Genomic DNA, 56,138 nt, shown 5'->3' with positions numbered 1-56,138 from the left:
CTGCCACCCGCCTGATCGGCGCGCGTCTGAGCGGTGCCATCGATGGGCGAAACCGTACCTTCCGTCACCCCGGTGGTGCACTGGCAACCCTGCAGGCGGTGTACCGCACCGACCAGCAAGGACGGCAGCGGTTGCGCGATGTTGCCATCAGCGGCGCCACGGTCATCCTGTCGGCCGCCCCGGCACCCGGCACGCTGATCGAAGGCGATGCGCAGATCGCGGTTCCGCGTGCTCCCAACCTGCTGCCCCCCAATGCCACCCATGCCGAACGTGGACTGGCGCGCGCCATCGTCGCCCGTCCGCTGCCGGTAGACATCACCGCACTGTGGGACGCCGACCGCTGTCCGACCGCATTGCTGCCCTGGCTGGCCTGGGCCTTGTCCGTTGACGAATGGAAAGCGTATTGGCCGGAGACGGTGAAGCGTGCACGCGTACGCGCCGCGATCGCCATCCAGCGCCGCAAGGGCACCTGGGGCAGCGTGCGCGACGTGGTCGCCGCTTTTGGTGGCTCGATCCTGATCCGCGAATGGTGGGAGATGCAGCCGCAGGGTGCACCGCACACCTTCGAAGCGGTGATGACCATCGCCAACCAGGGCGGCGAGACCGCCACCGCCAAGTTCGTCGACGACGTGATCGGCGAGATCAGCCGGACCAAGCCGGTGCGATCGCACTTCACCTTCACCCAGGGCATGCAGGCCAGCGCCGGTATCGGTGCACTTGTCGGTGCCCAGGGCACCACCTTCCGCCGCATCCAACTGATCGGAGAGTAAACCCCGCATGCGCTTGAAAATCACCGACGCCGGCTTTGCCAAGCTGGTCAATCCACCCAACACCGGCACCAATGCCGTGCTGATCACCGAGATCGGCCTGACGTCCACGGCATTCACGCCGACGGCGGGGCTGACCGCCCTGCCCGGCGAGATCAAGCGGGTCACCACTTTCGGCGGCAAGGCCGTGGGAGATGACACGCTGCACGTCACGATCCGCGACGACAGCGCTACCGCCTACAGCCTGCGCGGCTTCGGCCTGTACCTGGGCGACGGCACGTTGTTTGCAACCTTCGGCCAGACCGATCCCATCATGGAGAAGACCGCAGCCTCGATGCTGCTGCTCTCCACCGATACCCGCTTCAGTGAAGTCGATACCGCGCTGATCGAATTCGGCAATGCCGAATTCATCTATCCCCCTTCCACCACCGAAGTGCAGGGCGTGGTCGAGTTGGCCACTACGACCGAGACCGAAGATGGTGCAGACACCCAGCGTGCGGTGACACCGCGCGGGCTGCGTGCCTTCATCGACAAGCGCTTTGGTGCCAGCGCCCCCACCCAGTTCGTGCGCACGCTGCTGTCGATCGCAACCGATGCCGCGTTCCGTTCCGCCCTGGGGCTGAAATCGGCAGCGTTGAAGGACGAGGGCGCCGACAAGGGCCTGGATGCCGATCTGCTCGATGGCAGGCACGGCAACCATTACCTGGACTGGCGCAACATGACCGGCGTGCCATCCAGCGTGCACGTGCCCGGACAGGTGATTCTGTTCGCCGGTGCCACTGCGCCCAACGGCATGCTGCTGTGCAATGGCGCCGCTGTTCCGCGTTCCAGCTATCCGGCACTGTTCGCCGCCATCGGTACCCGCTACGGCGCCGGTGATGGCGCGACCACCTTCAACCTCCCGGCAATGCAGGAAGGCACGGTGGTCACGCACACGCTGAACCCGGAAGCGGTCGGCAGCTTCACCCAGGGTGAAGTGATCCGCCATGCCCACGGTGCAAGCGCGGCAACGGCAGGCAACCACAGCCACGCCATTTCCGTGGGCGCAGGCGGCGCGCACTCCCACGGTGCCAGCGCCAGTGCCGTCGGTGACCACGCGCACGGTGCATGGACCGACTCGCAGGGCCACCATGCGCATACCGGTGGCACCTCGTGGGCCGGCGACCACCAGCATGGAGGCGTTGTTCCCTCCAATCCTGCCCTCAACGGCTACGGCGTCTATCGCGAACGCGACAACGATGCGCTGTATCCGGACGGCGCCACAGCACCCGCCGGCGGTCACGCCCATAGCTTCAGCACCGACGGCGCAGGCGCACATGGCCACAACATCGGCATGAACGGCGCCGGCGGCCACTCGCACACCATTTCCATCGCCCAGGTCGGTGACCACGGCCATGCCGCCTCGGCCGCCGATGCCGGTGCACACACCCACACCATCGTGGTGGAGAACACCGGTGGCGACCGCAACCTGCCTGCCGGCCTGCGGATGATCTATTGCATCGCGTACTGAGGACATGAGCTTGCCTACTGAACCGCGCTTCGCGCACTCCTACGATCCCGATACCCGCGCCTACATGGGCAAGGTCCGCCTGCAGCCTTCCCCGGACGGTACCTGGAACATGCCCGACTTCACCGTGGACGTCACGCCTCGCCAAACTGCCGGCGAATACCAGGCACTGCGCCTGGCCGATGACGGCTCACGCTGGGAAACGGTGGCCGATTTCCGTAACCACATGCTGTGGGACATACGCACCGCGATGGCGATACCCAATCGCCTTGCGCTGGGCGAGCCGTTGCCCAAGGACGTAACCCTGTCCGAGCCATTCAAGCTGGATGGCACCACCGCGCAATACAACGCGTGGAATGCCAGCCGCCGCGAATGGACATTGCTGCCGGACTACAGCACGCGACCGCTGTGGAACAAGCACGATGCCAGCTTCGCTACTCCCGTTTCCCGTGGGGTCGCGCTGCCGTCATCGGTCACCGATCTGGCACCGCCTGCGGATCGCAGCTACCCGGTCACCTTCGATGAAACCCGTGCCGCCTGGGTGATGGTCACTGCACCCGAACCCGACCCGGCCGCGCAGCCGCAGCCCTGACGTCGGGCCACGGCTGCAATTAATCCAGCCGCGGCCAGATACGAACATGTACCCATGCGGCGCAGATCGCGACCGCAGCACCCACCCAACCAAGGAAAAAACAACGCATGGCCGAATTTCTGCATGGCGTGCAGGTCGTCAACATCGATGGTGGTTCCCGCTCGATCGCTGTTGCCTCGACCAGCGTCATCGGCATTGTGGGCACCGCGCCCCGCGCCGACAAGATCGCCTTCCCGTACAACACTCCGGTCCTGGTGACCTCGCGTTCGCAGGCAGCCAAGCTGCTCGCCAACGCCGCAACCGAAGTCGATGAGGGCACCCTCCCGGGCCAGCTCGACGCCATCTTCGATCAGTCCAACGCGGTCGTCGTCGTCATCCGCGTCGAGAAGGGCGCCACCGAGAACGACACCCTGGCCAACGTGCTGGGCGGCGTGAACGCGCAGACCGGTGCCTACACCGGCGTGCATGCACTGCTGGCGGCAAAGTCGGTAGTGGGCGTCAAGCCACGCATCCTGGCGGTGCCGGGCTTCACCCACACCCACGAAAAGCGCGACACCGAACTGCTGGCCAACCCGGTCGTGGCCGAACTGCTCGGCATCGCCGACAAGCTGCGCGCGGTGATCATCAAGGATGGCCCGAACAGCACCGACGACGCTGCCAAGAGCACCACCGCCCTGACCGGTTCCAAGCGCGTCTACGTGGTCGACCCGTCGCTGCTGGTGCAGTCCGGTGATGCCATCGTCACCCGTTACGCCTCCGGTGCCGTGGCCGGCGCCATCGCCCGCAGTGACAACGAACGCGGCTGGTGGGCATCGCCGTCGAACCTGGAGCTCAACGGCGTGGTCGGTACCGCGCGTGCGATCGACTTCGGCCTGTCCGACGCGACCAGCCGCGCCAACCTGCTGAACCAGTCGAACGTGGCGACCATCATCCGCGAAGGTGGCTTCCGCCTGTGGGGCAACCGTACCGCCAGCAGCGACCAGAAGTGGCAGTTCCTGTGCGTGGTGCGCACGGCCGACATCATTGCTGACAGCCTCGAGGCCGCCCATCTGTGGGCCGTCGACCGCGGCATCAGCAAGACCTACGTCGACGACGTGCGCGAGGGCGTCAACGCCTTCCTGCGCGGCCTGAAGACCCAGGGCGCGATCCTCGGCGGCAACTGCTGGATCGACCCGGAACTGAACGCAGCGGACAGCGTGGCCCAGGGCCGCTTCTTCTGGGACTTCGACTTCACCCCGACCTATCCGGGTGAGCAGCTGACCTTCCGCATGCACATGAACAACAACTACGTCTCGGAGATCTTCTAAGCATGGCGCGCAAGATCCGCAAAAACTTCAACTTCTACGTCGACGGCAAGGGCTATGCCGGCAGCGTGATGTCCTTCACCGCACCGAAGCTGTCGCTGAAGACCGAGGACTTCCAGGCCGGCGGCATGCTCGCCCCGACCGAGATCGTGCTCGGCCATGAAAAGCTCACTGCCGATGTCGAGTTTGCCTCGGACGACGCGGAGATCATGAGCAAGTTCCACGTCGTTGAAAGCAATGAGTACGGCTTCACGGCCCGCGAAGCGCTGGAAGGCGATGACGGCGAAGTGACCCAGGTCGTGCACAACATGCGCGGCAAGGTGAAGCTGCTGGACCGCGGCGAAACCAAGGTCGGCGAGAAGGGCACGATCAAGGTCAGCCTGGCGCTGAGCTACTACAAGCTGACCCATGGCGCCCAGGTCGTGCAGGAAATCGACGTGGTCAACATGATCGCCCGCCAGGGTGGCGTGGACGTGCTGGCCGGCATCCGCGGCGCGCTGGGCATCTGAGCTCGCACCGCACCGAGAAAACCGGGGGCGCCTCGCGCCCCCGCATCCATCGCACCGCATCGAATTCCAGGAACACACCCATGTCCAGCAAGACCAAGACCCCCACCGACACCGTCATCGAGCGCGATGGCTTTGCCGAGATCACCCTCACCCGCCCGCGCCAGGTCAATGGCATGGAGACCGCCGTGCTGCGCATGCGCGAACCGACCGTGGAAGACATGGAGCGCTACCAGGACGACAAGGGCAGTGATGCACAGCGCGAGGTACGGATGATCGCCAACCTGTGCGAGATCTCGCCGGACGACGTGCGCAAGATGCCGTTGCGCGACTACGCCCGACTGCAGGCAGGCGTCGCGCTTTTTACCACCTGACCCTGCCGCAGATCAGGCAGGGAGTGCTCGCCTTGGCCGGTCATACCGGCTGGGGCCTGCGCGAGATCATGACACTGCGGGTGTCGAAGTTCATCTGGTGGATTCAGGGATTGCCGGTACATGGCCAATAACGTTCAAACGACAACGATCACGATCGGCGGCTCGGTATCCAAGTCGCTGAAGGACGCATTGTCCTTCGCCAACGATGGCGTGAAGCGCCTCGGCGATGAAGCCGGCAAGCTGGAGCTCAAGCTCGCCGCGATGCAGAAGTCAGGCACCGCCTACACCCGCATGCGCGCGCAGGCCGATGCGCTGCGCGCCTCACAGGAAGCGCTGGAGCGTGTTGAAGCCAAGCGCACCGCCAACCTGGAGAAACGCGAGAAGCTCGGCGCCTCGTTCAAGGCAGCACGCGGCACACTCGGCACCGCCGTCACCGCACTGGCCAAGCCGGTCGAGAACGCCTCCGGCTTCGCCCGTCAGAACCAGCAGATCGGCGTAGCGGCCAACCTCAGCCGCGCCCAGGTCAGCGCACTTGGCCAGGCGATCCTGGAACAATCGCGCGCGACCAACCAGGGGGCCGACGATCTGCAGCGCTCGATCAAGCTGATGGTCGCTGCCGGCATGGATGCGCAGTCCGCGCAGGCCAGCCTGGGTGCTGTCGGGCGCACGACCACTGTCACTGGTGCCAGCATCGATGACGTTGCCAAGGCGGCCGCAAGCCTGCAGCGCTCGTTCGACATCGATCCTGCACGCATGCAGAACGCATTGGACGTGCTGGTGGTGAACAGCCGGCAGGGCGGCCTGGGCCTGAAGGACATGGCCGAAGTGCTGCCTACCTTGGGTTCGTCGTTCGAAGCGATGAAGCTGCAGGGCACCTCGGCGGCCGCCACCGTCGGCGCCGCCCTGCAGGCGACGCTGGAATCGGCCGGCGGCGCCGACAAGGCCGCCAGCAACATGAAGAGCTTCATGTCCGAGGTGCTCTCGCCGGACATTCAGGAGAAGGCCAAGAAGAGCCTGAACCTGGATCTGCGCAAGATCATCGGCGATGCACAAACCAGCGGCGGCAATCCCTTCGATGCCGCGATGCAGGGGATCATCCAGGCGACTGCGGGCGACCAGAAGAAGATTGGCACCTTGTTCAGCGATGCACAGGCGAAGAACTTCGTCCAGCCGATGATCGAGAACTGGGATACCTATATCCGCATCCGCGACACGGCGTTGAATGGATCGGCGGGTGCCACCGATGCGGCCTATGCCGACGCGATGCAGACCGATCCGCAGAAGATCGAAGGCGCGAAGATCGCCGTGGACAATCTGTCCAAGGCCTTCGGCGCCGCCTTGCTGCCTGCGGTTGGCGAAGCGGCGGTCAAGCTGACCGAACTGCTGAACGGGGTCACCTCGTTCGTGCAGGAAAACCCGAAGCTGATCGCCAACACCACGCAGATCGTGGTCGGCATGCTGGGCATGCGCACGGCGGTACTTGGCGCTCGCTATGCCTGGACCTTCCTGCAGGGCCCGATTCTGGGCGTGCAGAAGGCCTTGCAGCTGTTTCGTGGTGGCAGCCTGTTGGCTCAGATGGGGCGCTTCGGGCCAATGGCCATGCGCCTGGCATCGGGCTTCCGCATCGTCGCCACTGCCGTGGCCGCCATTGGTGGCGGGCCGATCACGATCGCCATCGCAGCGATCACCGCAGGTGCCATCCTGGTGCGCAAATACTGGGAACCGATCAAGGCATTCCTGGGCGGCGTCTGGGAAGGTCTCAGCGGTGCAGGCACCGCGGCAATGGGTGAACTGATGCGTGCGATTGAACCGCTGCGCCCCGCCTGGGAAGTCATGAGTGGGTTGATCGGCCAGGCCTGGGATTGGCTGTCGAAGATGCTTGCACCTGCGCAGTACACCGGCAACGAGCTGTCTCGGGTTGCCCAGATTGGCAGCTTCCTCGGTACCGTTCTGATGGAAGGCCTGAGAATGAACATCCAGCTCATCAGCGGCCTGGTGCAGTACGTGGTCTGGATGGGCAATGTGTACACGACCGTCGCCAGCGCGATCGGTAGCGGGATGAGCATGATGTGGACCGCGATCAAGTCCGGTGCCGAATCCCTGTTCGACTGGCTTGTCCAGAAGCTGGATTTCCTCATGCCCTACGTCGAGAAGCTGATGGGGTTCGTCGAAGGGGGCATGGGCAAGGTCAGTGCACTGGTCGGCAAGGGCCTGGACCTCGGGAAGGAAGTGCTTGCCGGTGGCGCGGAAGCAGTCGGCAACGGCATGGTCGGGTATACCAACATGCGGGCCGGCGGCCGGGGTGGCCTGAATGACGCCGTGGGCCTGGTCGGAGACGTCGCCACGTTGGACGCGGCGGGGGTGCGCAAGCGATGGGGAGGCATCAGTGAGGCCGCTCGCGGTCGCACCGCGCCCGACATGCCATCGCCCTCTCCGCGCGGCGTCACCACCGTGCAGCAACAGCAGACCAACAACATCACCATCCACCAGCAACCCGGTGAGTCCAGCGAATCGGTGGCACGTCGCACGGCCGATGAACTGCAGCGTCGCGACGCGGTTGCTGCCCGTGGTGGCCTGGCAGACAGGAACTAAGCATGAAGCGCGAGTTCGTAACCGCATCCATCGACAAGCTGTTGTCCAGTTTCCAGAGCAACGACTCCGGCAACGCCCCGGTGCTGCTGATGCTGGGTGGCTTCAAGTTCAGCCTCAACACCGCGGTGTTCCAGGAGATCCAGCAGAGCAACGAATATGGCTGGGCTGCGCAGGAGCGCATCGGCCAGATGGCCGCCCTGCAGTACACCGGCCCCGGCAAGGCCAGCATGACGCTGCCCGGCGTCATCCACTATCAGTTCCGGGGTGCCGGCGATGAGCTCTCGCAGCTGCGCAAGCTGGCAGCGCAAGGCAAGCCCCAGCGGCTGCTGACCGGCAAGGGCGGGAACCTGGGGCTTTGGGTCATCGACAAGATCGACGCCACTGCCTCCGGCTTCACCGTCGATGCGGGAATCCAGCGGCACGAATTCACCCTCTCCCTGCGGAAGCACAGTGATGGCACGAACGTATAACACCCGCGACGGCGACGTCGTTGACCGCATCGCGTATGCGCACTATGGCGAGCAATCACCGGCCATTCTGCGCGCGGTGTTCGATGCCAATCCGGGCCTCGCCGCACGTGGCCCGGTGCTGGCTGCAGGCCTGGCGATCACCCTGCCCGAAGTGCAGCGCCCCGCCGGCGAACGCAAGGGGATAGCACTGTGGGACTGAACATCACACCGGCATTCCGCGTGGTGGCCAACAGCCAGGACATCACTGACAAGATCATGCCGCGCTTCAAGTCGCTGCGCATCACCGACGAGACCGACAACAACTCGGACATGCTGGAGCTGCAGCTGGCCGACCATGATCCGTCCGATCCGATCCAGCTGCCGCCGGCAGGCGCGGAGCTGGAAGCCTTCATCGGCTACGACGGCGAAGTACGGCGCATGGGCCTGTACATCTGCGACGAGGTGGAGATTTCCGGCTACCCGGGCAGCATGACCCTGCGTGCCCGCGCGGCGCCGTTCGAGGCCAGCAAGGGCGGCAAGAACGACCTGCAGACACAGAAAACGCGCACCTGGAAGAAGGGCACGACGATCGGTGGCATGGTCCAGCGCATGGCCGCCGAGCACGGACTGAGCGCCGCCGTGAGTGGATCGCTGGCGTCGATCGTGCTGCCGCTGACGGTGCAGTCGCAGGAGTCGGACATGAACCTGCTGCTGCGCCTGGCCAAGCAGCATGATGCCATCGCCAAGCCGGGCGGCGGCCACCTGATGTTCGTCAAACGGGGCGAATCCACCAGTGCCGGCGGCGAGCGCATTCCCGACGTTACCCTTACCCCCGCCGATGGCAGTGGCTACAAAGTGAGCATCGTCTCGCGCGAGAAGACCGGCACCACCATCGCCTATTACCGTGATGTACGCGTTGCCAAGCGCCAGGAGGTGAAGGTGGGCAGCGGTGAACCGATCGTGCGCCTGCGCATGGCCTACGCCGACCGCGAAGCCGCCGAAGCTGCAGCGCGCGCCAAACACCAGGAACAAGCCCGGCAGACGCGTACGCTCAGCTACACCCTGCCCGGCCGCGAGACACTTATGGCCGAAGCCACGGTGGTGATGCAGGGCTTCCGCGATGGCGTGGATGGGCAGTGGCTGGTCAAGCGCGCCGAGCACACCATCAGCCACGACGGCTACATGACCAGCATCGAGTGCGAACAACCCAACAGTGCCGATGCAGTGAAGGCCGCCAGCAGTGCGGCAGCTACCGAAAGTGTGCAGGTTGGCAGCGAGGTGTAGATCCAGGAAGGGTGCGGATGCTGCACTCCCGATCCAGTTGCTGTAACACTGCTACGACCTGCCGACGCTACTCCGTGTATCGGACTGCGTGCAGTTTGGCTTGCTCAGGCATGTAGGTGAAGCGATAGGTCATCACCACGACATTGGTGCGGGACCACAGCCAGCGTCTTCTTTCGTCGCGCACCACCAGCACACCGTCAGCCGGTCGGGATATCCGCACGGTGGGAATATCTTCGAAGGCTGCCTTGACGTTCAACAGGCCCATTCGGGGCGGCAGCTGCTGTTTCGCAAAGCCACTGATGTCCTGCTTCTGAGCACCCTCCGGCGGCGGCATCCTGTGAATGCTGTCCAGCATCTGCTCTGCCTTCATCTGTAACGTCACGATGGGCGGCGCGGTTCGCATGGGGTTGGCTGCCGAGCCTCTGCAGGGTGCCAGCACGCCCCACAGGGCCAAGGCAATGCCCAACGTCCGGAAGATGCTGTTCCCCATGTGACACTCCCTGCTGGCTTGCCTGGCCCATGCGTCCAGGCACGGTATCAGATCACGTACTGCGCCTGGCCGTTCCCGAACGACCAGTTTTCCTTCTTCACTTCCACCAGGTTGATGAACACATCCTCGCGGCGGATGCCCACCGCCGCGTGCAGGCCATCGGCGATGCCGGCGAACAGCGCCTTCTTCTGCTCCAGCGTGCGCCCTTCGTTCCAGGTGATCTGGATGCAGATGAAATCGTCGGTGCGGTCCACGCCCAGGTAGCCGGGATCGTAGATCAACGTACCGGGCGCGTGTTCCTGGAAGATCTGGAAGCGATCATTTTCCGGCACGCCCACCGCGCGCATGGCCTGGTAGATGGTTTCGCCGACGCGTTGCAGGTAGTCGGCGGATTTACCTTTGCGAAGATCGATGCGGGCGAGCGGCATGGTGGCACTCCAGAGTGGATGGGCACTGCAACGGGCTGAGACTACGCCTGCCCGGGGCGGCGGGACAGCGCAGGGATGGAATCTTCTGGCTCCATGCGTGGCATGGTCCCGCCTCCGCCGCGCGGGGTGACGCGATTGCCGGGGCGGCGCCGCTCTGGAGTCGTCTCGTGCACGGTCGGCAGGGGCGGCGATGTGCCGGAAGACCTCGCACGCGAGATCGAGTGCGCCCTGAACGCGCAGAAATTGTCCGCGTAGCTGCCCACTTTCTTCGCCCGTCTCAATGCGATCAACCATGCCGACGGTGATGACGGATAGCCGTGCATCAGCCTCACCCTCGGCGCCAGCAATCACGCTTCGTTGCGCCGCTCGCTATCTGGGCTCGGCGCATTGCTCGATCTGCTGCAGGCCGCCGACCATGCGCGCAACGAAGGCGGCCCTGACGAACAGTTGGGCGCCTTCCATATCGACGGACTGATCGTGGCCGCACGACAGTTGGTGCGCGAGGCACATCATTGCCTCTCCCGCGGCGATGCCTGACCGGCCCGGATGTGCTCCCGCTACAATCCCGCAGGGAGCGCAGGAGACAGCGATGGACGCCGAACACCTGGAGTACTTCAAGGCCGCACTGGAAGGCCGCGCAAGCGTGGGCTGGAACGTCTGGTTCGCCGCCAACCAGCAGGCGCTGGCACAGCAACTGAGCCGCCCTGCACTGCTGCGCCTGAAGTTCAGCACACTGGATGAAGCCGAACGCCTGCTGGCCGAGGCCGGCATCGTGCCCCGCAGCACAGCGGGCAAGCGCTACGAAATGTACTGCGCGCAGTTCTCGGCGGACGTGGTGGACGCGAACGGTCGCCCGCTGCCGGCCATCTGGCGCGCGGCGCACGGCGGTGCCATCGGCCTGCTGGCCGAGGGTGAGCAGGAGGCCGGCCAGGCGAAGCTGCTCGCGGAGTTCCGCCGCGTCCGCAAGCGCGGGCTGCAGCAGGCCCATGAATGGTTGGCCGATCTGTGCTTTGAAGGCGAGATGGAACTGACCAGCGGTAGTGCCAGGGTGGGCCGTAGCCTGCTGGCGGTGGTGGTGCAGGCCGGCAGCGGCCATGACCTGCTGGATGCCACGGCGATGATCGCGCGCGAGCTATTGGACGAACACGGCTGAGACAAGGCCTGTTCCCATTCACAGAAGAAAACCCCTGTGTAAATGAAGGCCAGCAGTGAACTCAGAGAATGGCTGGAACCGCTGTAGCGCAGGACTTTCCGCCCCATCCCCTGCGTGGCCCGCATCGAACAACAAGCTTCATGATCGGAATATCCGGTCAAGCCTTACTCGAAGGCGTTTTCGGGGATGCGAAGAATGCGTAGATCCAGGGATGCTGCAGGTGGTGTAATTTCGCGCTTCAGGAGATTTGAATCTCAGTTCCGCCAGTTGGCTGCCATAGGCACCTGGTTGTGCTTTGCGCTGCCGTTTGGCCTTGGCCTATTACCATCTGCCATCGCGTAGGCCAGGAAACAGTCACATACATCCACACTGACGCCCTTGGCTCCGTCGTCGCCGAAACAGATGCCAATGGGAAAGTGATCAAGCGCTACGACTATGAGCCCTATGGGGCCTTGGTAGGTGGTCAGGCGACAGACGGACCGGGATACACGGGACATGTGAGCGACTCGGCCACCGGGCTGAGCTACATGCAGCAGCGGTACATGGATCCACAGTTGGGGATTTTCCTATCGGTGGACCCGGTAACGGCCTATCAGAAGCCAGTTGAACAGTTCAACCGGTATCGATATGCCAACGGAAACCCTTACAAGTTCACGGATCCTGATGGGCGGGAGAGTGGTGCAGCCTTCAAGGTAGTCAACGACGCCACGAATGGGCAACCGATTACTCCTCCGCCGAGAAATCCAAGCGATAGCCTCGGACCGGCAATTGGTGTCGCGTTAACCGCAATTCTGGCGGCTCCAGTACTCGCAGAGGGTGGTCTGGCCGCAATGGCAAATCCAGGAGCGGTAGCCACTGCGGCAGAGATTGGCGCAGGAGCCGCCGGTGTCACGGGCACTTCTGGCGCAGTGGCGGGAAAGATCACCGGCTACACCAAGCACGGCTTGAATCAGGCGATCTCCCGCGATGGAGGCAGGGGGGTCTCTGCAAAGGCCATACTATCGGCAGTGAAAGAACCCGCGAAGGTTGCCGAGCAGGCCGGCGGCAAGACGGCGTACACAGGGAAGGATGCGAAAGTAGTTTTGAACGGCGAAGGGAAGGTCATAACGGCCTTCCCGAAGAATAGCGAAGGACTGAGAGACCCGAAGGTAAAGTAAAGATGAAGAAGGATATCTCACCCAGCCTGCGCTCGCTGTTGGTTGAAATCGCAGCGAAGCACAATTTGCTCCTACCCGAGAATGGCGTCAGATACCTCGTTGAGCGTGATCGCGAGTCGCTGATTGATGCGTTGCTGGAAGAACTGTCAGAGAGCGGCTTGGGGCCTGACGATGAACCTAATCAACGAGGCATTGAGATCGAAGAAATCATTGACTTCGTCGGCCCCGTCGTTGATCGGCCCGATGCGTCGGGTGACTGAAGGCACGTTGATGCGGGCACGGCCTGATTGACGCACGGCGAAGATCAAGCGCGCCGCTGGAAGAACACGGCTGAGACGGAGCGCGCATTCGGCTGATCCTGCTGGATCGCAGGTAACAAAAAAGCCTCCATTGCTGGAGGCTTTTTTCGTTCTGCAACATGGTGGGCGGTACAGGGATCGAACCTGTGACCCTTGCCGTGTGAAGGCAATGCTCTACCGCTGAGCTAACCGCCCGGTGTGTTGCTGAGCCGCTCATTATAGGGGCTTTTCAGAGGCCGTCAACAGTTTTTCACATTCGTGTTCACGGCTGTCTTCGGGCAACGGCAGCCGAGCATGGCTCGGCTCTACAGGACCGTGCCGCGCCGCTTCACATCGTATGGGTCGGCTTGTCCGAGCCGGTCAGGCCGGCCAGCAGGGTCTCGATCTTGTGGCGCACGCCCTCGCCTTCGGTACCATCGGCCAGCTGCACGCCGATGCCGGCGGTGCGGTTGCCCTGCGCGCCGGCCGGAGTCACCCAGATCACCTTGCCGGCCACCGGCAGGCGCTCGCTGGAATCGGGCAGGGTCAGCAGCAGGAACACCTCGTCGCCCAGGAAATAGCGCTTGGGCGTGGGCACGAAGATGCCGCCGTTCTTCACGAACGGCATGTACGCGCTGTACAGCGCGGCTTTGTCCTTCACAGCCAGGGACAGGATGCCCTGGCGGGCGTTGCTGGCACTCATCGATTTCCCCTTGCGGCAGGCCGCTCGTTCACCTTGTTCCAGGCCAGCAGCAACTCGACCACCGCAAGGTCTGCACGCACCGTGGTGCGCAGCAGGTCGCGGGTGCGGTTGGCCGCATCGAACCAGGCTGCAAGCTTGTGCAATCGCTCCGGCGTGGTCAAGGCATCGGTGCTGGCCTGGGCCAGCGCCAGGTCTGCGGCAAAGCGAAGGCGCAGCGCCGCGTTGTCATCACCGCACCACTTCTGCGCCAGCTCCACCGCACCGGCCTTGCCGGCGGCCAGCTGCTCCAGATCTCGACCGACTTCGCGGCGCAGGCTCAGGCCGTCTTCGCGCAGCCAGTTGTCGGCCTGGCCGGGATGGCCGCGCGCAGCCTCCAGCGCTTCGCGCGCCGATGCTTCGCTGTGGCCCTGCTGCTGCAGCCAGGCCAGCGCTTCGTGCTGCGGCGGCAGCTTGAATTCAAGGCGCTGGCAGCGGCTGCGGATGGTCTGCGGCAGGCGTGCCGGGTCGCTGCTGATCAACCACAGGTAGCGGCCGGGCTGCGGCTCTTCCAGTGTCTTCAGCAGCGCATTGGCGGCCGAGCGGTTGATCGCATCGGCCGGGTCGACGATCACCACCTGCGCCACGCCGTACTGCGGGGTCAGCGCCAGCTTGTCGGTGATCTCACGCACCTGCTCGATGACGATCTCGGTGCGCAGCTTGTCGCCGCTCTTGTTCGGAATGAAGCTGACCAGCTGCAGGTCCGGATGGGTACCGGCGGCGATCAGCTGGCGCGTGCGCGTGGCATGCGCGGCATCACCGCGCGCCAGCACGTGGTCGGCCAGCGCCAGTGCCACCTCGCGCTTGCCAAGCCCAGACGGGCCGCAGATCAGCAGGCCATGACCGAGCCGACCGGCATCGAGCGCGGCGACCGTCTGATCGAACGCGCGCTGCTGCCACGGCGAGAAACGGCTCATGCGCTCTCCCCGTCCTGCAGCCAGTGCTCGACACGCGCGACCACATCAGCGGCGACGCGTTCCTGCACCTGGCCAGCGTCGATCAGGGCGAACCGCTGCGGGTCCTGCTGTGCGCGGCCGCGGAACACTTCGCGCACGCGCTGGAAGAAATCGTCCTGCTCGCTCTCGATGCGGTCCGGCCACAGGTCACGGCCATTGGCGCGTGCGCGGCCTACTGCCACGTCCACGTCCAGCAGCAGGGTCAGGCCCGGCAGCAGGCCCACCGCGCGGCGTTCCAGGTCGGCAATCCACTGCGGATCAAGGCCACGGCCCCCCCCCTGGTAGGCGTAGCTGGAATCGGTGAAGCGATCGCTCAGCACATAGGCACCGCGCTGCAGCGCCGGCTGGATCACCTGGCGCACATGCTGCGCGCGTGCAGCGAACACCAGCAGCAGCTCGGCTTCGGCGCTGAGCGGTTCGGCGGCGATCTCGGCATCGGGCTTCAGCACCAGGCCGCGGATACGCTCGGCCAGCGGCGTACCGCCCGGTTCGCGGGTGAGTACCACCTCATGACCGTGGCTGCGCAGGCAGTCACGGATGGCATTGATGGCGGTGGTCTTGCCCGCGCCCTCGCCGCCTTCCAGGCTGACGAAACGCGGGTGGCGAAGCAGCGCGGGACTCATTGCGCCGGGGTCTCCTGGGTACGTTGCTGGCGCAGCTGCTGCAGGTAGCGGGCCACTGCGGCGTTGTGCTGGTCCAGGCTGGGCGAGAACACGTGCGCGCCACTGCCATCGCCCACGGCGACGAAGTACAGCGCGTCGCCCGCTGCGGGTTGCGCGGCCGCCATCAGCGCATCGCGGCTGGGCATGGCGATCGGGGTCGGGGTCAGGCCGGCACGGGTATAGGTGTTGTACGGCGTATCGGTGGTCAGGTCGCGGCGGCGGATGTTGCCGTCATACGCCGCACCGATGCCGTAGATCACGGTTGGGTCGGTCTGCAGGCGCATGCCGATCTTCAGGCGGCGCATGAACACGCCGGCAATCTGCGGACGCTCAGTGGCCAGCGCGGTTTCCTTCTCGATGATCGACGCCATCGTCAGCAGTTCGTACGGCGTGTTGATCGGCAGGTCCGGCGCACGGCTTTCCCAGGCTTCATCCAGCGCCTTTTCCATTGCGGCGTAGGCGCGCTTGAGCACGTCCAGATCGCTGTCGCCACGCTGGTAGACGTAGGTCTCCGGCAGGAAGCGGCCTTCCGGATGCTGGCCACCAAACCCGAGACGCTGCATGAGCGCGGCGTCATCGAGGCTGTCGGTGGTGTGCAGCAACGGCTCGGCGCGCTTGAGCGCGGCACGCAGCTGGCGGATGTTCCAACCCTCCACGATGGTGACCCGGTGCTGCAGCACCTTGCCGGCGCGCATGCGCAGCAGCAGCTCGCGCGGGGTCAGCTCGCCACTGAGCGCGTACTCGCCCACTTTCAGCTTGCCGGCGGCATCAAGCTGGCGCGCCAGCAGCTGCCACTGCGCGTCCTGGCCCTCGTCCACGCCGGCCTCGCGCAGCTTGCGCAGCACCGTGTTCATGCCATCGCCACTGGCGATGACCATGCTCTCGGCGGACGGGGTGATCGGGGCATCGGCGAACCGGGTCTGCTGGTAGAAGAACCACGCGCCCGCGCCGGCCACGACGGCGGCCAGCACCACCACCAGCGTTACCACGAACAGACACCCGCGCTTGGCTCCCGCCATGGACTACCTCTGAACTCGATTCCGTCGTGCAGGATACCGTGCCGGTGGATTGGGGTCATGATCGGGGCCACACACCCGTGCCGACCAACGGTCGGCACCCACCAGAACACTGGCACCCACCGAAGTCGAACCGGCCGGATCAGCCCTGCTGGCCCAGCGCGCGCAGCAGGCCGCGGGCCTTGGCGCGGGTCTCGTCCAGTTCCTTGTCCGGGTCCGAATCAACCACGATGCCGGCGCCAGTGCGGAAGCTCACCTCGTGGCCATCCACTTCGGCGGTGCGGATCAGGATGTTCAGGTCCAGGTCGCCATCGCGGTTCAACCAGCCGAACGCGCCGGTATAGGCACCGCGCGGCACCCGCTCCAGCTCGCTGATGATCTGCATGCAGCGCACCTTGGGGCAGCCGGTGATGGTACCGCCCGGGAAGGTCGCGGCGATCACCTCGCCCGGGGTGACCTCGGGGCGCAGGTGGCCGCTGACGTTGCTGACGATGTGGTGCACATGCGCGTAGCTCTCCACGGTCATCAGCTCATCGACCACCACGGTGCCGGGCAGGCAGATACGGCCCAGGTCGTTGCGCTCCAGGTCGATCAGCATCACGTGCTCGGCACGCTCCTTCGGGTGGCCGACCAGCTCCTGGATGCGCGCGGCATCATCGTCCCCCTCGAAGCGCGGACGCGTGCCGGCAATCGGACGGGTCTGCGCGTGGCCGGCATGCACCGACACCAGCCGCTCCGGCGAGGAACTGACCACATGGCGGCCATGGGCGCTGAACAGGCCGGCGAACGGTGCCGGGTTGGCACGGCGCAGCTGCGCGTACAGCGCCTGCGGGCTGACCGGCGCAGCGAACTGCGCGCTCCAGCGCCGCGACAGGTTCACCTGGAACACGTCGCCGGCACGCAGGTACTCGATCACCCGGCGTACGCCGTCGGTGAAGCGCTGCGGCGCATCCTCGCCCACCAACTGCGGCGGCTGCCAGCCCTGCCCGGCTTCGGGCAGCGCGACCGAGGCCAGTGCTACCAGCGCATCCAGCAACGCCTGCTCGTCGGCTTCGGCGATGACGAAGCTGGCATCGTTGTGGTGGTCATGCAGCACCGCCGCCGGGCAGCGCAGCGCCAACGCGGTCGGGCGGCCGTCCGCGCGCGCACGCGCCGGCAACACCGGTTCGATCTGGCTGGCCAGTTCGTAATCCAGCATCAACGCCCAGCCGCCGCGGAACGGCAGGCTGTGGCTGCCGTCATGCGGCAGGCGTTCGCGCTGCCAGGCACGGTCCATCACCTGCAGGAAGCTGCCGGCGTGGACCGCATCGTGCTGGTCGCGCACCCGGCCATCGGCATCCAGCCGCAGACAATCGCCCTGCGCGGCCAGCAGCAGGCTCCAGCGGCCCTGGGCGGTGCCCGAGGCGGTGGACTCCATCAGCAGCGGGAAGCGCGCCGGGTCGTGCTGCTGCAGGGCCAGCAGGTCGATCGGGTGCGGCAGCGGGTGGATCAGCGGGGCGTGGGTCATGGCGGCCAGTTCGGGGATTCAGATGCACGGAAGCCGCCTTGCGGCGGCTCCGTGGTGCACGGCGTTGATCCGTTTGTCGGATTGCCGATAGGTAGAGTCGACTGTCAGTCGACTGCTTTCCCATCAACGATCACCGCGGCGGATCGAAAGGCAGTCGACTAACAGTCGACTCTACCAATGCGACGTCGAGCATGGCGCGACGTCGCAACACCGGTCAGACGCGCTTGAAGATCAGCGTGCCGTTGGTGCCGCCGAAGCCGAAGCCATTGGACATCACCACGTCCACCTTGGCCTGGCGTGCTTCGTTGGGCACGTAGTCCAGATCGCAGCCTTCGCCCGGCTGCTGCAGGTTGATGGTCGGCGGGATGACGTTGTCCTGCAGCGCCATCACCGAGAAGATCGCTTCCACGCCGCCGGCAGCGCCCAGCAGGTGGCCGGTCATCGACTTGGTGGAGCTGACCATCATCTTGTAGGCGTGGTCGCCGAAGGCGGTCTTCATCGCCATGGTCTCGCCCAGGTCGCCCAGCGGCGTGGAGGTGCCGTGCGCGTTGAGGTAGCCCACCTGCTCCGGGCTCACGCCGGCGTCCTTCATGGCCATGACCATGCAGCGCGCGGCGCCTTCGCCGTTCTCGCTCGGCGCGGTCATGTGGTACGCGTCGGAGCTCGCGCCGAAGCCGGCCAGTTCGCAATAGATCTTCGCACCACGGGCCTTGGCGTGCTCGTACTCTTCCAGGATCAGGATGCCGGCGCCGTCGCCCAGCACGAAGCCGTCACGGTCCTTGTCCCACGGGCGCGAGGCCTGTTCCGGAGCATCGTTGCGGGTGCTCATGGCCTTCATCGCGCAGAAACCGCCCACGGCGGTCGGCGACGAGCCACGCTCGGCACCACCGACCACCATCACGTCGGCATCGCCGTACTGGATCATGCGCATCGCGGTACCGATCGAGTGGTTCGAGGTCGCGCACGCCGATACCGCCGAGAACGACGGACCCTTCAGGCCGGTGATGATGCTCAGCTGGCCCGGCAGCATGTTGATGATGGTCTTGGGCACGTAGAAGGGCGAGATCTTCTTGCCCTCGTGGAACTCGATGGTCTGCTCTTCGATGCCAAGCAGGCCGCCGATGCCGGCGCCGACGATGGCGCCGATGCGCTCGGCATTGGCGTCGGTGATCTCCAGGCCCGAGTCGTGCAGGGCCATGAACGAGGCACCGAGGCCGTAATGGATGAACGGGTCCATCTTCTTGGCATCCTTGCCGCTGACCCGGAATTTGCCGAACAGTTCATTGTCGGCGGTGATGTCGAATCCCTTGACCTCACCTGCAATCTTGGTGGTGAACCGGTCCAGGTAGGCATCAGAAACGTTGGTCAGCGGACCGATGCCCGAACGACCATGGGTGATGCCTTCCCAGCTGCTGGCCAGATCATTGCCCAACGGCGAGACGATACCCAGGCCGGTTACGACGACGCGACGCTTCATTGCTGTTTCTCCTGACCCGGATGATTTCTACGGGTAACTCGGTTTGCTTCGATGTGATGCCCAAACACACGGGGCCGCAACAGCGGCCCCATGGGGTGCGGTGCGCGGCGAGGATCAACCCGCGCGCGCACTGCCGTCTGACATCAGGCCTTGACGTGGGCCTTGACGTAGTCGATGGCGGCCTGCACGGTGCTGATCTTCTCGGCTTCTTCGTCCGGGATCTCGCACTCGAATTCTTCTTCCAGGGCCATCACCAGCTCGACGGTGTCCAGCGAGTCAGCGCCCAGGTCATCGACGAACGATGCGCTGTTGGTGACTTCTTCTTCCTTGACGCCAAGCTGTTCGACGACGATTTTCTTGACGCGTTCTTCGATGGTGCTCATGGGATCTCGCTCCAGATGGAGTTGTGGTTCAAAAGTGGTCGCCATCAAAGGCGATGGCCGTGGGATAGTGTAGTGGAAACCGGCGCGGCCTTGCATTGCAGCAAAAACCTCAGCAGATCAACCACTTGCGGCGCAATCCCTGCGCCCCTTGCTTACGGCATGTACATGCCGCCGTTCACATGGAGGGTTTCGCCGGTGATGTAACCGGCAGCCGGGCTGGCCAGGAAGGCCACCGCATGGGCGATGTCTTCCGGCGAACCCAGGCGTTCGAGGGCGATGTCGTTGATCAGCGCGGTACGCGCTTCTTCCGGCAACGCCTTGGTCATGTCGGTGTCGATGAAGCCAGGAGCGACCACATTGACGGTGACACCGCGCGAACCGATTTCCTTGGCCAGCGACTTGCTGAAGCCGATGATGCCGGCCTTGGCGGCCGCGTAGTTGGCCTGGCCGGCATTGCCGGTCACGCCCACCACCGATGCGATGTTGATGATGCGGCCCTTGCGCGCCTTCATCATGCCGCGCATCACCGCCTTGCTGGTGCGGAACACGCTGGTCAGGTTGGTGTCGATGATCGACGCCCAGTCCTCATCCTTCATGCGCATCAGCAGATTGTCGCGGGTGATGCCGGCGTTGTTGACCAGGATCGAGATCGGGCCGAATTCCTTGGCGATGCCGTCCAGCACGCTGTCCAGCGCGGCAGCGTCGGTCACGTTCAGTGCGCGGCCATGGCCACCGTGGGCGGCCAGGCGCTCACCGATCGCAGCAGCACCGGATTCGGTGGTGGCGGTGCCGATCACGGTGGCGCCCTGGGCGGCCAGAAGATCGGCGATGGCGGCACCAATGCCACGGCTGGCGCCGGTGACCAGTGCGATTTCACCCTGCAGGGGCTTGCTCATGATGTTTTCCTCAGGCTGGGGCGGCCGCCGCACCCGTGCCGCTTGCAGCGGCCACCGGTACGGTCGGCAGGAACAGGGGGTATCAGGCCGACCATGCCTCGCGGGCGCCTTCGAAGTCGCCCGGCGTGGCCAGTGAACGGCCATCGATGGCCTTGTCGATGCGCTTGACCAGGCCAGTCAGCACCTTGCCCGGGCCGCACTCGGCAACCTGGGTGATGCCACGGGCGGCCAGCGCCTGCACGCAACCGGTCCACTGCACCGGCTGGTACAACTGCTGCACCAGTGCGGTGCGGATCGCGTCAATGCCGTCATGGACCTGGGCATCGACGTTCTGCACCACCGGCAGCTGCGGCGCGTGCCAGTTCAGGCCGGCCATCACTTCGGCCAGACGGTTGGCGGCTTCGCGCATCAGCGGGGTATGCGAGGGCACGCTGACGGCCAGCTTGACCGCCTTGCGCACGCCCTTCCCGGCCAGCAGCGCCAGCGCGCGGTCGACTGCATCGGCGTCGCCACCGATCACGATCTGGCCGGGCGAGTTGAAGTTGGCCGGCACCACCACCTGGCTGCCTGCGGCTTCGGCGCAGACGTCCAGCACCAGCTGGTCCTCGGCGCCAAGCACCGCAGCCATGGCGCCGACGCCAGCCGGAGCGGCTTCCTGCATCAGCTGGCCGCGCAGGCGCACCAGGTGCGCACCGTCATGCAGGCTCAGCGCGCCAGCGGCAACCAGTGCGGTGTATTCGCCCAGGCTGTGACCGGCCAGCACCGACGGACGCGGACCGCCGACGGCGTTCCAGGCGCGCCACACGCCGATGCTTGCGGCCAGCAGGGCCGGCTGGGTGTATTCGGTACGGTTGAGCATTTCCTCCGGGCCGCCCTGGGACAGCGCCCACAGGTCGACGCCGGCACCATCGGATGCCTCGGTGAAGGCGTCCCGCACCTGCGGGTGCAGTTCGGCCAGCTCGGCCACCATGCCCACAGACTGCGAGCCCTGGCCGGGGAAGACAAAAGCGAGGGTGGATACGGTCACGCGGTCATCCGCTTGTTGCAATCGAAGCGGCCCATGATAAGGGGGAACATGCCGTGTCGTCTGTACGTGCGCGTATGCACGCGTATGGAGCGCGGCCGCGGGACAACCCGGCATCCGGCGCGGTGTCCCCGCCCAGGTAGCGTCGACGGTTAGTCGACTGCCCTTCGATCTGCCCCTGAAAACCCGCGCTGCGCGCGGATGTCGACCAACAGTCGACTCCACCGCAGCGCGAACCTGCCATCAGCAGAACAGTTGCAGGACGTCCAGGTCGCCGTCGGCGAGGAAATCCACGCACAGGCCGACCAGCAGCAGCACGCCAGCGGTGCTGGCGCCGTGGGCAATGAAGATGGAATGGGCCAGCGCGCGCGCTGAGCGGCCCAGCTTCATGCACACCCGGGCCAGGCTGCGCAGGCGGCCACTGACTGCGTGCACGTGCTCGCGCACCGGCGCCTGGGCATCGCCCATCGCCTCGGCCATCATCGCCTGCAGCTGCTCCGGGCGGTCGGCGTAGTACTTGGCCACGCCGTAGCCGAACATCAGCCAGTCGCGGGCCTGCGCTTCGGACAGATCCATCACTTCCAGCGGATCTTCCTCGAAGTCGATGAAGCCCACCTGCTGCCCATCCCAGGTGAGGTTGCGCGGCAGCGGCTGGCCGAAATACGCGCCGCGTCCATGCGCCTCGGCGATGGCCTGCATCGCCGCCATCACCAGCCGGTCGCGACCGGCCTCATCGGCCTGGCGCAGGCAGGTATTGAACGAATTGCCGTTGTCGCCGATCACCAGCGCGGCATGGCCGGTGCCCAGCACGTCGGGCACGTTCACGCCCTGCGCCTGCAGTTCCCCCAGGCGACGGGCCTCGGTTTCGCGTGCCGCATCACCGCCGCGGTGCGGTGGCGGGCGCAGGGCATCGAGATGGAAACGGCGGGCAACAAAATTGAGCAGGCCCAGGGCCAGTGCTCGGCTTCCCTTGCCGTACTGCTTCAGCCAGGCACGTTGCCCTTCGATGACGATGGGCTCAACCATGACAGGTCCTCCTTAAAACGCGCTACGGCCCCAGAGGGGCCGCAACGACAGACTTCACGTTGTCGTAACTTGCACTATCAATAGCGCAGCAGGGCCGAACCCCACGTGAAGCCACCGCCGAAGGCCTCCAGCAACAGCAGCTGGCCACGCTCGACCTTGCCGGACCGCACGGCCGCATCCAGCGCCAGCGGCACCGAGCCGGACGAGGTGTTGCCATGCTTGTCGACCGTCACCACCACCTGGTCCATCGACATCTCCAGGCGCTTGGCGGTGGCTTCGATGATGCGCAGGTTGGCCTGGTGCGGAATCAGCCAGTCCAGGTCGGACTTGTCCAGGCCGTTGGCGGCCAGGGTCTCGTCCACGACCGAGTCCAGCGCCTTGACGGCGTACTTGAACACGTCGTTGCCCTTCATGTTGATGGTGCCACCACCGTTGGCGCCGTCCTTGAAACCGGTCGAGACGCCGACCGGGTTCCACAACAGCTCCTTCTTGCTGCCGTCGGCATGCAGGTGGGTGCTGAGGATGCCGGTGTCTTCGTCAGCCTTGAGCACGACAGCGCCGGCGCCATCGCCGAACAGCACGCAGGTGGTGCGATCGTTCCAGTCGACCATGCGGGTCAACGTTTCAGTGCCGATCACCAGCACGTGCTTGCAGTCGCCGGAGCGGATGAATTTGTCGGCCACGCCCAGCGCGAACACGAAGCCGGAACAGGCTGCGTTGACGTCGAAGGCGGGGCACCCGGCCACACCGAGCTTGGCCTGGATCAGGCACGCGGTGGACGGGAAAATGAGATCAGGAGTGGTCGTGCCGACCACGATCATGTCGAGCTGCGAGGCATCGATGCCTGCGGCTTCAAGCGCCCGCAGGGCGGCGTTGTAGCCAAGGTCGCTGGTGGTTTCGCCTTCGGCCGCGATGTGCCGTTCACGAATTCCGGTGCGCGACTGGATCCACTCATCCGAGGTTTCGACCATTTTTTCCAGGTCGGCATTGGTCAGGACTTTTTCCGGCAAATAGCTACCGGTGCCCGCGATCCTCGAATAGATCCGCTTGCTCATCATGTTTCCTGTTGCGCGGGCCGCCGATCACCGGCACGCCCGGGAAAGAAGGCAAAGGCCGCTGCCCGGGGGCAGCGGCCTTCCCGGCACATCAATCTTCTTCGACGGCCGAGGTCTTGGTCTGGATGACCTTCTTGCCGCGGTAGAAACCATCGGCAGTGATGTGGTGACGCAGGTGCACTTCGCCGGTGGTCGGGTCGGTCGACAGCTGCTTGGCGCTCAGGGCGTCATGGGCACGACGCATGCCGCGGCGGGACGGGGTGACACGGGATTTCTGCACAGCCATGGGATTGCTCCAAACTCGGTTCGTTTTGCTTCGTCGTATCGTCGCGCAGGACGCCAGCGCCCAGCACACTTTCGCTTTCGCCGCAGCCGCCGACGACAATCCGGCTGCTATTGTTTCTTCAGTGCTGCCAACGCCGCAAACGGGTTGGCCTGCTTCGTTTCTTCTTCGCTCGGCGCCCAGTCCTTGTCGACTGCTTCGCCATCGGGCGACAGCGGCACAACCGGCACTGCCAGCACCAACTCGTCCTCGACCAGATCCAGTGGACGCAGCTGGCCGTCTTCCGGCACCAGCAACGCCTCGTACTCCTCCGGCAGGGACGATTCCTCGTCCTCGTCGCGGATCAGGCCAAGCCTCTGGGTCATCTTCACCGGCAACAGGAATCGCTGCATGCTGCGCTGACAGGTCAGCGGCAACGCGGTATCGATGGTCAGTTCCACATAGGATACCCGCAAGACGTCGTCGCGACCGAATTCAAGCGAGTAATTGCACTCACCTTCGGTATCGGCGACCAAGCCCTGCAGGCGGGTCAATTCAGCCAGGGAGACCTGACCGTCGAAGCGCCTTCGCGCTACAACCATCCGCCAGGCATCCAGCGTTTCGGGCACGTTCGCGGACATAAGCCGCTGAATACTAAGGATCGGGGCGGCAGCTGTCAAATGCCCGCCATACAGGACTTGCTGCTGGCGCCGCGCACGGGCCAGACTGCCGCGCCCTGCCCCGGAATTCTCGCATGTCACTGGTCCTGGCCTCCACCTCCCGCTACCGGCGCGAACTGCTGCAACGGCTGGGCCTGCCTTTCGAGTGCGCCAGCCCGGAGGTGGATGAAACCCCGTTGAACGGCGAAGCGCCGCTGGCCCTGGCCACGCGACTGGCCGCCGCCAAGGCCGCCGAGGTGGCTGCCCGGCATCCGGGCGCCTGGGTGATCGGCTCGGATCAGGTGGCGGATCTGAACGGCCAGTCGCTGGGCAAGCCCGGCACGGTCGAGGCCGCCTGCGCACAGCTGGCAGCGATGTCCGGGCAGACCGTGCGCTTCCATACCGCCGTCTGTCTCAGCGGGAATGGAGATTCATTCACGGCCCTCGACCTGACCGAAGTACGGTTCCGCGTATTGGAACGGGATGAGATCACCCGTTACGTCGCCACCGAACAGCCGCTGGACTGCGCCGGCAGCTTCAAGTGCGAGGGCTTGGGCATCAGCCTGTTCGAGGCGATCGACAACCGCGACCCGACCGCGCTGATCGGCCTGCCGTTGATCGCGGTGTGCGGATTGCTGCGGCAGGCCGGGTACGCGGTGCCGTGAACTGTAGAGCCGAGCCCATGCTCGGCTGCTTTTTTCGAGGCTGCCTGCCATCTGAATCAGAAGCAGCCGAGCATCGGCTCGGCTCTACAGGACCAGAGGACTCAACGAACCTCGAACGGCTGCTCCTGCCACACCTCTACGCTGCCATCGCGGCCGAACAGGCGCAGGCCCAGCCAATGCCTCCCAGGTGCCAGCGTCGTCGTGTCCAATGAGGCATCGAAGCCGACGGCGGGATGCTGCGGATCGGTGCTGTCCGGCCAGGTCTGGCGCACATCGAAGGCGCGCCCATAGCGCGCATCACCGATCGAGCGGCCATCGACCAGCACTTCAACCCGTGCCAGCCCGACACCGTCCTTGAACGCCCAGCCCTTGATGGCAAGCGTGCCGGACACCTTCTCGCCAGCACCGGGTGCATCCAGCCAGGCCATCGCCGGGGTCACGCATGGCCCGGGAGCGCGCTGCACCGGCAGCCGGAACAGCAGGAAGCGCTGGAAGCCATGGTCACTGCTGACCACCCGCGGCGCCGGCAACGGCCCCACCTGTTCGCAGATGGCGTGATAGCGCGCCAGCAGATCGCGGTAGCGCTGGTCACTGGGTGACAGCACCAGCAGCATCGGTGCCGAACGCTCGCCCTCATGCAGCAGGCCCCACTGCGCCAGCTGCGCGGTGCGCCCATGCTTGTCATTGAGCGGATGCGGCAGCACCTCGATGTTGCCATTGCCCAGCTGGAAACCGAGTTCGGCACCGACCTTGAAGTTGCCGGCCAGCACGCGCGTCCCTTCCGGCATCTGCCGCAGCTCTTCGTGGACCGCGACTGCCAGTGGTTGCCAACCGGCGAAATTGCGCGGGTAGTACTTGCTGCCGGCCAACTCTTCACGCAACGAGGGCGTGGACGCCATCAGGTAGTAGCCGAACGCGAGCACCATGCCTGCGCCCGCCAGCCACCAACCGGTGCGCCGCAGCCAGCGCGGCCACCCGTTGAGCACCACCGGCACCGCCACCAGCAGCGCCAGGTAGCCCGGCAGCGGCCAGTGGAAACTGATGCGCTCGACGTCTGTGAAGAAGCCCAGCAGGAAGATGCCCAGGGTGGATACGCCCCCCACCAGCCCGAAGTAGCGCCACTGCGCACGCGCGCCACCGCCGCTGCGGGTACCGGCGAGCGCCACCTTCCACATCGCCATGCACAGGATCGGGGTGACCAGCATCGGCTGGATCACCAGGAACCACAGCCCACCCCACTCGAATGTCCAGGGATGGCGCTCGACCACCTGGAACTTCAGGCCGGCATCGTGGTTGTCTGCATTCCATGCCAGCAGCGGCAGCCACGCCAGCACGCCCACCGCCAGTGCAACCCACACGCGCGGGTCACCCAGCATGCGCCGCCCCTGCGGCAGCGCCAGCAGCGCAATGAAACCGACGCCGATGACACCAATGAAGCGATAGTGGCTGAGCGCACCGATCGCCAGGCCCAGCGCAAGCTTCATGGCCGATGATGCGTCGACGTTGTGCAGCAGCCGCGCACCTGCATGCAGACAGATCGCCGCCGCCAGCGCCATCGGCACATCCGGCACTGCCAGCAGGCCCAGCGTCGCCGACAACGGCATCAGCAGCGTCAGGCTGCCCGCCTGCCAACCCGCCACATTGCCGAACCAGCGGGTTGCGGTGCGCACCACCAGCAACGGCAGCAGCGCGCCGATGGCCAGGAACGGCAAGCGCAGGGCGAGTACATGATGGCCACCAATCTCCACGCCCAGCCGGGCCAGCCATGCAGTCAGCCCGGGCAGATCCGAATACGCAGCCGCCAGGTGCTGACCTTCCTGCCAATAGAACGCCTCATCGACGAACAGCGGCAGGCGCGCAGCCACCACCAGTTTGGCCGCTGTGACCAGCGTCCATAACCAGAGAAATATCGTTCGTGCGCGCTGTTCGCCTTGCATTGCTCTATGGATAATCGAGTGGATTCCAGATCTGAGACGATCATGACAGCCTCGCCCCCCAATCCCAGCATGCTAACCGATCAACTGCGTCAGGCCCTGCGGGAGGCACAGGATCAGGTAAATGCACTGGTACTGGGCAAGGTGCCGGAAGTCAGGCTGGCTTTCGTCGCCCTGCTTTCCGGCGGCCATCTGCTGATCGAGGATCTGCCCGGTCTGGGCAAGACCACGCTGGCGCACGCACTGGCCAGCAGCCTCGGCCTCAGCTTCCAGCGCGTGCAGTTCACCTCCGACCTGCTGCCTGCCGATGTACTGGGCGTCTCGGTATACGAAGCCGGCAGCCGCCAGTTCCAGTTCCATCCAGGGCCGGTGTTCACCCACGTGCTGCTGGCCGACGAGATCAACCGTGCGCCGCCGCGCACGCAGAGCGCGCTGCTGGAGGCGATGGCCGAACAGCAGGTGACCCTGGATGGGCAGACCCATCCCCTGCCCGATCCCTTCTTTGTGATCGCCACGCAGAACCCGGTGGATCTGTCCGGCACGTTCCCGCTGCCGGATTCGCAGCTGGACCGCTTCCTGCTGCGGCTGGCGATGGGCTACCCCAGCGCACAGGCCGAGCGCGAACTGCTGCGCGGCACCGATCGCCGCGATCTGATCGCGCGTGCCGTACCGAAGCTGGATGACACCCAGGTGCGCGCGCTGCGCGACGCAGTGAACCACGTGCATGCCAGCGACGCGCTGATCGACTACGTGCAGGCGCTGCTGACCCGCAGCCGCCAGCACGCCGGCGTGCGCGTGGGCCTGTCGCCGCGTGCCGGTCTGGCCCTGCTGCGCGCGGCCAAAGCGCACGCGCTGCTGTTGGGGCGCGGCCATGTGGTGCCCGAGGATGTGCAGACCCTGTTCGTGGCGGTAGCGGGCCATCGCCTGGTGGCCGAGGCCGAATCCAGCTCGGGGCCGGCACTGGCACGCGCGATCCTGCAGACCGTTGCGGTCGACTGAGCGTGGCCACGCGCTGGGCACGACTGCAGCTGATGGCTCGCCCTCGCAGGCCCGAAGCGCTGCCGCAGCGGCTGGACCGCCACCGCATCTACGTACTGCCCACCCGCTTCGGGCTGTTCGTCGCCACCCTGCTGGCAGCGATGCTGCTGGGCGCGTTGAACTACAACAACAACCCGGCCCTGCTGCTGGCCCTGCTGCTGGCGGCCGCAGCGATCGCCAGTGCCATCGCCGCGCACCTGCAACTGTCCGGCGTGCAGATCGACGCCATCTCCGCCGAGCCGGTTCCAGCCGGGCAACCGCTGCGGCTGCGCGTGGACCTGTCACTGCGCGATCCCCGCGCACGTCACGGCCTGCACCTGCAGCTGGGCGGCAGCGAGGCCTGGACCTCACTGCCTGCACACGGCCGTGGCGAAGTAGAGCTGGAGGTGCCCAGCGAGCGTCGCGGCTGGCTGGAACTGCCACGCATCCGCCTGTCCACTACGCAGCCGCTGGGGCTGGTGCGGGCATGGTCATGGGTATGGCCGGAACAACCGCTGCTGGTCTATCCACTGTCCGAAACACTGAGCCCTGCGCTACCGGAGAGTGGCAACGATCCGCTGCATACACGCGCCCATGCCAGCGGCGAGGAACTGCACCAGCTGCGGCCGTACCGCGCAGGCGATGCACCGCGCAGTATTTCGTGGAAGCACTCGGCGCGCCGCGACAGCCTGCTGGTGCGCGAGTACGAAAAGCCGATCGGCATCGAAGTCATCCTGGACTGGCGCACGCTGGCGCCGTTGGGCCATGAAGCACGCATCGCGCGGTTGGCGCGCTGGGTGGATATGGCCGAGCGCGAAGGCCGCCGCTACACCCTGCTGCTGCCGGCACATCCCCCCTTCGGCCCCGGCCAGGGTACCAGCCACCATCACCTGTGCCTGCGCGCGCTGGCGTTGATGCCGCATGACTGAGTCCCCTCTCCTGCTCGACCGCACTGCCCGCACCTGGACCCTGGCCAGCGCGGCGCTGGCGCTGTTGCCATTGCTGCTGCAGCTGCCACCACTGCTGGCTGGCGTGATCGCGCTGGCGGCAATCATCACCGCCGCCCTGTCGTGGCGAAGGCAGTTGCCAATGCCGGTGCGCCTGCTGCTGGTACTGGCCATGCTTGCCGCCATCGTCTGGCAGATGGGCATGGTGCGCCCAGGGCGCGATACCGGTTGCGCGCTGCTGGCGGCGATGCTGGCGATCAAGTCCAGCGAGCTGCGCAGCCTGCGTGATGCCCGCAGCCTGCTCGGCTTCGCGCTGTTCTCGCCGTTTGCAGCATTCCTGCTCGACCAGGGGCCGCTGACAACAGCACTGGCCGCACTGGCCGGGGTCAGCGCATTGCTCGCCCTGCAACGCCTGGCCCAGGATGAAGGCCACGCCGGCCGCCTGCCGCTGCGCGGGCAGCTGCGCGGTGTCGGCCGCCTGCTGGCGATCGGCCTGCCGCTGGCACTGGCCTGCTTCTGGCTCTTCCCCCGACTGGCCACGCCACTGTGGGGTATTCCCGAACGCGCCGTGGGTACACCGGGGCTGTCCGACAGCATGGAACCCGGCCAGTGGCTGGACCTAATGGCCGACGACACCCCGGCGCTGCGCGTGCAGTTCTTCGGCGCTCCGCCCGAGCCGGCGCAGCGCTACTGGCGCGGCCCTGTACTGACCGCCTTCGATGGACGGCGCTGGACACGCGACCGTGCCAGCGCGCGGCGACCTGCTGCAGTGGTTGCAGCGGGTACACAGGGCTGGGACTACCAGATCGATTACGAGCCCACCGACCGCCGCCAGCTGGTGGCGCTGGACCTGCCCAGCCGCGCACCTGCGGGCAGCATGCTGGATGCGGACATGAGCCTGAGCAGCGAACGCCCGCTGGCCTCGCTCAGCCGCTGGCGGTTGCATTCGGCCCCGCCACTGCGCTTCGACACCACGCTGTCGCCCTATCTGCGCCGCGCAACGTTGCAGCTGCCGGCCGACTTCAACCCGCGCACCGCCACGTTGGCGCAGCAATGGCGGCAGGACGCTGGCAGCGACGACGAGGCCATCGTGCGCCGCGCGCTGCAGTGGATCACCACCGATTTCTCGTACACGCTGGATACCCCTGCGGCAGGGCGCGACCCGATCGACGAGTTCCTGTTCGGCTACAAGGCCGGCTTCTGTGAACACTTCAGCTCGGCCTTCGTGGTGCTGATGCGCAACGCCGGCGTCCCGGCGCGGGTGGTGACCGGTTTCGCTGGTGGCACCCGCAACCGCATCGGCGACTACTGGGTAGTGCGGCGGATGGATGCCCACGCCTGGGCCGAGGTATGGCTGCCGCAGCGCGGCTGGGTCAGGGTTGACCCGACCGCAGCCGTGGCACCGGAACGCATCCTGGACACCCTGGATGACCGCCTGCAGGCCGGCACGGACACACCACTGCAGCAGCGTTGGCTGCAGCTGGGCCAGATGGGCGACTGGCTGCGCCGCGGCTGGAACGATCTGGTGCTGTCCTTCGATGCGCGCCGCCAGCAGCAGCTGCTCAAGCCGTTCGGGCTGGATGACCTCGGGCCCGGACAGCTGGTCGCCGGCTTTGTGATCGCTGCGTTGCTGGCACTGGCGTGGATGGCCTGGCTGTTGGCCCGTGGCGAGCGCGAACGTGATCCGCTGCTGCGTGCCTGGCATGGGCTGGGCCGGCGCTACGCCCGCCTCGGGTGGGCCCGGCATCCCCACGAAACCGCAGGCGACTGGGCACACCGGGTGCACGCCCAGCATCCCGATCCGGCCCTGCTCACGCTCAGCCAGCGTTTCGCTGATGCGCGTTACGCTGGAACTTGCACCGACCTCGCTTCATTATTGCGGGACCTGCGCAGGCATCGCCCGACTTCCGGAGCCTCCCCATGAACACCAAGTTCCTCCTCACCGCTGTGGCCACGCTGGCCCTGTCGGCCTGCGCCACGGCCCCAAAGCCGCTGCAGGGACAGTTCAGCCTGGTCTCCCCGCGCGACTCGGTCGCCACCCAGCAGGTCGGTACGCCGGTCCGTTGGGGCGGTCGCATCATCGAAACCAAGCCCGGCCAGGGCGAGACCTGCTTCCAGATCATCTCGCGCCCGCTCAATGGCAGTGGCCGTCCGAACACCACCTCGTCCGACGCCAGCGACGGCCGCTTCATCGCATGCCGTGCCGGCTTCTATGACCCGGCCGTGTTTGAGGCCGGCCGCGACGTAACCTTCATCGGCAAGATCGACGGCTACCAGAACACCCGCATCGGCGAGTACGACTACCGCCTGCCGAAGCTGTCGGCCGATGTGATCTACCTGTGGCCGGAACAGCGCCAGGTCGATGTGGTGCCCTACCCCTATGGCCCGTGGGGCCCGGGCCCGTATGGCCCGTACTGGGGTGGTTACGGCCGTTGGGGCTGGTGGTGATCACCCCTGCACAAGCGTGACGGAAAAGGCCGCCCTCGGGCGGCCTTTCTGCATCCTGTGGATCCTTGCGGTGCGCAGGCTCAACGCCCCGGGGTACCGAAGTGCCCCAGCGGCGCACCAGCCAGCAGGTGCATGTGGATATGGAACACGGTCTGCCCGGCATCCTCGCGGCAGTTCATCACGATGCGGTAGCCGTCCTGAGCGAAGCCCTCGCGGCGCGCGTACTCGGCGGCAGCCAGCGCCAGCTTGCCGATCAGGTGCGCCTGCGACGGCTGCAGGTCGTCCAGGGTCGGGATGATCTCGTTCTTCGGAATGAACAGCACGTGCACCGGCGCCTGCGGTGCGATGTCCTTGAAGCCGAGCACCTCGTCATCCTCGTAGACGATGGTGGCCGGGATCTCGCGACGGATGATCTTGCTGAAGAGGGTTTCGTTGCTCATGGTCGGCCTCGGCGGGGATGTCTCCCGCATTGTAGGCCGCGCACACCCGGACATGCCGGCCGTTGCTCAATCGCGGAATTCGCTGCGCGTCCCGAACGCGTGCGACAGCGTGCCGCGATCGACGTACTCCAGCTCTCCACCGAGCGGCAGGCCCTGCGCCAGGCGGCTGGGCTGCACCTTGCGTGCACGCGCCAGCTGCGCCAGGTAATGTGCGGTGGCCTCGCCCTCGACAGTGGCACTGGTGGCGATGATCAGTTCCTGCACCTCGCCTTCGGCCAGGCACCGCTCCAGCTGCTCCAGGCCCAGTTCGCGCGGGCCAATGCCATCGAGCGGCGACAGGCGGCCCTGCAGCACGAAGTAGACACCGCGGAAGCCGGTGGCGTTTTCGATGGCCAGGCGGTCGGCCGGCGATTCGACCACACACAGCTGGCTGCGCTCGCGGCTGCTGTTGGCACAGGTCGGGCACAGCTCGGTTTCGCTGAAATCGCGGCACTGCACGCAGTGACCGATGCGTTCCACCGCCAGCGCCAGGGTTTCGGCCAAGCGCTGGCCACCTTCGCGCTCACGCTCGAGCAGGTGGTAGGCCATGCGCTGCGCAGTCTTCTGGCCGACGCCCGGCAGCACCCGCAACGCGTCGATCAATTGTTCAAGCAGGGGTGCGGACACGGCGACAGGCTTTCATTGCGTCGAGCAGGCTCGACGGCTACAGGGTCCGTGGCACCCGGTTACACGGGTGCCACGCTGAAAATCAGAACGGCAGCTTCATGCCCGGCGGCAGCTGCATGCCAGCGGTGGCCGACCCCATCTTCGACTTCGACTCGGCATCGATCTTGTTCGAGGCATCGTTGAAGGCGGCGGCGATCAGGTCTTCCAGCATCTCCGGGTCGCTGGCCAGCGACGGATCGATACGCACCTTGCGGCATTCCTTGGCACCGGTCAGGGTCACGCTGACCATGCCGCCACCGGCGCTGCCGGTCACTTCGATCCTGGCGATTTCTTCCTGGGCCTTCTGCAGGTTTTCCTGCATCTTCTGGGCCTGCTGCATCAGTTGGGCGATGTTGCCGCGCATAGTGTCTTACTCGTCAAAAGAACGGATGGAATCGGAAACAACCCGGGCGCCGTGCTGTTGGATCAGCACCTGCACTTCCGGATCGTCCATGAAAACAGCCTCTGCCACCTGCTGCCGCTCACTACGCTGGCGGTCGGCACGCTGATGCAGGGTCTCGGCCGGAACGTGCTCGATTTCCACGGTCTCGACCACGATCTTCGGCGCTTGGCCAAGGGCTTTCTCCAGCATCTCGCCCAGGGCAGCCAGCGCACGCTCCGAGCGCAGGTACTCAAATCCGGGCGAAAGGCCCAATTTCAAGGTCCCGTGCTGGCAACTGATGAAGGCAGCGTTGGCCGCCAGCTGCCGCGACGGGCCGCTCAGGCCACTGTTGGCGACCAGATCCAGCCAGTCCTCGGCACTGGCCAGATCGCTGACACCTTCCAGCGGCGCAGTCTCCTGCACTGGCGCGGGCTCGGCCGGCGCGATGGCAATGCCTTCGGTGCGGAACGGGCGCTCGGACGGTGCAGGCTCGCTGGGAGCCGCGACGGGAGCTGGCGGTTCATGCCAGGGCGCCACCATGGCGGCGTCCGGCCCAGCCATCTCGGCTGCCAGCGCCTCGTCACGCGCCTCTGCTTCGTCGGTGGCCCACGGCGGCAGGTCGTCGCCCGCTTCTGCTTCAACGGACGGCGGCGCTGCGGCTTCGGCCTTCACCGGCGGCGGTGACACCGGCTCTTCCACCGGGACCGGCTCGGGCTCCGGCGTCGGCTCAGGGTCGGGGTCGGGTTGCGGGACCGGCTCAGGTTCGGGTTCAGGTTCGCGCGGCGCGGCCTGCGCCGGAGCGGCCACCTGCGCCACCACGGCCGGGCTGGCCGAAGCGGCGGCAGCGGCCGGCGTCGCTTCGTGGCTACCGGCACCGGTGCCACCACCGGCAGCGTTACCGCCCGGCGTGCCACCCACCGCACCGTCGACGGCCTTCGGCACCGGCGGTACCGCTGCGGCCGGTCGGAACGCCAGCATGCGAAGCACGGCCATTTCAAATCCCGCGCGCGGGCTCGGCGCCAGCGGCAGGTCACGACGGCCGTTCAAGGCCATCTGGTACCAGAGCTGCACCACTTCCGGGCGCAGGCGTTCGGCGAACACCGTCGCGTCCAGGCCTTCAGCGGCCGCTGCGGCACCCGGTACCAGCTGCTGCACCTGGATGCGATGCAGGCCTTCGGCCAATGCTTCCAGCACGCCACTCCAGTCCGGCGAGAATTCGGCCAGCGCAGCCACCACCTGCAGCAGGCGCGGACCATCGCCCTCGGCCAGCGCATCGAGCATCGCCGCCACCTGGGTGCGGTCGACCGTGCCCAGCATGGTGCGCACCACGTCCTCGCGCAGCGCGCCGCCGGCATAGGCGATCGCCTGGTCCAGCAGCGACAGGCCGTCGCGCAGGCTACCGTCAGCGGCCTTGGCCAGCTGTACGATGGCACTGCCGTCGGCCTCGATCTCTTCTGCCGCCAGGATGCGCGTCATCTGGCCCTGGATCTGATCCTCGTCCAGGCGCTTGAGGTTGAATTGCAGGCAGCGGCTCAGCACGGTGACCGGCAGCTTCTGCGGGTCGGTGGTGGCCAGCAGGAACTTCACGTGCTCCGGCGGTTCTTCCAGCGTCTTCAGCAGCGCGTTGAACGCCGCCTTGGACAGCATGTGCACTTCGTCGATCAGGTAGACCTTGTACTTGCCACGCGAGGGCATGTACTGCGCGTTCTCGATCACCTCACGCACGTCATCCACACCGGTGTTGGACGCGGCATCGATTTCCAGCAGGTCGATGTAGCGGCCGGCGTCGATGTCCAGGCAGGCCGCGCACTGGCCGCACGGGTCGGCGCTGGTGCCCTGCTCGCAGTTCAGCGACTTGGCGAAGATGCGCGCGATGGTGGTCTTGCCCACGCCGCGGGTACCGGTGAACAGGAACGCGTGGTGGACCCGGCCGCTGTCCAGCGCGTTGCTGAGCGCACGGACCACGTGTTCCTGGCCCACCAGCTCGGCAAAACGCTTCGGACGCCACTTGCGGGCAAGGACGAGGTAGGACATCAGGCCACCGTTTTCCATCGGATGTTCCATTGTGCCATGCCTGTCCAGCCCCCTCGCCTCCGGCACAGCTTTCGCAGGTTCCTGGCCGGGGTGCTTGTGAAGTGCCGCGCAGCCCGCTAGAATCTGCGCCCCTGCTGAGGCGTTTGCCGATGGCAGGGATCCGGAGAGGTGTCCGAGTGGTTGAAGGAGCACGCCTGGAAAGTGTGTAAGCGTCTAAACCGCGCTTCGGGGGTTCGAATCCCCCTCTCTCCGCCAAGTTACGAACTAAGCCTCTGATTTCAGGGGCTTTTTTCTTGGGTTCGTATGTGGCCCCATACCTCGCCCCATACTTCGTCAATCCGTTGATTGCTGGCCTCGCAGCAGCGCGCCCTGCGCGTTTGGACGGCACTCCAGGTAGTCAGCAAGACGGCAGCACTTGGAGATGCGAGGGTGCACGCAAGCAGTTTCAGGTGACCAGCCTGCGTGCATCGCTAAGTGCGCCGCTCCCTCGCCACCACCTCTGACAACCGTAACGAAATGAGGAGGCGCGTGCGCAAGGCCATGAGCGCGCGTATCAGCATCAGCGCCCAGGCAAACCACCAACGCAAGGAGCTGCTACGCGCTGCGCGTCAGCGCCAGTAGAAGCGGTTGAGAGGCAGTGGAGCAGATGGGAGGGCGCTGGGGCCCAGCGCCGTGCTTACCCCGGCGTGCGCACTCGTCTCCCCGCCACGCCTGCGCACTTCATAGGGTGCTTTTTCTGCACTACCTGCACACGGGACAAGAACAGGCCCAGCATGGCTGTCGGGGGGCATTGAGAGGGCATGCCGAACCCTGCGAATCCCTGCACCCAAGGGGGTTTTTGACGGGGCACTGAGCGGCCAGATGGAGACCAGATTTGCAGTGGACAGGGAGTGGCGAAAACGAGGCATCCAATAGCGTCCAAGAAGAAAACACCCACTACTTACAATGTTTCAGGAACGCTATGAATTGAGGGTCTGTAACAGGAAACGTGTATCAGGCATCGCACCAGCAGATTTGCCAACAGTTTCCTTGGAATGCCTTGTGGCACAGCGCTTTCCAGTCATCTCTGCCGTCAGATTGACACCCACATTCCAACAATAGTTTCCGACATTGATGTTTTTCAGTGTTACAAGTGTGGCAGGTGTTACGCCAGTCGAACATTCCAATTAAATCAAATGGTTATGCCGCCGCCACCGATCTCGACCAAGGTGTGGCACAGGTGTTACCGGTGTTACAGCCTACCCGCCGCGACGCCCCCTGAAGACCTGCCCGCCCCCCCTCCTGGCGCCAACTTCGGTCGTCACGCCGACGGGGACTGTGATATGAAGACAAAGCCTTGCTGGAAGGCTCTTTCAGGGATTGGAGGGATGGAACGGCTTGAGAGAATTGCGTGCCGCGCGTCGGCCCGCCGAAAGGGGATGAGAACGCATTTCGGCAAGCTGAGCGCCTTGGGCGTCTGGCTCTGCTGGCTGCTGCTGGTGGGCTTGGCACTGCCGCCAATCGCAACTGCTCAGACGGTCACCTACATCCACACTGATGCACTTGGCTCGGTCGTTGCTGAAACCGATGAAAGTGGCAACGTGATCAAGCGCTATGACTATGAACCCTATGGCGGCGTTGTTGGCGGGCAGGTTACGGATGGGCCGGGATACACAGGGCACGTGAGCGATGCTGCCACTGGACTGAGCTACATGCAGCAGCGCTACTACGATCCCCAACTAGGACTCTTTCTCTCTGTAGATCCCGTCTCACCAAACGACAAACCGGGCTCCGCCTTCAACCGCTATCGTTACGCTGCGGGCAATCCCTATAGGTTCGTCGATCCTGATGGTCGCCAGGAACGGGCGGCGGAGAGACATGCCGACTCGGTGGCGAACACACCCTCGGCGTATGATACGTTCGGCCCCGCAGCACTTGCGGTAACAACAGCGATTGTGCGTGCGACGCCAGTTGTTGGGCCTGCCGTTGCATCGGCAATGTCTGGCTCCATTAATTCGGCGCAACCACTGGCCCTGCCAGCACCAGCACCAGCACCAGCAGCGCCCTCTGCGCCAACTCCTGCCGCTGCCCCGACGACACCTTCTGGCCCGAGCTACGTCATCTCGTCGAACGGGACAGCATTTCCGGTACCCACAGGGGCGAGCGGACCAACTCCGGTCATCAACCCCGCAGGAAAACAGACCGGCGTCGCATTTACTGGGGGTGCCGGAGGCAGTAATGGGCAAGTAGCCACCATGCGGATGATGGACCCAACCCCTCCCAGGGGAAACAGTCCTGGATATCCAGCTGGCTATATCAAGTACGAGAATGCTGGAAAGCAAGGCGTAGATCCGCTCTCCGGGAAAACGCTACCTAATTCGAAGTCCCACTTCCCAGTCAGATAGGGCTGAACATGATCGACCACCAGGCGGAAACCCTCCGGCCATTGATCGGGAAAAATGTGACACTGGGGATGGAAGATGGCATGGCTACGATGGGTACGGACGATGGCTGGGAGCTGCATATCTACAACTCTTTCAGCCTCCATAGCGATGGCATTGCGCAGAACCCTCCGCCCTCAACGCTGAGCTTGGTGCTGGAGGATTGTCGGTTCGATCACGAGACAATGGTTGCGCAGTTTTCTAGAGGGGTCACACTCACAGTCGACTTAAGTGACGACGGCTACTCTGGCCCAGAGGCAATGCAGTTGAATAGTCCAGATGGAACCATCGTGATCTGGAACTAAGTTCGATGCAGCCGCGGCTACTCGCTCTGGGATCGCCCCCCAAGGGCGACAGGTATTGACCTTGTCCCTGTCGCCCCTGCTTCGACTGAAGCAGTAGCTTGATCTCGCCCCTTCAGGGATAGGCACTCAGTTCACTGAACGTTCTATTTCGAAGGGGGCAAAAGTGATTACCTGTTCCCCGATCCATTCGTTGACCATGGCCAACCGCGATTGCAGGGGTGCCAGTTCCATCGACGCCCACACTGTGGCCGCATCCCGAATCGAGCCGAAGCCACCGGCATTCTGCGGCACGATGCCCAGCAGCTGCGGGGGTATGCGCAGCGCGGCCAGAATGTCATCACGAGTCACACGCTTGATGCCGGTGAACTCATCCTTGGCCGCCACTTCGCTGATCGGGATCAGCTGCAATCCATCCTTCTTGCCATTGGGCGAATGCATGAACAGGTTGCGGAAATTGCCCGGCCCACGCGAGTCCCGCAGCGCTTCACGCAAGGCGTCCACGTCCATGCCCTCCGGCTGCGGATCGGTCATGTAGAGGATAAACCCGGCATGCGAGCCGTTGGTGTAGTACCTGCGGCGGAACAACGTGGCCGATTCGTTGAGCAGCGCCGACTGCACAACGGCCAGCCACTCCGGCAACCCACGCACACGGGTGGCCGGCACTGTCTTGGTCGTCCAGATGGGCGAGAGGCAGGCCATGACCGTGTTCGTAGTCACGGCTGAAACCGCCATCTCCCTGGCCGGGCCGTAGTCGCGTAGAGACTGATGCCATTGGTCCGCCTGGGCTCGGTTCTTCCAGCCCTTTCGATGGGATTGAATGTAGGCGTCCACCGCTTCGCCAAACGTCGCACCGACAACGCGGGTGCAACGTCGCTCTTCAATGGGGTCCTTTCCTAGGGCTAAGAGTTTCTGCTGCTCCAATGCAACTGCACGGGCCTCCTGCAAGCCAAAAGGCGGACGGCCCCAAGACCCATCTCACGAAGTCGTCCCTGTCGCCGATAGCGAAGAACCCAGGACTTGGTGCCCGAGTGCTTGATCAGCAGGTAAAGGCTACCACCATCGGCGTGATAGCCGGCAATGGTGAGTGTTTGAACTGCCCGTGCGGTGAGTCGGTTTAGCGGGCGAGCCATCAAATATGTCCCATACTGTTTCCCATACAAAGAAGTCCGATTGGACTGGATTTCATAGCACGGCATAGGACTGAAAAGATGTTCAATATCAATAAGATAGGAGAATATAGGACTTAATTGGATCGTAAAATTGGCCCCTCTCTCCGCCAGATAAATGAAGAAGCCGCCCAATGGGCGGCTTTTTTTATTTGGCTGGCGGTACTACCGAACTGAACAGGCCCTGCCGCCGGGGCAGGTCCAACGGTCCGCCCGGCGACAGCGCGCGATCCGCTGCGAGTTACCTGCGCCGGAGCAGTCCCCGCACGCAGACGCCGACGAACGCCAGCCCCAGCAGCATCCACACGACCGTCATTCCCCACAGCGCACCGAACGTATCCAGGACCGGCTCCAGGCGCGGTTGCGCCGGATCGTACAGCACGCGTACCGGCTGTCCAGGCTCATAGCCGAAGATCATGCCGCCCTGCGGGTAGGAGACGCGTTGGCCGGTCGCGGTGGTGAACGCGATCTGCGGATGCGATCCGCCCGCGTTCAGGCGCTCGACCTGGCCATCGACGGCCTGCGCGATCTGCAGGAACTCAAGGCAATGCGTCACTTCGAAGGCGGCCACGGCAAGCATCAACAGCCCCACCGCGCCAAACAGCAGACCGCGCATGACCTGGGCGGTCCGGGAAAGAGAAGGGTCGGGCATCGCTGGGCAGCTCCGTTGCAGGCAGGAAGACGAATGGGGCCGGCGGATCCTGCCGCGCGGTCAGTCCCACGTGTCGAAAGCATAGCCCAGAAGCCGCCGCGCCCCGCTGCACGCCATCGCGGCCGCATGCGCCTCGCCACCGACGCACCCGTCTGGTACAGGCGCCTGTGTTCCGCACAGTCATCGAGTTGGGCGAAATCATCCGTGAGAAGATCGACTCCGCTCCACGCACCTTGGAACACTTCGGCGCCCCCTACGGCCTCGTCGTGCGATACCCCTTGTGAAGGACAACGTCTGGACGGTTGAAATGCGCCCGGGCAACGCCATGGCATTTTCCATGAACCTCCGCCTCTACCGCCCCGCCGATGCCAGCGCCTGCCTGTCGATTTTCGACAGCAACGTGCCCACCTACTTCGCGCCCGGAGAGCGCAGCGACTTTGAGCACTTTCTGCAAGAACAGGCCTTAGACTGTGCATTCCAAGTCATCGAGCGAGATGGCAGCATCGTGGCCTGTGGCGGCCTGTCGCGACGCGGCGACGGCAGTGCGGGTTTCTGCTGGGGCATGGTGCAGCGCGCGCTGCACCGGCATGGACTGGGCCAGGAACTGGCGCTGGCACGCCTGCGCCAGGCTGCAGCGGATCCCTCGATCAAGCGCATCGCGCTCAGCACCAGCCAGCACACCCAAGGCTTCTATGCCGGCCTGGGCTTCCAGGTGACGCGGATCGTGCCCGATGGCCACGGCGCCGGGATCGATGCCGTGGAGATGGAGCGGAGGTTCTAGCCCTCCGCACCGCCCTGGATCCGCAGGCGTGGATCCAACGTCGCCCCACTCTCCTCAGAAGCCCACGCGCAGGTTGATCTGCCCGCCCACGTCGCGGCGGCCATCGCCATGCTGGCCCTGCACGAACATCGACAGCTGGCTGTTGCGGCCGAGGCCCACCGCCACGCCCACCTGGCTGACCAGCGCATTGCGTGCCATCACCGCGCTGTAGACGTCGAAGGCATTGCCACCCACAGCGAAGCGGTTGCGGCTGGCCACATCGGTATCACCCGATGCATGCTGCCAGCCCAGGCCAACCGTCAGCTGCGCCGGGAAGCGCTCGCCGCTGCCCACGTCCCAACGGCCGCGCACGCCCACGGTGCTGACATTGAGCGTGTCCTTGCCGCCTTCCAGCACCAGCGCTGCAGTGCCGCCCTGCTCCACCGCACGATCGCTGTCGACCCAGTGCTTGGTGAACTGCACATACGGCTGCAGTTGGGTCTTGCCATGGGTCCAGGTCCAGCTGCCCTCCACCTGCGCGATGGTCACATCCGAATCCTGGCGGCTGTACAGGGTCTGCCCCAGCAGCGGCACTTCACGCGTGGTGCGCGTGCGGTAATCACCGCGCGACACGCTGCCACCCACCGCAAAGCCGTTGTTCCATTGGCCCTGCGCATACAGGCCGAACGTATTGCCGCGCAGGCGGGCCCTCGAGCTGCGATCGTAAAGGCGCGTATCCAGCCGCTCGTTGCCTGCGGCCGCACCCAGCACCACATGTTCCCCCAGCTGCCAGTCGACACCCGCCATCAGCGCATTGCGATTGGAGCGGATGTCGTCGCCGTTGCCGTCGCCATCCTGCTTGAAGACCTTGCCGCTGCCGGCCAGCCAGGCCGAGGCACGCTCGCCACGCACGGTCGGCAGTTCGCTGCCGAGACGTTGGCGGATGCCTTCTTCCAGATAGTTGTCATACAGCAGCACCGCGCGGCTGGCCGCATGCACTTCACCGGACAGCTGGTCGAATGCGCTACGCGCGGTACCGGCGTCATACATCAGCACCGTGTTGTACAGGCCCAGCGCCGGTCCACTCTGCGGCAGGCTGTCCAGCGCCGCGGCCGTGTTGTACTGGTTGCGTGTGTTGGCCACCGTGGTGAACGCTGCGGTCTGCGCCACGTCGATCTGCAGGTTGGCCGTGTTCGCGGTATAGACCGGGGTGATGGTCAGGAAGGCCGACGGTGTGGTCGCCGAGGCGAACTGCCCGCTCACGCCACCACCCGCATTGATCACGGTGTACTGCTGTCCCTGCTGGTAGCTGGTGCTCGGCGAGATGGTGTTCACCTTTACGGTGCTGCCACCCACGTTGGCGCTGCCGCCCACCTGTACCGTATCGCTGCCGGTAGCGCCCAGATCGATGCCCAGCGTGCTGCCCGGCGACAGGGTCAGGTTGCCGCCCACTGTGATCGTGCCGGTGCCATTGCCCGCACCGCTGCCGTTGCCCGGGCCATTCCCCGGCGACAGCACACCACCGCTGGATACCGTCACACCACCGCCAGTGCCCCCGATGGTGCCGGTGCCGGACAGCGTGGTGCCGCTGCCGATGGTCCACTGGCCGCCGATGTTGCCGGTGACATTCAGGCCACCGCCGGTGACCTGGCCGGTACCGCTGAAACCACCGCTGTTGCCGCCGAGGTTCAGGCTGCCCGGACCGGCCTGCACGATGCTGCCGCCGCCGCTGATGGAGCCGCCCAGGGTGGTGGTGCCACCGGTGTTGATCACCAGGCCACCGTTGTTGGTGATGTTGCCGGTGATCGAGCCGCTGGCGCCGCCGTTGCCGACCTGCACCGTGCCACCCGCATTGATGGTGGTGCCGCCGGTGTAGGTGTTGCTGCCGGTCAGCGTGAGGGTGCCGTTGCCGGCCTGGGTCAGGCCACCGCTGCCACTGATGGTGCCGGCGACGGTGGTGTTGCCACCCACGTTGAAGACCAGGCTGCCGTTGTTGCTGACGTTGCCGGCGATCGCACCGCTGGCGCCGCCATTGCCAACCTGCAACGTGCCGCCGGTGTTGATGGTGGTGCCACCGGTATAGGTGTTGTTGCCGCCCAGGATCAACGTGCCGCTACCGGCCTGGGTCAGGCCACCGCTGCCGCTGATGGCGCCACCGACCGTGGTATTGCCGGCCACGTTGAACACCAGATTGCCGTTGTTGGTGACGCTGCCACCGATCGCACCGGTCGCGCCGCCATTGCCCACCTGCAGGGTACCGCCCGCGTTGATCGTGGTCGGCCCGGTGTAGGTGTTGTTGCCGGTCACGGTCAGTGTGCCGCTGCCGGCCTGGGTCAAGCCGCCGCTGCCGCTGATGGTGCCGCCCAGCGTGGTGTTACCGGCCACGTTGGACACCAGCGAACCGTTGTTGGTGATGTCACCGACGATCGAACCCGTCGCACCGCCATTGCCCAGCTGCAGCGTGCCGCCGGCGTTGATGGTGGTACCGCCGGTGTAGGTGTTGGTGCCAGTCAGCAGCAGCGTACCGCTGCCGGCCTGGGTCAGGCCGCCACTTCCACTGATGGTGCCGCCCAGCGCGGTGTTGCCGGCCACGTTGGAGATCAACGCGCCATTGTTGGTGATGTCGCCGGCGATGGCGCCGGTTGCCCCGCCGTTGCCGACCTGCAGCGCACCGCCGGTATTGATGGTAGTGCCACCGGTGTAGGTGTTGTTGCCGACCAGGGTCAGCACGCCGGTACCGGCCTGGGTCAGGCCACCGCTGCCGCTGATCGCGCCGCCGACCGTGGTGTTGCCGCCCACGTTGAATACCAGGCTGCCGTTGTTGGCAACGTTGCCGGTGATCGCACCGGTCGCACCGCCATTGCCCACCTGCAGGGTGCCACCGGCATTGATGGTGGTGCCGCCGGTATAGGTGTTGTTGCCGGTCAGGGTCAGCGTGCCGGCACCGGCCTGGGTCAGGCCGCCACTGCCGCTGATGGTGCCGCCCAGCGTGGTGTTGCCTGCCACGTTGGACACCAGCGCGCCGTTGTTGGTGATGTCACCAACAATCGCACCGGTCGCACCGCCGTTGCCGATCTGCAATGTGCCACCGGCATTGATGGTGGTACCACCGGTGTAGGTGTTGTTGCCGGTCAGCACCAGCGTGCCGCTGCCGGCCTGGGTCAGACCGCCATTGCCACTGACCACCGCACCCACGGTTGCCGTGGTGCCGAGGTTGTAGACCAGGCTGCCGTTGTTGGTGATGTCGCCCAGCACCGAACCGGTGCTGCCACCGTTGCCGATCTGCAGGGTGCTGCCACCGTTGATGGTGGTACCGCCGGTGTAGGTGTTGTCGCCGCTCAGGGTCAGCGTACCGGTACCTCCCTGCACCAGGCCGCCGGTGCCACTGAGGACGCCAGCGAACAAGGTGCTGGCGTTGTTGCCGCCAGTAGTCAGCGTTGCACCTCCCAGCGCCACCGTGCTGCCGGCCACACCGGCCAGGCCGCCGATGCTCTGGTTGCCACCGGCGCTGATATCCAGCGTGCCAGCACCGGCCAGGTTCACCGTGCTGGCACCGGACAGGCTGCCGCCGGCTGCTACCGCCAGCGTGCCGCTGTTGATGGTGGTGGTGCCGGTATAGCTGCTGGCACCGCCCAGGGTCACCGTCGCCGCGCCATCCTTCAGCAGGCCACCGGCACCGCTGATCGGGCCATTCAAGGTCAGCGCATTACTGCCGGCCAGGGTCAGCGTGCCGCCGGCCAGCTGCACGGTGTTGGCCAGTGTCAGCGCGCCGGTGCCGTCCAGGCTGGCGTTGCCGCCTACGGTCAGCGCGCCGGTGCCCAGCGAACCGTCGTTGCCCAGCAGCAGGCCACCGGCATTGAGAGTCACGCCGCCGGTGAAGACGTTGACGCCCGTCAAGCCCTGGATGCCTGCGCCGTTCTTTACCAGGCCACCGGCCCCTCCGATGGTGCCGGCGAACGTGGTATTGCCCACGCCATTGAGGGTCAGCGTGCTGCCGCCCAGCGCCACTGTCGAACCCGCCACGCCTGCCAGCGAACCAATCGCCTGCGCACCACCCGCGCTGATGTCAAAGGCGGTGCCGGCATTGGCCAGGTTCACCGCACCCGTGGCAGCCAGGCTGCCGCCGGCACCGATCGCCAGCGTGCCGGCGTTGATGGTGGTGCCACCGGTGAAGGTGTTGGTACCGGTCAACGTCTGGGTGCCCGAACCTTCCTTGATCAGGCCACCGGAGCCGGCCACCGAACCACTGAAGGTGCCATCGGTAGGGCCTCCGATCGTCAATGTGTTGGCGCCCAGATTCACCGTACCGCTGCCGATCAGGGTACCGAACTGCTGCGTGCCGCTGCCCGCTGACAGATCGAAGGTCGCGCCCGTGGCCAGGTTGACGGTGCCCGTGGAGGCCAGGCTGGCGCCAGCACCCAGTGCCAGGGTGCCAGCGTTGATGAAGGTACCGCCGGTATAGGTGTTGGCACCATTCAAGGTCAGCGTCGCGGCACCTTCCTTGGTCAGTGAGCCGGTACCACTGAGGATGCCGTTGAGGGTGAGGTTGTTGCTGCCCAGCACAGTCAGTCCGGCATTGAGCATGAAGTTGTTGGCAAGCGTGATCGCGGTGTTCGAATCCAGTGTGGCGTTGCCGCCCACGGTCACCGCACCGCTACCGAGCGCGTCGTTGTTGCCGACCACCAGGCCACCGGCGTTGAGTGCGACGCCGCCGCTGAAGGTGCTGGCGCCGTTGAGCGTCTGCACGCCCGCGCCGTTCTTGACCAGGCCGCCATTGCCACTGATCGCACCGTTGAAGGTGCTGTCAACGGCACCGCCCAGGGTCAGCGTGCTGCCGCCCAGCGCCACCGTACTGCCGGCGACGCCAGCCAGCGAACCGATGGCCTGGTTGCCCGCCGAAATGTCGAACGTGCCGGCACCGGCAAGATTCACTGCGCCGGTGGAAGCCAGGCTGCCGCCGGCACCGATGGCCAGCGTGCCGCTGTTGATGGTGGTACCGCCGGTGTAGGTGTTGGCACCGGTCAGGGTCACCGTGGCCGCACCATTCTTGATCAAGCCACCGCCACCACTGATGACGCCACCCAGCGTGAGCGCGTTGCTGCCGAGCAGGTTGAGGTTGGCACCAGCAGTGAGGTTGACGGCATTGCCAAGCGTCACCGCCAGGCTGCTGTCCAGCGTCGCATCGGCACCGACGTTCAACACGCCGCTACCCAGCGCAGCGTTGTTGCCGACCACCAGCCCACCACCGTTCAATGCCACGCCGCCGTTGAACAGGTTGGCCCCGCCGAGCGTGAGGATGCCGACGCCATTCTTGACCAGGCCGCCGGTGCCGGAGATCGCGCCATCGAAAGTGCTGTTGCCAACGCCGCCCAGGGTCAGCGTCTGCGCCCCCAGGCTCACCGTCGAGCCCGCCACACCATTCAACGCCCCGATGGTCTGATTGGCGCCGGCAGTGGAGATATCGAAGCCTGTGCCCGCCGCATTGAGCGTCACCGCACCGGTCGCGGCCAGACTGCCGCCGGGGCCGATCGCCAGGGTACCGGCATTGATGAAAGTGCCGCCGGTATAGGTGTTGGCACCGGTCAGCGTCTCGATGCCGGCACCGACCTTGGTCAGGCCACCGGTCCCTGCGATCGAGCCACTGAAGGTGCCATCGGTGGCACCGCCGACCTCGATCGAGTTGGCGCCGAGATTCACCGTACCGTTGCCGATCAGGGTTCCGAACTGCTGCGTGCCACTGCCGGCAGATAGATCCAGCGTGGCACCGGTGGCGAGGTTCACGGTACCGCTCGCTGACAGGCTGGCACCGGCCCCCAGCGCCAGCGTGCCGGCGTTGATGTTGGTGCCACCGGTATAGGTATTGATGCCATTCAAGGTCAGCGTTGCGCTGCCATTCTTGGTGAGGCTGCCGGTACCGGAAAGGACGCCGTTGAGCGTCAGTGCATTGGTCCCGATTACGGTCAGCCCGGCGTTGAGCGCGATGTTGTTGGCCAGCGTTGCCAGGCCGGTGGTATCCAGTGTGGCGACACCGCCGACCGTCAACGCACCGGAGCCCAGCGCTGCGTCATTGCCGAGTACCAGTCCACCTGCGTTCAGTGTCACACCGCCGGCAAAGGTGTTGGCGCCGGACAATGTCTGTACGCCCGCGCCCACCTTGACCAGACCGCCACCGCCGCTGATCACGCCATCGAATGCGGCGTTGCCGGCGGTACCGAAGGTCAATGAATTGCCGCCCAGCGTCAGCGTGCTTCCACCCGCTCCGTTGAGTGCACCGATGGTCTGGTTGCTGCCGGCGCCGGAGATATCGAAGCCAGCGCCTGCGCCCAGCGTGACGTCACCCGCCGCAGCCAGGCTGCCGCCCGTGCCCAGCGCCAGCGTGCCGGCATTGATGGCGGTACCACCGGTGTAGGTGTTGGCACCGGACAGGGTCAGCGTGGTAGCGCCGTTCTTGATCAGGCTGCCGTTGCCTCCGACCACACCCGACAGCGTCAACGCATTGCTGCCCGGCAACGTCAGTGCAACGCCCGAGCCCAGCGTGACCGCATTGCCGAGCGTCACTGCAGCGCCGGCATCCAGCGTGGTACTGGCATTCACCGCCAGCGCGCCGGTACCAAGCGCACCATCCGCACCGACCACCAGGCCACCACCGTTCAAGGTCAGGCCGCCACCAAACGTATTGGTGTTGTTGAGCGTCAGCAGGCCGGTGCCGTTCTTGACCAGGCTGCCGTTGCCGCTCAGCACGCCTCCGAACGCAACGTCATTGGTCCCGCCCAGGGTAAGCTGGGTGCCGGCACCGAAGTTCACCGCGTTGGCCAGGTTCAGCGCCACGGTGCTGTCGAGCGTGGTGGTTCCGCCGATGGCCAGCGCACCCGTACCAAGCGCGCTGGTGTTGCCGAGAATCAGGCCACCCGCATTGAGCGCAAGGCCGCCACTGAAGGTGTTTGCACCGGACAGCGTCTGCACGCCCGTGCCGGTCTTGACCAAACCGCCGGTGCCTCCGATCACACCGGCAAAGCTGCCGTTGCTGGCGCCGCCAAAGGTCAGCGACTGCGCGCCCAGCGCCAGCTGGCTGCCTGCGACGCCGTTGAGCGCGCCGATGGTCTGCGCCGTGGCGGCTGCGGAGATGTCCAGCGTCGCACCGGCGCCAGCAAGATCCACCGCACCGGCCGCGGCAAGGCTACCGCCGGCTCCCAGCGCCAGCGTGCCGGCGTTGACGGTGGTACCACCGCCGAAGGTGTTGGCGCCGGACAGCGTGAGGCGCGCTGGGCCGTCCTTGATCAACCCACCCGCACCGAATACCGGACCGGTCAGCGTCAGGTCATTGCTGCCCAGCACGGAGAGGTTGGCACCGGCAGCGAGGCCGATGTTGTTGCCTACGGTAAGCGCCGATGCTGCATCCAGCGAAGCGTTGCCACCCACATCCAGCTGCCCGGTACCCAGCGCCTGCGCATTGCCCAGCTGCAGTACGCCTGCGTTGAGGCCGACACCTCCGCTGAAGGTGTTGGGCCCATTCAATGCCAGTGTCGCCGCGCCGTTCTTGACCAGGCCGCCAGTGCCGCTGATGACCCCATCCAGCGACACGTTCTGGTTGCCCAGCAGGTTCAGTACGGCACTGGTCCCGAGGTTCACGCTGTTGGCCAGGTTCAGCGCCACCGAACTGTCCAGCGTGGTGTTGGCCCCCACCGACAATGCACCGGTGCCCAGCGCGCCGGCGTTGCCCAGCAGCACGCCGCCGCCGTTGACGGTCAGCCCGCCACCGAAGGTGTTGCCGCCATTGAGGGTCAACGTGGTGGCGCCGTTCTTCACCAGGCCACCCGCGCCGGACACCACGCCGCCCAGGGTGATGGCCTGCGTGCCCGGCAGTGTCAGCAAGGCGCCGCCGCCGAGCACGACATCATTGGCCAGGTTCAGCGGGCCACTGCCGTCCAGCGAAACAATCCCGCCGACACTCAGCGCCCCCGTACCCAGCGCTCCACTGTTGCCCAGCAGCAGACCGCCGGCGTTTGCGTTCAGTCCACCGCTGAAGGTGTTGGTACCGTTCAAGGTCAGTGTGGATGCGCCGTTCTTGACCAGGCTGCCGGTACCGGTGATGTTGCCACCCAGGGTCAGGTTCTGGCTGCCCGGCAGGGTCAGCGCTGCACCGAGGTTGATCGCATTGCCCAGGTTGAGCGCAGCAGTGGTATCCAGCGAACCGTTGCCACTGACCGTCAGCGCACCGCTTCCCAGCGCACCGGCGTTGCCCAGCACCAGGCCACCGGCCGCAAGATTCACTCCACCGCTGAAGATATTGGCGCCGGTCAGCGTCTGCACGCCGGTGCCCTGCTTGACCAGGCCGCCGGTGCCGCCGATCACACCGCCGAAGGTCTGGTTGGTGGCATCACCGAAGGTGAGCGTACTGCTGCCCAATGTCACCGTGCTGCCGACGACGCCGGACAGCGCACCGATGGTCTGGTTGCCGCCCAGCGAGATGTCGAGGTCGGCGCCCGCGCCGGCCAGACTCACCGCCCCGGTTGCCGCCAGGCTGCCGCCACTGGCCAGCGCCACCTTGCCTGCGTTCACGTTCAGGCCGCCGGTGAACGCGTTGGCCCCGCCCAGCGTCAGCGTGGAGGCACCGTTCTTGACCAGGCTGCCGGTACCACCGATCACGCCGCCCAGCGTCAGCGCGTTGCCCCCCAGCACATTGAGCGAACCACCCAACCCCAGGTTGATGCCATTGCCCACGGTCAATGCCGAGCTGGCATCAAGCGTCACTGCACCACCGACGTTCAATGCGCCGGTTCCCAACCCGCCGCCGTTGCCGAGCACCAGCCCACCGGCGGTGAGCGACAGCCCTCCGCCAAACGTGTTGGCGTTGTTGAGGGTCAGGGTGGCCGCGCCGTTCTTGACCAGGCCGCCGGTACCACCGATCGCGCCGTTGAAGGTCAGCGCCTGGTTTCCGGACAGATTGAGGATGCTGCCCGCGCCCAGATTGACCGCGTTGGCGAGAGCGAGCGCCCCCGTGCCATCGAGGGTGACGTTGCCGCCGACACTGAGTGCGCCGGTGCCCAGCGCGCCGGCATTGCCCAGCAGCAGCCCACCGCCGTTGAGCGCGACGCCACCGGTGAAGGTATTGGCACCAGACAGGGTCTGGGTACCCGTACCGACCTTGACGAGCGCGCCACCGACACCGCCGATGACGCCGGAGAAGCTGGTGCTGGTGTTCAGGCCACCCAGCGTGAGGCTGCGCGCGCCGAGGTTGAGCGTACCGGCGCCGGCAAGCGAACCAATGGTCTGGTTGGTGGCAAGCGAAAGATCCAGGTTGGTGCCTGCGCCCACCGAGATCGCGCCCGTCGGCGACAGGCTGCCACCGGCGCCCAATGCCAGCGCCCCCCCGGTGACCGAGAAGGAGCCCGTGAGCAGGTTGGCACCATTCAAGGTGAGCGTACCCGGACCGGCCTTGACCAGGTTGCCGGCGCCGGAGATGGAACCGTTGAGGCCAAGGCTGTTGTTGCCGAGCAGGTTGAGCGTGCCGCCCCCGCTGACGATCAGGTTGTTGCTCAGGTTGAACGCGGCGGTGGTGTCCAGCGACGCCGTGCCACCCACGGTGAGGGCGCCGGAGCCGAGAGCCCCCGCATTGCCCAGCAACAGGCCACCGGCATTGAGATTGACCCCGCCCGAGAACAGGTTGGCACCGCCGAGAGTGACGATGCCGGTGTTGTTGACCGTCAGCCCACCGACGCCCGAAAGGACGCCCCCCAGCCCGAACGCATTGGTCCCGCCGAGGGAAAGGTTGCCGCCAAGGTTGAAGGCGTTGGTCAGGCTCAGGCCCGCCGTGGAGGCGGCAATGGCGCCGCCGTTGGCCGTGAACAGCCCCGTGCCGAAGGAACCGGCATTGTTGAAATTGACCAGACCGTCATTGAGTGTCGTGGGTCCGGTTCCGGTCCATGCGCCCTGCAGGTTCCAGGTACCACTGTTGACGGTCAGCTTCCGGAAGTTGAGGTACTGGTTCCACCCCAGCGTTGTCGCCGCTCCACCGGTGCCGGATCCCGTACCGGAAGCGCTGTTCTGCAGCACCAGTGTGTTGTTGGTGGCACCGCTACCGATACCGGCATCGACCGATCCCGCAGCCGCAACCTTTACCCCGGTAACACCGGTAATCACACCGGCAAGCGCGGTGCCGCCGCCGGCCACAACGCTGGAACCGGACACTGCGGTGAAGGTATTTCCGCCGGTTGAATCACCCAGGTGAACGCTGCCGCTGACCGCCCCCGCATTGAGGAACGCGTTGCCTCCAGAAGCACCCAGGCCGACGCGCCCGTCGATGGTGCCTGTGTTGGTCACGTTGGCTGCCGCGCCACCATAGGTCACCACCGTGGTCGCGTCGGAAACGCTACCTGCACCGATCAATGACGTGCTGATCAGGCCAGCGTTGTTGATGGTGGTGGTGCCGTTGACATTCTGTGCCACCAGCGCCTGTCCACCGAAGCCCAGCAGCGTTGCGATGTTGACGACACCCTTGATCTGTCCGCTGGCGTTGTTGTTGACGACGATCGCGCTGTTGTTGGCAGAACCATTGCCGATGACCAGGCCGGGAGAGGCGAGGATGATCGAGCTTGGATCGATCGTGCCATTGTTGTTGACCGTCACGTTGTCGCCGGTCAGCGTTGCTGCGTTGCCGCCACCTACGATCGGTGGCGTACGCAGCAACGCACCCGAGGCGATGTTCAGCGTGAGGCCGTTGGTCGCGTTGGAGTAGTTGTTGATGTTGGTGGTACCGTCGCAGTCGACGGTGGTGGTGCCTGTGCACGCTGCGAATGCCGAGCCACTGGCCAGTGTGGCCGCCAGCGCAACCGTCAACTGGTGCGCCCGCAATCGCGGCATCCGTGCCGTGCAGACCGCACTTCCGCCAGGATTCTGGGCGACCTCCGAAGCAACCTGCATTACCCCAAGGGCACGATTGAAAACCAGACGGTAAATGCGGTTCATCGGTAAATCTCCATGAAAAGACCGGATGGCACAGCTGGCAGGTTGTTTGGAGACAATGCGACCCACCCCGGCTCCCAATACGGGAACAAGGTTTGAAGGCATTAACTCCTGAAAATCTTCACATCTTCACGCGATCGACCCCGGGGACAGGTACGACAGCGTGTCCCTCAAGGCGAAAACTCCCCGATTTCGCCCGACGAATGGCGGCACTGTGCGACCGACAGCGCCAGCGGCATGTGAATCACGCTCGCTATTTTTATGACGTGCGTCAAATAAAACGGGCGGACAAAATAGTTTTGCCGAAAATGCATATCGCTGCATGCGGCGGAGAATCCATTCCCCGCCATGAGTAAATAAATTCAGCTACTGGAGAGTTTCATCAGCACCAGGCCGGAAACGATCAGCGCCGCGGCCCCGATCCGCATCGGGCTGACCTGCTCACCCAGAAACACGATGCCGACCACGAACGCGCCGACCGCGCCGATGCCGGTCCAGATCGTGTAGGCAGTGCCCAACGGCAGGCTGCGCATGGCCACCGCCAGCAGCCAGAAGCTGGCGATCATGCCGATGATCGTGACCACGGTGGGGGTAAGCCTGGTGAAGCCTTCGGACTGCTTCATGGACACGGCCCAGACGATTTCCAGCAGGCCGGCAAACAACAGATAGATCCAGGCCATGACGGCCCTCCTCTTGGTAGGGCCAGGCCGTCCTGGTCATTGATTCCCGATGCGGGGGAGGTCGTTCCTCCTGGCCGGCATTCTAGCAACGGCGGCCAGCCCCGGCCGCCGTTGCCGGGAACGGGTTACAGCCGATTCAGTGCGTGAAGCTGGCGCCGATGTACCTGCCTGCGCTATAGTTGCGGTCTGCCATCGGCCAGCCGATGTGCAGTCCGGCTGTGGTCTCCGGCGCATCGCGCGCTGCTTCCCCTGATCCGTGAACCGGCCGCCTGCTGGGCGGCCAACGTCTCTATGGTGGCCCCGTCGGCCCCTCGCGACGCTAGGTCGAAAATCCCGCCAGGGCCGGAAGGCAGCAACGGTATCGATCGACGCGGGCGCCGAGGTCAGCCGGCGGGGCCATCGCCTTTTTGCGGCGACGCCCCGCCTCTGATAGATACCAAGCTTGGTTGGCGCCCCTTGCCGGGCATGGTCCGGTGCTACGGTGCCTCGGGCGTGCCCTGATGGAACACCATGCGCCACCGTTGCCCCTGCCGGCGCCACAGCGAGCTGCGCAGCACCCAGCGCTGCGCCTGCCCATCGACGTGATGGCGGCTGCGGTAGCGCACCTGGGCCAGACCGTCGGCCAACAACCACACCGCGTACTGTTCCGATTCGATCAGCACCTGCGCGCGCTCCAACGGGATCTCCTGCAACGCCGCATCACGGCCGTAGCATTGCCCGGAACTGCCGATCTCGCTGAAATCCTCGTCCAGCAGGGCCGCAAGGGACTCGCGATCACCCCGCACCTGCGGCGCATGCAGCGCGCGTTCCAGCGCCTCCAGTTCGGCGGCCAGCGCCACGTCGGCGTGCTGGCCAGCACCGCTCACGGCGGATCCTGCGCCAGCACGTGCGGTGCAGTGGGGGTGGCCAGCGGCACGCACTGCCCCGGCTGCGCCACGCGATGCCCCCGCGCGGCCAGCGCCTGGCCATCGGCCACGCTCGCATAGTGGTAGAGCATCATCCGCGCCTGCAGTTCCGCGCTGTACTCGCGCTCCAGGTCGTCCACGCCGGTATGCGACGGGTTGCCGTGCAGGCCGCAGTCGTGCGCGATCAGTTCGTTGTCATTGGCGAAGCGGGCCAGCATCTCCGGAACCGGCCGGGTATCACCGCTCCAGGTCAACGCGCCCTGCAGGCGCAGGCCATAGGCCGTCTCCGGCCAGTGATGGCGCACCGGAAACACCTCCAGGCGCACCCCCTCATGCCAGAACGCCTCGCCCACCACGACCAGCTGGAAGGCATCCCAGAAGTTCGCCCCGCCCTCGGCCAGCACGTTCGGATAGTCACCGATACGCTTGTGCAGCAGCGGCACGACCGTGGCGGGCACGTACAGGCGCACCTTCTTGCCGCGCCGGTGGGAATTGAAGAAGGTGTCGACGAACAGCCGCTCAAAGCCCGCCACGTGGTCCAGGTGCACATGGGTGACGAACAACGCCTGCGGCATGTGGCCGTAGTGCGCCTTGAACGCGGTCAGGCCTTCACCGCCACAGTCGATGGTCAGCCACGGACGCCCGTCCCGCTCGATCACCGACATCGGCGATCCCAGCTCGACCGCCGACGCATTGCCGACGCCGAGGAAACGCAACGACCAGTCCATCAGGTGCCCCGGTTCCAGGCCATGTCATAGGCGCGGCGCAGCCGCGCGTAGTCCTTCTGTACGTCTTCCATGCTGCGCTCGCCGCGCAGCTTGATCAGCGAGCGCAGCAGGCGCTTGAGATTGCGTTCGCGCCAGCCGGTGGCCGGGATGCGGATCACCCCACGGTCGAAGTCGATCAGCCAGCCATGGCCACTGCCATCAAACAGGATGTTGTGCGCGTTGAGGTCGGCATGGTCCAGGCCGGCACGGTGGAAACGGGCGATCAGCCGTCCGGTCTCCTCCCAGGGGGCGCCCCGGCCGGTGACCAATGCCCGGTCGGCCAGCGAGCGCACGCCCTCGAGCCGCTCCATCAGGATCGCGGCCCGATAGCGAAGGCCCTCGCGCATGTAGAACGCAGCGATCGGCCGAGGCACCGGCAGCTTTTTCTCGCGCAGTGCGCGCATCAAGCGGAATTCAGCGAAGCTGCGGGTCCGGTCCGCGCCACGCCAGAGGTACTGGTCGTGGCTGATACGGGCCGCCATGCCGCCGCGCAGGTAATGGCGCAGCACGCTGGCACCGAACGGCGCATCGACGAACCAGGCGCTGCCGCGCCCGCCTTCGTCCACCGGCCGGGCCTTGCTGCCCCAGTGCTGGGGCGAGAACAGGCCGATCTCGGCTTGCCGCAGCCGCTCGCGGTCGAACAGAATGGCCCCGATGCCGCGACCCTCGCGGCATGGCGTCAGCGCTTCATTGGCGTCGAATGCGACCATTTCATTGAGTCTAACAACACATGGCATCAGCGTCCTCCTCCTTGTGCCTCCTGCGCTTGTCCGCACTTGGCGATGTCACCCACGTGGTGCCCCTCGTGCGCACCCTGCAGGCCGCACGCCCGGACACGCCGATCCACTGGATCATCGACAAGGCCGGCCACAAGCTGCTCGACGGCCTGCCCGGCGTCACCTTCCATGCCTACGACAAGAAAAGCGGCATGGCCGGGGTCAAGGAACTGCGCAGGCAGCTGCCGCCCGGGCGCTTCGAAGCGCTGCTGCAGATGCAGGTGGCGTTCCGCGCCAACCTGCTGTCGGCCTTCATTCCCGCAGAGCGTCGCATCGGCTACGACCGCAGCCGATCAAAGGATCTGCACGGCCTGTTCATCAACGAGCGCATCCCGGACCGCCCCGGCATCCACGTGCTGGACGCCATCAGCAGCTTCTGTGAACCCCTTGGCCTGCGCCAGACCGAGGTCAGCTGGGACCTGGCTGTACCGCAGTCCGCGTATGAGTGGGCCGCCGCGCAATGGCAGGACGATGGCCGACCGGTACTGATGATCTCGCCCTGTTCCAGCCACGTGCGCCGCAACTGGTATGCAGACCGCTATGCAGCCGTGGCCAACCATGCCGCACAGCGCGGTTGGCGGGTGGTGCTGTGCGGTGGGCGCAGCGAACTGGAGCGCAGCATGGCCGATGCCATCCAGGCGCAGCTGCACACACCGGCGCTGGACCTGGTCGGCAAGGACACCTTGAAGCAGCTGCCGGCGCTGCTGGCCCGCGCCAATCTGGTGATGACTCCGGACTCGGGCCCGATGCACATCGCCAACGCGATGGGCGCCAAGGTACTGGGCCTGCATGCGGCCAGCAATCCGAACCGCAGCGGCCCCTATTCCGACCGCCGCTACTGCGTGGACCGCTACGATGATGCCGCGCGCAAGTACCTGGCCAAGCAGGCCGCGGATCTGAAGTGGGGCACCAAGATCGAGTTCGACGATGTGATGGAACTGATCACCGTCGACGACGGTATCGCCGCGTTCGAACGCTACGTCGCCGACCACCTGGGGTGAGCGACGGGCCCCATCCACGCATGGCGTGGATCCATTCCCTGGCCGGGATTACGCGCGCTGCGCGTAATCCTGGTAGGACTTCTCTTCCACGTACGCCGAACCCAGCGCCAGGTTGATCGCCTTCTTGATGCGCGCGCGTTCGTCGTTGCGCAGGTAGACGCTGCGCGCCATGTCGATGAAACCCTGGTCGAACGCCTGCGCCTTCTCCTTCAGCCGGATGTCGTCCTCGATGTCCCATAGCTGCTCGTTGACCGCCTTCAGCTCGGCACGCAGCTTGGCGACGTCTTTCACCGCCGCCGGGTGCGCCATCCAGGTCTGCTCCAGCGCCGACAGCTCCTTGCGCACATTGGCCAGCTTGCCCTCGTCGCTGATGCGCTCGGACTTGATCTGCAGGATCGAGATCTTGTCCAGCAGCTCGCCGAATGAAACGGGGACGAGGATTTCAGCGGTCATGGGAAAAAGCTCCAGCAGGTGATGCAGGCAGTTTAACCCGCAGCTCGCGATGAAATGGGTACATCCACGCCATGCGTGGATGGTCCAGCTCGGCAGGAACAGCATCCACGCATGACGTGGATCTACGGATGCATCTGGAGGAACAAGCCCCTCTGTTGAGGGACTGCCCCGACAGG

At 65.6% G+C, this 56,138-nt stretch carries 51 protein-coding genes, 2 tRNA genes and 1 other RNA gene (1 of these 54 running past the window's edge); 25 read left to right on the top strand and 29 right to left on the bottom strand.

The window, feature by feature from the left end:
* The 10 genes from N5J73_RS04010 to N5J73_RS03965 form a co-directional block, all read left to right on the top strand.
* Positions 1 to 770 carry the 3' portion of a phage tail protein I gene (locus N5J73_RS04010; RefSeq protein WP_049444102.1) on the top strand. Its footprint begins 10 nt before the window's first position, so the window shows 770 of its 780 coding nt (coding positions 11–780); the start codon falls outside the window, past its left edge; its stop codon occupies positions 768 to 770.
* A 7-nt stretch (positions 771 to 777) separates the two neighbouring features.
* The gene (locus tag N5J73_RS04005; RefSeq protein WP_049444100.1) at positions 778 to 2,277 is read left to right on the top strand and encodes a tail fiber protein; all 1,500 of its coding nucleotides are present in this window, start codon (positions 778 to 780) and stop codon (positions 2,275 to 2,277) included.
* 4 nt (positions 2,278 to 2,281) lie between these two features.
* Positions 2,282 to 2,866 (top strand): hypothetical protein, encoded by a 585-nt coding sequence (locus N5J73_RS04000; protein ID WP_049444098.1) that lies wholly within the window; start codon positions 2,282 to 2,284, stop codon positions 2,864 to 2,866.
* Positions 2,867 to 2,973: 107 nt separating this feature from the next.
* On the top strand, positions 2,974 to 4,173 hold the full coding sequence (locus N5J73_RS03995; RefSeq protein ID WP_049444096.1) for a phage tail sheath C-terminal domain-containing protein: 1,200 nt from the start codon (positions 2,974 to 2,976) through the stop codon (positions 4,171 to 4,173).
* Positions 4,174 to 4,175: 2 nt separating this feature from the next.
* Positions 4,176 to 4,679 (top strand): phage major tail tube protein, encoded by a 504-nt coding sequence (locus N5J73_RS03990; RefSeq protein WP_049444095.1) that lies wholly within the window; start codon positions 4,176 to 4,178, stop codon positions 4,677 to 4,679.
* 80 nt (positions 4,680 to 4,759) lie between these two features.
* Complete coding sequence (locus N5J73_RS03985; protein WP_005412456.1) at positions 4,760 to 5,050, top strand: phage tail assembly protein; 291 nt, start codon at positions 4,760 to 4,762, stop codon at positions 5,048 to 5,050.
* 120 nt (positions 5,051 to 5,170) lie between these two features.
* Positions 5,171 to 7,642 carry a phage tail tape measure protein gene (locus N5J73_RS03980; RefSeq protein WP_049444093.1) on the top strand — a complete coding sequence of 824 codons (2,472 nt, stop codon included), beginning with the start codon at positions 5,171 to 5,173 and terminating at the stop codon, positions 7,640 to 7,642.
* A 2-nt stretch (positions 7,643 to 7,644) separates the two neighbouring features.
* On the top strand, positions 7,645 to 8,112 hold the full coding sequence (locus N5J73_RS03975) for a phage tail protein (protein ID WP_049444091.1): 468 nt from the start codon (positions 7,645 to 7,647) through the stop codon (positions 8,110 to 8,112).
* A complete protein-coding gene (locus tag N5J73_RS03970; protein ID WP_049444089.1) occupies positions 8,096 to 8,311 on the top strand; it encodes a tail protein X in 216 nt (71 codons plus the stop codon). Before N5J73_RS03975 ends, N5J73_RS03970 begins: the two co-directional genes overlap by 17 nt.
* On the top strand, positions 8,302 to 9,375 hold the full coding sequence (locus N5J73_RS03965) for a contractile injection system protein, VgrG/Pvc8 family (protein ID WP_049444088.1): 1,074 nt from the start codon (positions 8,302 to 8,304) through the stop codon (positions 9,373 to 9,375). The genes N5J73_RS03970 and N5J73_RS03965 overlap by 10 nt, the downstream gene beginning before the upstream one ends.
* A 67-nt stretch (positions 9,376 to 9,442) precedes the next feature.
* Here the strand turns inward: N5J73_RS03965 and N5J73_RS03960 are convergent, their stop codons facing one another.
* The gene (locus tag N5J73_RS03960) at positions 9,443 to 9,865 is read right to left on the bottom strand and encodes a hypothetical protein (RefSeq protein WP_049444087.1); all 423 of its coding nucleotides are present in this window, start codon (positions 9,863 to 9,865) and stop codon (positions 9,443 to 9,445) included.
* A 47-nt stretch (positions 9,866 to 9,912) separates the two neighbouring features.
* Positions 9,913 to 10,293 (bottom strand): tautomerase family protein, encoded by a 381-nt coding sequence (locus tag N5J73_RS03955; RefSeq protein WP_049444086.1) that lies wholly within the window; start codon positions 10,291 to 10,293, stop codon positions 9,913 to 9,915.
* Between the two features lie 387 nt (positions 10,294 to 10,680).
* Here N5J73_RS03955 and N5J73_RS03950 point away from each other — a divergent pair, with 387 nt between their 5' ends.
* From N5J73_RS03950 to N5J73_RS03935, 4 genes are all read left to right on the top strand, one after another.
* The gene (locus N5J73_RS03950) at positions 10,681 to 10,830 is read left to right on the top strand and encodes a hypothetical protein (RefSeq protein ID WP_226053627.1); all 150 of its coding nucleotides are present in this window, start codon (positions 10,681 to 10,683) and stop codon (positions 10,828 to 10,830) included.
* Between the two features lie 52 nt (positions 10,831 to 10,882).
* Positions 10,883 to 11,446 (top strand): hypothetical protein, encoded by a 564-nt coding sequence (locus N5J73_RS03945; RefSeq protein ID WP_049444085.1) that lies wholly within the window; start codon positions 10,883 to 10,885, stop codon positions 11,444 to 11,446.
* A 416-nt stretch (positions 11,447 to 11,862) separates the two neighbouring features.
* Entirely contained in the window at positions 11,863 to 12,603 is a 741-nt protein-coding gene (locus N5J73_RS03940; protein WP_239508847.1) for an RHS repeat-associated core domain-containing protein, read from the top strand.
* 2 nt (positions 12,604 to 12,605) lie between these two features.
* Positions 12,606 to 12,863, top strand: a complete 258-nt coding sequence (locus tag N5J73_RS03935; protein ID WP_021202623.1) for a hypothetical protein — start codon at positions 12,606 to 12,608, stop codon at positions 12,861 to 12,863.
* A gap of 159 nt (positions 12,864 to 13,022) precedes the next feature.
* Here N5J73_RS03935 and N5J73_RS03930 read toward each other — a convergent pair.
* From N5J73_RS03930 to N5J73_RS03865, 14 genes are all read right to left on the bottom strand, one after another.
* Positions 13,023 to 13,097, bottom strand: a tRNA-Val gene (locus tag N5J73_RS03930).
* A gap of 133 nt (positions 13,098 to 13,230) precedes the next feature.
* On the bottom strand, positions 13,231 to 13,584 hold the full coding sequence (locus N5J73_RS03925; protein WP_049444084.1) for a PilZ domain-containing protein: 354 nt from the start codon (positions 13,582 to 13,584) through the stop codon (positions 13,231 to 13,233).
* Positions 13,581 to 14,537: a DNA polymerase III subunit delta' gene (locus tag N5J73_RS03920; RefSeq protein WP_049444083.1), complete on the bottom strand. Its 957-nt coding sequence runs from the start codon at positions 14,535 to 14,537 to the stop codon at positions 13,581 to 13,583. The genes N5J73_RS03925 and N5J73_RS03920 overlap by 4 nt, the downstream gene beginning before the upstream one ends.
* On the bottom strand, positions 14,534 to 15,199 hold the full coding sequence (gene tmk, locus N5J73_RS03915) for a dTMP kinase (protein ID WP_049444079.1): 666 nt from the start codon (positions 15,197 to 15,199) through the stop codon (positions 14,534 to 14,536). Before tmk ends, N5J73_RS03920 begins: the two co-directional genes overlap by 4 nt.
* Positions 15,196 to 16,257 carry an endolytic transglycosylase MltG gene (gene mltG, locus N5J73_RS03910; protein WP_049444077.1) on the bottom strand — a complete coding sequence of 354 codons (1,062 nt, stop codon included), beginning with the start codon at positions 16,255 to 16,257 and terminating at the stop codon, positions 15,196 to 15,198. The genes tmk and mltG overlap by 4 nt, the downstream gene beginning before the upstream one ends.
* Before the next feature lie 139 nt (positions 16,258 to 16,396).
* A complete protein-coding gene (locus tag N5J73_RS03905; protein WP_049444075.1) occupies positions 16,397 to 17,761 on the bottom strand; it encodes an aminodeoxychorismate synthase component I in 1,365 nt (454 codons plus the stop codon).
* 214 nt (positions 17,762 to 17,975) lie between these two features.
* Complete coding sequence (gene fabF, locus N5J73_RS03900; protein ID WP_049444073.1) at positions 17,976 to 19,238, bottom strand: beta-ketoacyl-ACP synthase II; 1,263 nt, start codon at positions 19,236 to 19,238, stop codon at positions 17,976 to 17,978.
* A gap of 143 nt (positions 19,239 to 19,381) precedes the next feature.
* Entirely contained in the window at positions 19,382 to 19,621 is a 240-nt protein-coding gene (gene acpP, locus N5J73_RS03895; protein ID WP_005408313.1) for an acyl carrier protein, read from the bottom strand.
* Between the two features lie 152 nt (positions 19,622 to 19,773).
* A complete protein-coding gene (fabG, locus tag N5J73_RS03890; RefSeq protein ID WP_005408312.1) occupies positions 19,774 to 20,517 on the bottom strand; it encodes a 3-oxoacyl-ACP reductase FabG in 744 nt (247 codons plus the stop codon).
* An 82-nt stretch (positions 20,518 to 20,599) separates the two neighbouring features.
* Positions 20,600 to 21,544, bottom strand: coding sequence for an ACP S-malonyltransferase (gene fabD / locus N5J73_RS03885; protein WP_049444071.1), 945 nt, complete (start codon positions 21,542 to 21,544; stop codon positions 20,600 to 20,602).
* 240 nt (positions 21,545 to 21,784) lie between these two features.
* Positions 21,785 to 22,567 carry a serine/threonine protein phosphatase gene (locus N5J73_RS03880; RefSeq protein WP_088481015.1) on the bottom strand — a complete coding sequence of 261 codons (783 nt, stop codon included), beginning with the start codon at positions 22,565 to 22,567 and terminating at the stop codon, positions 21,785 to 21,787.
* A gap of 77 nt (positions 22,568 to 22,644) precedes the next feature.
* Positions 22,645 to 23,622: a beta-ketoacyl-ACP synthase III gene (locus N5J73_RS03875; RefSeq protein WP_014646186.1), complete on the bottom strand. Its 978-nt coding sequence runs from the start codon at positions 23,620 to 23,622 to the stop codon at positions 22,645 to 22,647.
* 91 nt (positions 23,623 to 23,713) lie between these two features.
* Positions 23,714 to 23,908 carry a 50S ribosomal protein L32 gene (rpmF, locus tag N5J73_RS03870; protein WP_004154640.1) on the bottom strand — a complete coding sequence of 65 codons (195 nt, stop codon included), beginning with the start codon at positions 23,906 to 23,908 and terminating at the stop codon, positions 23,714 to 23,716.
* A gap of 107 nt (positions 23,909 to 24,015) precedes the next feature.
* Complete coding sequence (locus tag N5J73_RS03865; protein WP_049444067.1) at positions 24,016 to 24,525, bottom strand: YceD family protein; 510 nt, start codon at positions 24,523 to 24,525, stop codon at positions 24,016 to 24,018.
* 113 nt (positions 24,526 to 24,638) lie between these two features.
* Between N5J73_RS03865 and N5J73_RS03860 the strand changes: the two genes are divergently transcribed.
* The gene (locus N5J73_RS03860; protein WP_049444065.1) at positions 24,639 to 25,208 is read left to right on the top strand and encodes a Maf family nucleotide pyrophosphatase; all 570 of its coding nucleotides are present in this window, start codon (positions 24,639 to 24,641) and stop codon (positions 25,206 to 25,208) included.
* A gap of 101 nt (positions 25,209 to 25,309) precedes the next feature.
* Here the strand turns inward: N5J73_RS03860 and N5J73_RS03855 are convergent, their stop codons facing one another.
* Complete coding sequence (locus N5J73_RS03855; RefSeq protein ID WP_049444063.1) at positions 25,310 to 27,145, bottom strand: glycosyltransferase family 39 protein; 1,836 nt, start codon at positions 27,143 to 27,145, stop codon at positions 25,310 to 25,312.
* 42 nt (positions 27,146 to 27,187) lie between these two features.
* On the opposite strand from N5J73_RS03855, the gene N5J73_RS03850 reads away from it, so the two are divergent.
* The 4 genes from N5J73_RS03850 to N5J73_RS03835 are packed head-to-tail and all read left to right on the top strand — an operon-like array spanning position 27,188 to position 31,554.
* Positions 27,188 to 28,141 carry a MoxR family ATPase gene (locus tag N5J73_RS03850; RefSeq protein WP_049444061.1) on the top strand — a complete coding sequence of 318 codons (954 nt, stop codon included), beginning with the start codon at positions 27,188 to 27,190 and terminating at the stop codon, positions 28,139 to 28,141.
* A 32-nt stretch (positions 28,142 to 28,173) separates the two neighbouring features.
* Entirely contained in the window at positions 28,174 to 29,088 is a 915-nt protein-coding gene (locus N5J73_RS03845) for a DUF58 domain-containing protein (RefSeq protein ID WP_049444194.1), read from the top strand.
* Entirely contained in the window at positions 29,081 to 31,030 is a 1,950-nt protein-coding gene (locus tag N5J73_RS03840; protein ID WP_164078520.1) for a DUF3488 and transglutaminase-like domain-containing protein, read from the top strand. Before N5J73_RS03845 ends, N5J73_RS03840 begins: the two co-directional genes overlap by 8 nt.
* Positions 31,027 to 31,554, top strand: coding sequence for a Slp family lipoprotein (locus N5J73_RS03835; RefSeq protein ID WP_005408301.1), 528 nt, complete (start codon positions 31,027 to 31,029; stop codon positions 31,552 to 31,554). The genes N5J73_RS03840 and N5J73_RS03835 overlap by 4 nt, the downstream gene beginning before the upstream one ends.
* Positions 31,555 to 31,634: 80 nt before the next feature.
* Here the strand turns inward: N5J73_RS03835 and N5J73_RS03830 are convergent, their stop codons facing one another.
* From N5J73_RS03830 to dnaX, 4 genes are all read right to left on the bottom strand, one after another.
* The gene (locus N5J73_RS03830; RefSeq protein WP_014646179.1) at positions 31,635 to 31,994 is read right to left on the bottom strand and encodes a histidine triad nucleotide-binding protein; all 360 of its coding nucleotides are present in this window, start codon (positions 31,992 to 31,994) and stop codon (positions 31,635 to 31,637) included.
* Positions 31,995 to 32,060: 66 nt separating this feature from the next.
* Positions 32,061 to 32,660, bottom strand: coding sequence for a recombination mediator RecR (gene recR / locus N5J73_RS03825; RefSeq protein WP_279940602.1), 600 nt, complete (start codon positions 32,658 to 32,660; stop codon positions 32,061 to 32,063).
* A gap of 82 nt (positions 32,661 to 32,742) precedes the next feature.
* Positions 32,743 to 33,063 (bottom strand): YbaB/EbfC family nucleoid-associated protein, encoded by a 321-nt coding sequence (locus N5J73_RS03820; protein WP_010483846.1) that lies wholly within the window; start codon positions 33,061 to 33,063, stop codon positions 32,743 to 32,745.
* A gap of 6 nt (positions 33,064 to 33,069) precedes the next feature.
* Positions 33,070 to 35,133, bottom strand: coding sequence for a DNA polymerase III subunit gamma/tau (gene dnaX, locus N5J73_RS03815; protein ID WP_049444056.1), 2,064 nt, complete (start codon positions 35,131 to 35,133; stop codon positions 33,070 to 33,072).
* A gap of 144 nt (positions 35,134 to 35,277) precedes the next feature.
* Between dnaX and N5J73_RS03810 the strand changes: the two genes are divergently transcribed.
* The 3 genes from N5J73_RS03810 to N5J73_RS03800 all read left to right on the top strand — a co-directional run bounded on the left by N5J73_RS03810 (position 35,278) and on the right by N5J73_RS03800 (position 37,840).
* A tRNA-Ser gene (locus N5J73_RS03810) sits at positions 35,278 to 35,370 on the top strand.
* Positions 35,371 to 36,533: 1,163 nt separating this feature from the next.
* Positions 36,534 to 37,499 (top strand): RHS repeat-associated core domain-containing protein, encoded by a 966-nt coding sequence (locus tag N5J73_RS03805; RefSeq protein WP_239503329.1) that lies wholly within the window; start codon positions 36,534 to 36,536, stop codon positions 37,497 to 37,499.
* 8 nt (positions 37,500 to 37,507) lie between these two features.
* Positions 37,508 to 37,840: a hypothetical protein gene (locus N5J73_RS03800; RefSeq protein WP_239503330.1), complete on the top strand. Its 333-nt coding sequence runs from the start codon at positions 37,508 to 37,510 to the stop codon at positions 37,838 to 37,840.
* Between the two features lie 126 nt (positions 37,841 to 37,966).
* Here N5J73_RS03800 and N5J73_RS03795 read toward each other — a convergent pair whose 3' ends face one another.
* On the bottom strand, positions 37,967 to 38,761 hold the full coding sequence (locus tag N5J73_RS03795) for a hypothetical protein (protein ID WP_239508846.1): 795 nt from the start codon (positions 38,759 to 38,761) through the stop codon (positions 37,967 to 37,969).
* A gap of 486 nt (positions 38,762 to 39,247) precedes the next feature.
* On the bottom strand, positions 39,248 to 39,658 hold the full coding sequence (locus N5J73_RS03790; protein ID WP_279940596.1) for a DUF3592 domain-containing protein: 411 nt from the start codon (positions 39,656 to 39,658) through the stop codon (positions 39,248 to 39,250).
* A 337-nt stretch (positions 39,659 to 39,995) separates the two neighbouring features.
* Between N5J73_RS03790 and N5J73_RS03785 the strand changes: the two genes are divergently transcribed.
* Positions 39,996 to 40,439, top strand: coding sequence for a GNAT family N-acetyltransferase (locus N5J73_RS03785; protein WP_049444188.1), 444 nt, complete (start codon positions 39,996 to 39,998; stop codon positions 40,437 to 40,439).
* A 54-nt stretch (positions 40,440 to 40,493) separates the two neighbouring features.
* Here N5J73_RS03785 and N5J73_RS03780 read toward each other — a convergent pair whose 3' ends face one another.
* Positions 40,494 to 51,383 (bottom strand): autotransporter-associated beta strand repeat-containing protein, encoded by a 10,890-nt coding sequence (locus N5J73_RS03780; RefSeq protein WP_164078519.1) that lies wholly within the window; start codon positions 51,381 to 51,383, stop codon positions 40,494 to 40,496.
* Positions 51,384 to 51,742: 359 nt separating this feature from the next.
* On the bottom strand, positions 51,743 to 52,060 hold the full coding sequence (sugE, locus tag N5J73_RS03775) for a quaternary ammonium compound efflux SMR transporter SugE (RefSeq protein WP_049444051.1): 318 nt from the start codon (positions 52,058 to 52,060) through the stop codon (positions 51,743 to 51,745).
* A gap of 300 nt (positions 52,061 to 52,360) precedes the next feature.
* Between sugE and ffs the strand changes: the two genes are divergently transcribed.
* An RNA gene (gene ffs, locus N5J73_RS03770) (signal recognition particle sRNA small type) lies at positions 52,361 to 52,457 on the top strand.
* Positions 52,458 to 52,536: 79 nt separating this feature from the next.
* On the opposite strand, the gene N5J73_RS03765 is transcribed toward ffs, so the two are convergent.
* The 3 genes from N5J73_RS03765 to N5J73_RS03755 are packed head-to-tail and all read right to left on the bottom strand — an operon-like array spanning position 52,537 to position 54,442.
* Positions 52,537 to 52,926 carry a nuclear transport factor 2 family protein gene (locus N5J73_RS03765; protein WP_049444049.1) on the bottom strand — a complete coding sequence of 130 codons (390 nt, stop codon included), beginning with the start codon at positions 52,924 to 52,926 and terminating at the stop codon, positions 52,537 to 52,539.
* A complete protein-coding gene (locus N5J73_RS03760) occupies positions 52,923 to 53,693 on the bottom strand; it encodes an MBL fold metallo-hydrolase (protein ID WP_279940594.1) in 771 nt (256 codons plus the stop codon). Before N5J73_RS03760 ends, N5J73_RS03765 begins: the two co-directional genes overlap by 4 nt.
* Positions 53,693 to 54,442: a 3-deoxy-D-manno-octulosonic acid kinase gene (locus N5J73_RS03755; RefSeq protein WP_049444045.1), complete on the bottom strand. Its 750-nt coding sequence runs from the start codon at positions 54,440 to 54,442 to the stop codon at positions 53,693 to 53,695. The genes N5J73_RS03760 and N5J73_RS03755 overlap by 1 nt, the downstream gene beginning before the upstream one ends.
* A gap of 20 nt (positions 54,443 to 54,462) precedes the next feature.
* On the opposite strand from N5J73_RS03755, the gene N5J73_RS03750 reads away from it, so the two are divergent.
* Positions 54,463 to 55,509, top strand: coding sequence for a glycosyltransferase family 9 protein (locus N5J73_RS03750; RefSeq protein ID WP_164078518.1), 1,047 nt, complete (start codon positions 54,463 to 54,465; stop codon positions 55,507 to 55,509).
* Positions 55,510 to 55,557: 48 nt separating this feature from the next.
* Here the strand turns inward: N5J73_RS03750 and N5J73_RS03745 are convergent, their stop codons facing one another.
* Positions 55,558 to 55,962 carry a DUF6165 family protein gene (locus N5J73_RS03745; protein ID WP_049444041.1) on the bottom strand — a complete coding sequence of 135 codons (405 nt, stop codon included), beginning with the start codon at positions 55,960 to 55,962 and terminating at the stop codon, positions 55,558 to 55,560.
* Positions 55,963 to 56,138 lie beyond the last annotated feature (176 nt).

Source organism: Stenotrophomonas sp. GD03654 (assembly GCF_029845105.1).
Taxonomy (GTDB): domain Bacteria; phylum Pseudomonadota; class Gammaproteobacteria; order Xanthomonadales; family Xanthomonadaceae; genus Stenotrophomonas; species Stenotrophomonas africana.
The sequence above is the reverse complement of the archived record's forward strand: the minus strand, read 5'-3'. Positions and strand labels throughout refer to the sequence as shown.

What these genes read in the sequence shown, in the direction of transcription:
- N5J73_RS04005 (WP_049444100.1), top strand. Translation starts at nt 778, where the DNA reads ATGCGCTTGAAAATCACCGACGCCGGCTTTGCCAAGCTGGTCAATCCA.
- N5J73_RS04000 (WP_049444098.1), top strand. Translation starts at nt 2,282, where the DNA reads ATGAGCTTGCCTACTGAACCGCGCTTCGCGCACTCCTACGATCCCGAT.
- N5J73_RS03995 (WP_049444096.1), top strand. Translation starts at nt 2,974, where the DNA reads ATGGCCGAATTTCTGCATGGCGTGCAGGTCGTCAACATCGATGGTGGT.
- N5J73_RS03990 (WP_049444095.1), top strand. Translation starts at nt 4,176, where the DNA reads ATGGCGCGCAAGATCCGCAAAAACTTCAACTTCTACGTCGACGGCAAG.
- N5J73_RS03985 (WP_005412456.1), top strand. Translation starts at nt 4,760, where the DNA reads ATGTCCAGCAAGACCAAGACCCCCACCGACACCGTCATCGAGCGCGAT.
- N5J73_RS03980 (WP_049444093.1), top strand. Translation starts at nt 5,171, where the DNA reads ATGGCCAATAACGTTCAAACGACAACGATCACGATCGGCGGCTCGGTA.
- N5J73_RS03975 (WP_049444091.1), top strand. Translation starts at nt 7,645, where the DNA reads ATGAAGCGCGAGTTCGTAACCGCATCCATCGACAAGCTGTTGTCCAGT.
- N5J73_RS03970 (WP_049444089.1), top strand. Translation starts at nt 8,096, where the DNA reads ATGGCACGAACGTATAACACCCGCGACGGCGACGTCGTTGACCGCATC.
- N5J73_RS03960 (WP_049444087.1), bottom strand. Translation starts at nt 9,865, where the DNA reads ATGGGGAACAGCATCTTCCGGACGTTGGGCATTGCCTTGGCCCTGTGG.
- N5J73_RS03955 (WP_049444086.1), bottom strand. Translation starts at nt 10,293, where the DNA reads ATGCCGCTCGCCCGCATCGATCTTCGCAAAGGTAAATCCGCCGACTAC.
- N5J73_RS03945 (WP_049444085.1), top strand. Translation starts at nt 10,883, where the DNA reads ATGGACGCCGAACACCTGGAGTACTTCAAGGCCGCACTGGAAGGCCGC.
- N5J73_RS03935 (WP_021202623.1), top strand. Translation starts at nt 12,606, where the DNA reads ATGAAGAAGGATATCTCACCCAGCCTGCGCTCGCTGTTGGTTGAAATC.
- N5J73_RS03925 (WP_049444084.1), bottom strand. Translation starts at nt 13,584, where the DNA reads ATGAGTGCCAGCAACGCCCGCCAGGGCATCCTGTCCCTGGCTGTGAAG.
- N5J73_RS03920 (WP_049444083.1), bottom strand. Translation starts at nt 14,537, where the DNA reads ATGAGCCGTTTCTCGCCGTGGCAGCAGCGCGCGTTCGATCAGACGGTC.
- tmk (WP_049444079.1), bottom strand. Translation starts at nt 15,199, where the DNA reads ATGAGTCCCGCGCTGCTTCGCCACCCGCGTTTCGTCAGCCTGGAAGGC.
- mltG (WP_049444077.1), bottom strand. Translation starts at nt 16,257, where the DNA reads ATGGCGGGAGCCAAGCGCGGGTGTCTGTTCGTGGTAACGCTGGTGGTG.
- N5J73_RS03905 (WP_049444075.1), bottom strand. Translation starts at nt 17,761, where the DNA reads ATGACCCACGCCCCGCTGATCCACCCGCTGCCGCACCCGATCGACCTG.
- fabF (WP_049444073.1), bottom strand. Translation starts at nt 19,238, where the DNA reads ATGAAGCGTCGCGTCGTCGTAACCGGCCTGGGTATCGTCTCGCCGTTG.
- acpP (WP_005408313.1), bottom strand. Translation starts at nt 19,621, where the DNA reads ATGAGCACCATCGAAGAACGCGTCAAGAAAATCGTCGTCGAACAGCTT.
- fabG (WP_005408312.1), bottom strand. Translation starts at nt 20,517, where the DNA reads ATGAGCAAGCCCCTGCAGGGTGAAATCGCACTGGTCACCGGCGCCAGC.
- N5J73_RS03880 (WP_088481015.1), bottom strand. Translation starts at nt 22,567, where the DNA reads ATGGTTGAGCCCATCGTCATCGAAGGGCAACGTGCCTGGCTGAAGCAG.
- N5J73_RS03875 (WP_014646186.1), bottom strand. Translation starts at nt 23,622, where the DNA reads ATGAGCAAGCGGATCTATTCGAGGATCGCGGGCACCGGTAGCTATTTG.
- rpmF (WP_004154640.1), bottom strand. Translation starts at nt 23,908, where the DNA reads ATGGCTGTGCAGAAATCCCGTGTCACCCCGTCCCGCCGCGGCATGCGT.
- N5J73_RS03865 (WP_049444067.1), bottom strand. Translation starts at nt 24,525, where the DNA reads ATGTCCGCGAACGTGCCCGAAACGCTGGATGCCTGGCGGATGGTTGTA.
- N5J73_RS03860 (WP_049444065.1), top strand. Translation starts at nt 24,639, where the DNA reads ATGTCACTGGTCCTGGCCTCCACCTCCCGCTACCGGCGCGAACTGCTG.
- N5J73_RS03855 (WP_049444063.1), bottom strand. Translation starts at nt 27,145, where the DNA reads ATGCAAGGCGAACAGCGCGCACGAACGATATTTCTCTGGTTATGGACG.
- N5J73_RS03850 (WP_049444061.1), top strand. Translation starts at nt 27,188, where the DNA reads ATGACAGCCTCGCCCCCCAATCCCAGCATGCTAACCGATCAACTGCGT.
- N5J73_RS03845 (WP_049444194.1), top strand. Translation starts at nt 28,174, where the DNA reads ATGGCTCGCCCTCGCAGGCCCGAAGCGCTGCCGCAGCGGCTGGACCGC.
- N5J73_RS03840 (WP_164078520.1), top strand. Translation starts at nt 29,081, where the DNA reads ATGACTGAGTCCCCTCTCCTGCTCGACCGCACTGCCCGCACCTGGACC.
- N5J73_RS03835 (WP_005408301.1), top strand. Translation starts at nt 31,027, where the DNA reads ATGAACACCAAGTTCCTCCTCACCGCTGTGGCCACGCTGGCCCTGTCG.
- N5J73_RS03830 (WP_014646179.1), bottom strand. Translation starts at nt 31,994, where the DNA reads ATGAGCAACGAAACCCTCTTCAGCAAGATCATCCGTCGCGAGATCCCG.
- N5J73_RS03820 (WP_010483846.1), bottom strand. Translation starts at nt 33,063, where the DNA reads ATGCGCGGCAACATCGCCCAACTGATGCAGCAGGCCCAGAAGATGCAG.
- dnaX (WP_049444056.1), bottom strand. Translation starts at nt 35,133, where the DNA reads ATGGAAAACGGTGGCCTGATGTCCTACCTCGTCCTTGCCCGCAAGTGG.
- N5J73_RS03805 (WP_239503329.1), top strand. Translation starts at nt 36,534, where the DNA reads ATGAGAACGCATTTCGGCAAGCTGAGCGCCTTGGGCGTCTGGCTCTGC.
- N5J73_RS03800 (WP_239503330.1), top strand. Translation starts at nt 37,508, where the DNA reads ATGATCGACCACCAGGCGGAAACCCTCCGGCCATTGATCGGGAAAAAT.
- N5J73_RS03790 (WP_279940596.1), bottom strand. Translation starts at nt 39,658, where the DNA reads ATGCCCGACCCTTCTCTTTCCCGGACCGCCCAGGTCATGCGCGGTCTG.
- N5J73_RS03785 (WP_049444188.1), top strand. Translation starts at nt 39,996, where the DNA reads ATGAACCTCCGCCTCTACCGCCCCGCCGATGCCAGCGCCTGCCTGTCG.
- N5J73_RS03780 (WP_164078519.1), bottom strand. Translation starts at nt 51,383, where the DNA reads ATGAACCGCATTTACCGTCTGGTTTTCAATCGTGCCCTTGGGGTAATG.
- sugE (WP_049444051.1), bottom strand. Translation starts at nt 52,060, where the DNA reads ATGGCCTGGATCTATCTGTTGTTTGCCGGCCTGCTGGAAATCGTCTGG.
- N5J73_RS03760 (WP_279940594.1), bottom strand. Translation starts at nt 53,693, where the DNA reads ATGGACTGGTCGTTGCGTTTCCTCGGCGTCGGCAATGCGTCGGCGGTC.
- N5J73_RS03755 (WP_049444045.1), bottom strand. Translation starts at nt 54,442, where the DNA reads ATGGTCGCATTCGACGCCAATGAAGCGCTGACGCCATGCCGCGAGGGT.
- N5J73_RS03750 (WP_164078518.1), top strand. Translation starts at nt 54,463, where the DNA reads ATGGCATCAGCGTCCTCCTCCTTGTGCCTCCTGCGCTTGTCCGCACTT.
- N5J73_RS03745 (WP_049444041.1), bottom strand. Translation starts at nt 55,962, where the DNA reads ATGACCGCTGAAATCCTCGTCCCCGTTTCATTCGGCGAGCTGCTGGAC.